This is a genomic window from Actinomadura violacea, from assembly GCF_017573465.1.
Taxonomy (GTDB): Bacteria; Actinomycetota; Actinomycetes; order Streptosporangiales; family Streptosporangiaceae; genus Spirillospora; species Spirillospora violacea.
On sequence record NZ_JAGEPF010000045.1, the window covers coordinates 1 to 56,457 of the forward strand.

Consider the following 56,457-nt stretch of genomic DNA (forward strand, 5'->3'; position numbering starts at 1 on the left):
GCCGAGGCCGCCAAGATCTGGTCGGACTACTCCGGCCGCTGGACCGCCTGGAACACCGTCCGCGCCGTGTTCTCCTGGATCAGCCTGCTCGCGATGGGCGCCGGCGCCTACCTGTGGGGCAAGACCAACTGAAACACCCCACCCCGCCCGACCCACGGCCCGCGCTCACCTGCCGAGCGCGGGCCGCGCCAGGGCCCGGCGGGCTCAGTCGATGAGACGGTGCAGGTCGGTGATGATCTCGGACGCGGTGACGGGGTCGAGTTCGCCGAACGCGAGGGACGTCCCGGAGTAGCGGCCCGTCAGGAGCATCACGTGGTCGATGCGCTGCTCGGCGTACTCCTCGGGGTCGAAGACGCGGATGCCGGGTTCGAAGGTGACCATGAGGTGCCGCTCGTCCGGTGTCATGAGCATCACCTGCCGGCGGAAGCCGCCGGTCTCCTTCTCGCCGAGCGTCCAGCCGCGGGACGTCAGGCCGAGGATCCTGCCGAAGTGGACGGACCCGCCCTCGAAACGGGACAGCCGGCCGCTCCCCCGCTCGTCCTCCGCGAGGGCGTGGACGGGGCGGCCGAGCTGCGGGAACGGCTGCAAGATCTCGTAGTCGGCGAAGATCGCGGCCCAGGCCTGGACGGCGTCCTCGCCGAGGACGAGCGGGTGCGGCAGCGCGACCCGGGCGCCGCCGGGGAGCGCGAAGGCGTCGTCGCGGACGTCGGAGAGGGTCCCGTCCTCGGCAACCCGGAACGCGTCCGTCCCCGCCGTCCACACCAGCCGCCGGGCGATCTGGCGCATGAGCGGGTGCGCGACGAACAGCTCGGCGAACTCCTCCGCCGTCCAGGTCCGCCCGGTCACCATCGCCGCTTCCAGCCGCTTGACCTGCTCCGCGGCGACGGTGCGGGCCTCCTTCCTGAGGTCGCTGAAGCGCTTGTAGGCGGCGGGGGCGAGGACGTCGTCGTCCTTGGCGCCGGGCTTCGGCAGGGTCTTGCGGGGCTTGCCGCTCTCGTCGGTGACGAAGGGCCGGATCTCCTCGTCGAAGCCGACCACGAAGCGGCGCGGTCCGTAGTCGAGCGTCAGGGAGCCGTCGGCGTCCAGGCCGAGGTCGGGGACGAGCCGGTCGGCGAGCTGCTCCTGAGTGAGCCCGCGCTGCTCGGCGGCGCGCTTCAACGCCTCCCGCGCGGACCGTCCGATCCACTTCTGGTCCTCGGCCTTGTTCGCGAGCCGGTCCAGGTGCCGGAGGGCGGAGTCGGTGCCGAGGGCACTGAACAGGCGGAGCGCGGACTGCCCGCCCGATTCCCACACGTACGCCCGGGACCAGCGTGCGACGATCGGCGCGAGCCGGTCCGCGGTCCCGTCGTCGCCCCACTCGGCCAGGGCGTACTGCACGCCGGGCGACGCCCACACTTTGGGATGGCGGTCGGCCTCGTAGAGGGCCCAGGCGAACTCGGCGAGCGACTCGGGGTCGAGGGGCGCGGTGACCAGGGGGACGCCGGCGTACGGCTTGTGGCTCTCCGAGATGGCCAGCATGGTCAGGAGGTTCCGGGTCGCGGCATGGGGAAGCGCCGCCTGACGGCGAAGGCGCAGCAGGATCCGCGGCAGCCGTTCGGGATCCCAGCCCTGGGGCAGTTCCGGCATCGGGTCGGGGTACAGGTCGAGCGGGTCGATGCGCAGCCGGGAGACCGCCTGCACGGCCTCGTCCCCGTAGTAGCCGGCGGCCTCCACCAGGATGTCGTCGCCGTGGCGCCGCGCGACCGAGCGCAGTGCCGCCTCGGCGCGTTCCCGCTTGGGCCCCGGCTTGCGCAGCGCGTCCGGGATCGTCAGCCTCACGGCGTCCACCCCGTGCAGGTCGTACCAGGCGTCCTGCGCCTCGTCGCTCCCCCGGCCGTCGAAGTCCTTGATCATGGCCTGGGCGACCGCGTGGTCCAGGAAGGGCTCGAGCGCGTACACGCTCCATTTCTTCTTTCTCGCCTGGTGCAGTGCCGGCGGGTAGGCGGCCATCTCGTGCCGCGCCACCGCGCCGCGGTCGGCGCCGACCGAGAAGTCGACGAAGGCGTCCCAGTAGCGTTCGTCGGCGAGGAGTTTCTCGCCGAGCTCGCGGGGCGCCTGCATGACGAGCCCCATGTAGAGCTGCTCGAACCGCGACTTGGACCGCCAATCGCGCGGCTTCCAGAGTTCCCTGGCCTGGTCACCGGCGAAGAACTCGGCGAGTTCGTCCCAGTCGGTGTCCTCGGGCATGCGTTTCTGCGAGTACTTGTACGGGGCCTTCAGCCACTCCTCACGCCGGCCGGGCGCCCAGCGGACGATGGTCGACTCCTGGGGCGTCTTCAGGCTGAGGACGGCCGGCGGCTCCTTCGTCCCTCCCTCCCAGGGCGGCCGTACGAGCAGGGCGGGCAGTGCGCTGTCGAGGGCGTCCTCGACATGGGGGTCTCGTGTCATCGTTTCCAGTATCGCGGCCGGCGGACGTTGTCGATCATGAGACGTCCCGCCGCGGCTCCCGGTTTCCGCCGGCCCGGATGGCGACCCGCCGATCACCTGACGGGCGACCCCGCACGCCTGAGGCGGAAGGGGACGACCGGACGACCGCCGACGGTCGTCCCGGCGGTGAGGACGCGGCCGTCCGCCGGGCCGGGTGCGGCCAGGCCGTGGGTGGCGGTGGTCACCAGCACCCGGTGCGGTGGTGCGGGGGAAAGGCACACGCTGGTCGGCTGGCTCGCGGGCAGCCGGAACACCGTCAGCAGCTCGCCGGACGGAGCGTAGCGGTGCACCGCGGACGCGCCCCAGACCGCCGACCACAGGCATCCCTCGGTGTCGACGGCCATGCCGTCCGGTGATCCGTCCGGCACGCGGGCGAAGACCTCACGCTCGCCCGGTTCCCCTGACGACGGTTCCACGGCGACGCGGTAGATGACGCCGTGGGCGCTGTCGGCGAGGTACATGGTTCGGCCGTCGGAAGTGAAGGCGGGGCCGTTGGGGATGGTCAGGCCGTCCATCGCGGTGTGGACGGTGCCGTCGTCGTCCACCCGGTACAGGGAGCCCGCGCCGGGCGTTCCATCGAAGGCCATCGACCCCGCCCAGAACCGTCCGGACGGGTCGGTCGTGCCGTCGTTCATGCGCATGGGCGTGGCCGCGCCGTCCTCCGGGCGCGCCAGCCAGTCGACGGTGCCGTCACCGTCCAGAAGGGCGATGCCGGTGTCGGCTGCGGCGATCCATCCGTCCGAGTCCTGGATCGGGGCGACGGCGCCCAAGGGGAACGGCACGGAGATCAGGAGCGTGGTGGGGTCCAGCCGGTACAGCCTTCCGGCCAGGAGGTCGACGGCGACGAAGCCGCCGGGCGTGGCGCGCAGCCCTTCGCCGAGCTCCCACGGGCCGGCGTCGTCCAGAACGGTCCAGGTCATCGCAGTGCGGCTCCTTCAGGAAGGCCGATGAGACCGAGTTCGTCGCGGTGGGGCAGGCCCTCCCAGTCGCCGCGGCTCAGGACCGCGAACGCGCCGACGGTGTGGGCGCGGCGGAGCCGGGCCTCGACGTCCAGGCCGTCCAGCAGGCCGGACAGGTACCCGGCGACGAACCCGTCCCCCGCGCCGATCGAGTCGACCGGGTCGACGCGGTGAGCGGGCACGGCGTGCGTACCGTCCGCGGTGTACGAACGGGCCTCGTCGCCGTTCTTGACGACGACCTCGGTGGCGCCGCCGTCCAGCAGCCGGGCGGCGATGCGGTCCGGCGGGCCGTCGCCGAGCAGGGTCAACTCGTCGGGGGAGGCGATGACGTGGTCCGCGGCGGCGGCGAGCGGCGCGAGCGCCTCGGCGGCCGCCGCCCGGCTCCACAGCCGCGGCCGGTGGTTGAGGTCGAGGCTGATCCGCGCGTTCCGGGAGCGGGCGAGGCGGCACAGCGCCGTCGCCGCGTCCCGGCACGACGCGCTGAGCGCCGGAGTGATCCCGGTGAGGTGCACGATCCGCGGCTCGAACGGCAGCGCCTCGACGTCCTGCGCGCACAGCCGGGACCCGGCGGACCCGGCGCGCAGGTACTGGACGCGGGTGACGTCCGGCAGCCGCTGCTCGAACATGATCAGGCCGGTGGGCGCGTCGCCGTCGCGGCGGACGGCCGAGACGTCGACGCCCTCGGCGCGCAGCGTGCGGGTGACGAGGTGCCCGGCCTCGTCGGAGCCGACGCGTCCGGCCCAGGCGGCGGCGTGGCCGAGGCGGGCGAGGCCGATCGCGACGTTGCTCTCGGCCCCGGCGATGCTCGCGGTGAAGCCGGAGCCGAGCCGCACCGGGCCGGTGGCGCGCAGCGCCATCATCGTCTCCCCGGCGGTGAGGACGTCGACCCGGGTCACGCGGGCCCGCCCGGCGCGGCCGTGACGGCGAGGAACGCGCGGGCGCGGCGGCGCAGTCCGGCGAGGTCGCCGCCGCGCGGCGCGTCCCCGCACAGCGGCGAGCCGACGCCGACCGCGACGGCGCCGCGCCGCAGGTACTCGGCGGCCTCCGCCTCCCCCACGCCGCCGACCGGGACGAACGGGACGTCCGGGAACGGGTCGCGCAGCGCGCTGAGGTAGCCGGGGCCCTGTGCGCTCGCCGGGAACAGCTTGACGGCGGTCGCGCCCGCGGCGACGGCCGCGGCCACCTCGGTCGGGGTGAGCGCCCCGGCGAGCACGGGAAGGCCGAGCCGCAGCGCCTCGTCGACGCCCGCGCCGAGCGCCGGTGTGACGGCGTACTCGGCGCCCGCGTCGCGGGCCCGGCGCGTGTCGTCCGCGGTCAGCACCGTGCCGGCGCCGATCCGCGCGGCGCCGGCGGTCTTGCCCGCGACCTCCTCGATCACGTCCAGGGCGCCGGCGCCGCTCAGCGACACCTCGATCAGCGTGACGCCCTCCTCGGCCAGGGTGAGGGCGGTGCGGGCGGCCGCCGCCGGGTCGGGGCCCCGGACGATGGCGACCAGCCGGCGCCGCTCCAGTTCTTCGGCGATCGTCGTTCTCACCATTCCGCGTGCCCTCCGTCCGGGTGCCGCCAGACCGGCGGGCGCCACCGGTGCCCGATCCGGTCGGCGCGGCGCACCTCGTCCTCGTCGATCTCTATGCCCAGGCCCGGCGCGTCCCAGCGCTCGATCGAGCCGTCCACGAACGCGAACGGCGACCGGTCGGCCAGGTAGTCGAGCACCTCGGCGCCGTCGTTGTAGTGGATGCCGATGCTCTGCTCCTGGATCAGGAAGTTCGGCGTCGCGAACGCCACCTGCAGGCTCGCGGCGAGCGACAGCGGGCCGAGCGGGCAGTGCGGGGCGAACAGCGCCCCGTGCACCTCGGCCAGCGACGCGATCCGCCGCACCTCGGAGATGCCGCCGGCGTGCGACAGGTCGGGCTGGACGACCGCGACCCCGGCCTGCAGCGCGGGCAGGAACTCGGCTCGGGAGAACAGCCGCTCGCCGCACGCGATCGGGGTGGTGGTGGACGCGACGACGTCGGCGAGCCGGTGCGTGTGCTCCGGCAGCACCGGCTCCTCCACGAACAGGGGGCGGTACGGCTCCAGCAGCGGGATGAGCCGCCGCGCGGCGGGCACCGTGATGCGGCCGTGGAAGTCGACGGCGAAGTCGGCCTCGTCCCCGATCGCCTCCCGGACGGTCGCGGCCCGCCGCACGATCGCGTCGATCTGCGCGGGCGGCGGCAGCGGCGCGGCCCGCCCGGAGGCGTTGATCTTCACGGCGGTCAGCCCGGCGGCGATCTGCGCGGCGGCCTCGTCCCCCACCTCGCCGGGCTCGTCCCCGCCGATCCAGCCGTACACCCGGACCCGGTCGCGGACCGCGCCGCCGAGCAGCTGGTGCACCGGGACGCCGAGCGAGCGGCCGAGGATGTCCCACAGCGCCTGGTCGAGCCCGGCGACCGCGCTGGACAGCACCGGGCCGCCCCGGTAGAACGCCGCCTTGGTCATGGTCTGCCACAGGTCCTCGATACGGCGCGGGTCCGCGCCGAGCAGCAGGTCGGCCAGCTCGTGCACGGCGGCGCGGGTCGTGTCGGCCCGGCCCTCGACGACCGGCTCGCCCCAGCCGACGAGGCCGTCGTCGGTCTCCACCCGGCAGAACAGCCAGCGCGGCGGGACGAGGAACGTCTCCACTCTCGTGATCTTCATGCGGATCCCTTGGTGATGCTCCAGCCCCCGTCGACCCGCAGCGAGACGCCGGTGACGAACGAGGCGTCCGGGCCGGCGAGGAACGCGATCGCCGCCGCGACCTCTTCCGGGCGGCCGAGGCGTCCGGCTGCGGTCTCGGCGGCGCTGCGCCGCCGGTCCTGCTCGCCGATGCCGTCCCACTGCGCGGTGAGGACCGGGCCGGGCAGCACGGCGTTCACCCGGACGCCAGGCCCGTACTCGGCGGCGAGCTGCCGGGTCAGCCCGGTCAGCCCGGCCTTGGCGGCGGCGTACGCCGGGCGTCCCGGCAGCCCGAACGATGCGTGCACGGACGACACGATCACGATGGCGGCGCGGTCGCTGGCACGCAGGTCGCCGAGCACCGCGCGGACGCCGAGGAACGTCCCGGTGAGGGTGACGTCGAGCTGGCCCCGCCAGGACTCCAGCGAGATCTCGTCCGCCGCGCCCGGCTCGTAGCGCAGGGCGTTCGACACCAGGACGTCCGCCGGGCCGAGTTCGGCGCGGCAGGCGCGGACGGCGCGGTCCCAGTCGCCGGGGTCGCTCACGTCACAGCGCAGGGCAAGGGCCTCCGCGCCTTCGGCGGCCAGTGCGGCGGCGACCTCGTCCACCTGCGGGGACACGTCGAGGAGCGCGACCGCGTACCCGTCGGCGGCCAGCCGGCGGGCGGTGGCCGCGCCGATCCCCTGGGCGGCGCCGGTGACGACGGCGACCGGACGCGTCGCGGTCACGGCGTCCCACCTCCCTCGCCGGCGGACGCCACCGTCACCCGGATGCCGAGCGCGGTCTCCGCTCCCGGCGCGAGCGTCTCCCACGGGCCGAGCGCTTCGCACTCGACGATCCGGGCGGGCGGCGCCAGCCCGCCGAGGTGCTCCAGCGGGCGGTCGAGGGGATGCTCCATCCACACTTCGGCGCGCGAGCCGCCGTCCGGGTACGCGGCGCCGTCGTGGACGTCGAACTCCATGGTCAGGCGATGGCCTGCCCGGGTGTAGGCCAGCCGTCCGGTGGCGTGCGGGAAGCCGAGCTTGCCGACGGCGTCCTGCGCGGGCACCTCGACGGTGCCCGGGCGCGGGCGCGTCCAGGTGGGCGCGGTCGTGCCGACCGCGAGCTCGACGGGCTCGCCGAAGCCCGGCCCCACACCGACCTGGACCGTTCCACCACCCGGGTACTGAGCGACGTTCCACACCGCCCACCGCACCGGGAAAGGCGACGCGTTGACGGCCGAGACGCGCAGGTCGTAGCCGGGCTCACCGGCGCGCAACCGGATCTCGCGGCGCAGCCGCAGCCCGGTCCGCGGATCGTGCTCGCTTTCCAGCACCACCGTCGCGTCGCCCGAGACCGCGCGAACGTCGGCCGCGTACGGGCCCGAGTCGAGCACGGGGTCGGGCGGCCCGGCCCACTCCCTCGGCGACGACCAGCCCTGCGGCGCGGGCCAGGTCTTGTCGCCGCCGTAGTTGCGCCAGTTCGCCATCGGCCCCGAGGTGCGTTCCGGCCGGTGCCCGCCGACCGGGTGCAGCCGGTCGTCCAGCAGCGCGGGGTTGCGCCACAGCAGCTCGTCGCCGTCGTGGACGAGGCTCAGCAGCCGTCCGCCCAGCGCCGGGACGACCCCGAGCCGCAGCGTCCCGTTGCCGAGCCACACCACCTCGTACGGGCCGGACGTGTCGGTCTCGACGTGCACGGCTCCCGCGACGGCACCGGTTCCGGCCGTCACTGCGCCGCGTCCGGGACGAGCACGACCTTGCCCTTGCTCGCGCCGGCGGCCAGCGCGTACGCCTCGTCCGCCCGCGACAGCGGGAAGACGTCGCTGACCGCCTTCTCCGGCCGCAGCCCCCAGCCGACGAGGTTGCGCGCCAGCTCGCTCATCGCGGGCAGCGACGTCACCCAGGAGGCGTGGATCGTGAGCTGCTTGTGCAGCAGCGTGTCGGACACCTCGGTGCACAGGTCGCCGCCCTCGCCGACCAGCGAGACGTGCCCCCACTCGGCCGCCGCCTCCAGGGCGAGGCTCCGGCCGGGCCGCGTCCCCGAGCAGTCGATCGTCACGCCCGCGCCGCCGCGCCCGGTGAGGTCCGCGACCGCCTCGGCCGTGCCGTCGCCCGCGGGCAGGGTCGCGTCGAACACGCCGAGCGTCCCGGCCCACGCGCGGCGCGCCTCGGACGGCTCGACGCCGACGACCTTCCGCGCGCCCATGCCGCGCCCGATCATCCCGGCGGCCAGCCCGACCGGGCCGAGCCCGACCACCAGCAGGTCGGTGTCGCCGCTGACCCCGGCGCGGCGCAGCCCCTCGTAGGCGGTGCCGAACCCGCAGGCGATCAGCGCGCCGTCCACGTACGACAGCTCGTCCGGCAGCGGCACGCAGGTCCGCTCCTCGGCGAGCAGGTACGGGGCGTGCCCGCCGTCGCGCTGCCATCCGTAGGACTCGCGGCCGGAGTCGCAGCTGATGTAGTGGCCGCGGCGGCAGTTGTCGCAGAGCCCGCAGCCCACGATGTGGTACACGATCACGCGGTCGCCCACGCCGAACCGCCGCACCCCCGGCCCCGCGGCCACGATCCGGCCGGACGGCTCGTGCCCCGCGATCACTCCCCGGTAGGCGGGGCCGTCCACGCCGCGGTAGCCCTTGTAGCCCCGGTAGATGTAGCCGATGTCGCTGCCACAGATCCCGGACGCGCCGACCTCGATCAGCACCTGCCCGTGGCCGGGCTCCGGCACGCCGGACCCCCGCAGCACGGCGGTGGAGTCCCCGGGCAGGAACACGCCCTCCATCCGCGCGGGCGTCCCCCCGGCGCCCGCGGTCCGCGTCGTCGAAGTCACGGTCACACCGCCCCCTTTCAGGCCGTCGCGCCGGCGCGTCCGCGCCGCGCGACCACCACGTTGATCAGTACGGCGCCGACGATGATCACGCCGCGCACCACGTTCTGCAGGAAGGAGTCCACGCCGAGCAGCACCAGGCCGTTGCCGATCACGGTGATGAACACGACGCCGAGCAGGGTGCCGAGCATCCCGCCGCGGCCCCCCGACAGCGCCGTCCCGCCGATGACCACCGCCGCGATCACGTCGAACTCCAGCCCGGACGCCGCGCCGCCGCTGCCCGAGCCGAGCCGGGCCGCCAGCAGGATCCCGGTGACCGCCGACAGCAGCCCGGTCGTGGCGAACAGCAGCACCCGGATCCGGGTCAGGTTGATACCCGCCAGCCGCGCCGCGCCCGCGTTGCCGCCGATCGTGTAGACCGATCGCCCGTACGCGGTGAACCGGGCGACGTAGGCGAAGACCCCGAACAGCACCAGCATCACGATCGCCGAGGTCGGGATTCCGGCGACGTCCCCGCCGAGCACGTCGAACACGCCGCTGTCGGGCAGCGTCACCGGCAGCGCGTCGGTGAGGTAGAGCCCGAGGCCGCCGAGGATGCTCCACAACCCGAGCGTCGTGATGAACGACGGCACGTCGAACACCGCGCGGAGCCAGCCCGCGATCGCGCCCCACACCACGCCGAGCAGCAGCGTCACCACGATCGCGCCGCCGACGCCGAGCCCCCACTCGGTGGCGCCCTTGGCGACCAGCACCGAGGAGAACGCCGTCGCCGGGCCGATGCTGATGTCGATCTCCCCGGCGATGATGACCAGGGTGACGCCCCAGGCGGCGATGCCGACGGTGGCGGCGTCCCGCAGGATGCCGAGCTGGTTGTGCACCGACAGGAAGCCCGCGGCGGAGGCGCCGAGCGCCACGTACAGCGCGACGATCGCGACCAGCAGGCCGATCTCGTTCAGCTGGTGCGACCGGCCGTTCAGCAGCCGCCCCGCCACGCCCGTGATGCGCGTCCCGCCGGGCGGCGGGACGGTCCGAGTGGTGGTCATGGTCTCTCCTCGTCTCTCAGGGCGGGTCACTCAGGCCGCCATCGCGGCGGACAGCACGGCGTCCACGGTCACCTCGTCGCCGGTGAACTCGGCGGCGACCGTCCCGCCGCGCAGCGCGATGACGCGGTCGCACACCAGCGGCAGCTCCTCCAGCTCGCCGGACACGAACAGCACGGCGGCGCCCCGGCCGGCCAGCTCCCGGACCAGCCGGTAGATGCCCTCCTTGGCCTCCACGTCCACGCCGCGGGTCGGCTCGTCCAGCAGCAGGATCCGGCTGCCCGCGTGCAGCCACCGGCCGATCACGGCCTTCTGCTGGTTGCCGCCGCTCAGCGCGGCGATCGGGGTGCGGGCGGACGCGGTGGCGATCGACAGCCGCTCGATCAGCCCGCGCGCGGCCCGGTCGACCTTCGCCGGCACCACGGACGTGCCGCTGCTGACCGCCCGGAAGTCCGACATCACCATGTTCTCGCCGACGCCGAGCAGCGGGACGATCGCCTCGCTCTTGCGGTCCTCCGGCGTCAGCCCGACGCCGCGGCGCTTCATCCCGGCCGCGGTCACCCGCGGCACCTCCCGGCCGTCCACCCGGACGGTCCCGGCGGCGGCCGGCTCGAACCCGGCGATCGCACGCAGCACCTCGGTGCGGCCCGAGCCCATCAGCCCGGCCAGCCCGAGGATCTCGCCCGGGTACAGGTCGAAGGACACGTCGGCGACCTTCGGCGGGACGCTCAGCCCCGACACCGACAGCAGCGGCGTGCGGTCGCGGTCCACGGTGCGCGCACGCGGCCGGACCGCCGCCTCGTACGCCGAGCCGAGCATCATCGCGACCGCGTCCTCGGTGGAGGTGGTCGCCATGTCGACGGTCCCGACCACCTCGCCGTTCCGCATGACGGTCGCGGTCCGCGCGATCCGCCGGATCTCGTCGAGCCGGTGGCTGACGTAGACGACCGCGACGCCGCTCGCGGCGATCCGCCGGACCGCCTCCAGGACGGTCTCCACCTCGGCCGCGGCGAGCGCGCTGGTCGGCTCGTCCAGGATCAGCAGCCGCGGCTCGCGGCGCACCGCCCGGCAGATCTCCACCAGCTGCTGCTCGGCCAGCGGCAGCCCGCCGACCTGCGCGTCCGGGGCGATGCCCAGGCCGAGCCGGTCGAAGACCTCCCGGGCCGCGCGGCGCATCGCGGGATGGTCGACCCGGCCCGCCGCCGACCGCGGCCACGCGCCGAGGAACAGGTTCTCCGCGGCCGTCATCCCCGGCACCAGGCTGAGCTCCTGGTGGACGGTCCGCACGCCGAGCTCGTTCGCGCGCCGGACGCCGCCGTCGCCGAGCGCGGCGCCGCCGATCTCGACCGTGCCCGCGTCGGCGCGCTCGACCCCGGACAGCACCTTGATCAGGGTGGACTTCCCGGCGCCGTTGCGGCCGAGGAGCGCGCGGACCTCGCCCGCCTCGATCTCCAGGCTCGCCCCCGTCAGAGCCCGGACGCCCGGGTAGTGCTTGGTGACGTCGGCGACGCGTACCAGCGGCGTGCTCATGCGGCTCCTCTTCTCGGGGTTACGGGATGCCATCGGAGTGCTCCTGAAGCCAGCGCGTCCCGTCCTTCGGGCCGAGGTAGCGGTCGATGGGGGCGGGGATGACGAACCGGTCGCTCGGCCGGCCCGCGAGCACGTCCCGCGCGGCCTGGCCTGCCAGCCGCCCGACCTTGATCCCGGAGATGTCGGCGACGCCCTTCAGGACCCGCCCGTCCTGGAGCTTCTTGGCCGCATCGACCGACATGTCGCCGCCGAACACGGCGGTCTTGCCGGCCCTGCCGCGCGCCTCGACGGCCTTGACCGCGCCCAGCATCTGCGAGCCGGCCTCGCCGTAGAACGCGTCGATGTCGGGGTGGGCGGTGAGCAGCTGCTCGCCCCGCTCGACGGCCTCGTCCAGCGCGAGCCCCTGCTGGTTCGCCACGATCCTCGCGCCCGGCACCTGCGCCTTGAGCGCCTTCTCGAAGCCCTGCCGGCGTTGGATGCAGACTTCGAACTGCTCGCAGTTGATCACGCCGACCTTGGGGGCGCGCTTCCCGGCGGCCAGGAAGTAGGCGGCCATCTGCTCACCGCTGACCCGGCCGAACCCGGCGGGGTCGCCGAGGACGAACGACTGCACGTACTTGCGCGCCTCCGCGTCCTCGATGCAGGTGTTGTAGCAGATCACCGGGACGCCGCTCTGCTTGGCGAGGCGCAGCGCCGGGATCGACGCCGTCGCCGACGCCGGGGACACGATGAGCGCGTCGACCTTCGCCGAGCTCATCGTGTTGATGAACGAACTCTCCTTGGCCGGGTCCGACTGGATGTTGGTCTGCACCAGCTGGGGGTCCCGGCCCCCATGGCCGAGCGTCGAGCTCAGCCCGCGCCCCACGCCCGCGTAGTAGCCCTCGGCGTTCAGGTACACGACGCCGATGCGCCCGTGCTCGCCCACCCTGCCGCAGGCGGCCGTGACCGCCAGGACCGCCGCGACCGCCATGAGCACGGCCGCCAGACGGCGCTTGGCATGCTTCATCGACGTACTCCTCGTTCCGGCAACCTGCTGACCTTGTCTAATGCCCCCGGCCGGGTGCTGTCAATATTAATTCCTAATTTATGATTACTCTGTGAGGGCTAGGGTACTCGGCGGACGAGCGAAGGAGGGGGCCTCCCGTGGTGCGCTACTCGGAGCGCGGGCTGCACGGCCAGACGGTGCAGGAGATCGCGCGACGCATCCTCGGCGGGGAGCTGGACCCCGGCGACACCATCGACGTGGCGGCGCTCGGCGACGAGCTGGACGTCAGCCTCACCGCACTGCGCGAGGCGCTGAAGGTGCTCGCGGCGAAGGGCCTGGTCGCCTCGCGGCAGAAGCGGGGCACGTTCGTGCGCCCCCGCTCCGACTGGAGCCTCCTCGACCCCGACGTCATCCGGTGGCAGTTCGCCAACCGCGACGACCACGCGTTCCTGCAGAACCTCGCCGAGGTGCGCGGCATCATCGAGCCCCAGGCCGCCCGCTACGCGGCCCTGCGCCGCACCCCCGACGACCTCGCCGCCCTGGACGAGGCCCTCGCCGGCATGAAGGCCGCCGACGGCGACCTCGCCCGCGCCGTCCAGGCCGACCTGGACTTCCACCGGGGCCTGCTCACCGCCACCCACAACGAGCTGCTGGAGCGGATGGAGGTCGTGATCGAGGTCGGCCTCGCCGAACGCGACCGCCTCGTGCACGGCGTCCGTCCCCACGACGACCCCGTCCCGAGCCACCGCGCGGTCCTCGACGCCGTCCGCGACGCCGACCCGGACCGCGCGGAGAAGGCCATGCGCGACCTTCTCGTCAAGGCCGCGCACGACCTCGACACCCTCACCGCCGACTAACGGCGCGACGTCCCCGCCCAGTCCACCTCCACGTGCTGCTCGCCCTCAGGGCCGTAGCGGTGCAGGGCCTGGTCTGGATTACGTGTGGCCTGGGCGGAAACGTGCGGGCGTCAGCTCGGCTGCGCGGTCGGCATGATCGTGACCTGCTGGAGGTTGACGCGCGGGGGCAGGGCGGCGATGAAGCCGATGGTGTCGGCGATGTCCTGCGGGGTGAGCCACTCCATCGACTCCTTGGAGCCCTCCAGCCAGTCCAGAGCGCCCTGGTCGGTGACGTGGCTCTGCAGTTCGGTGCCGACGATGCCGGGCTCGATGGCCGACACCCGGACGTTCTTCGCACCCAGTTCGACGCGCAGATGGCGCGAGAGGTGGGTGACGTACGCCTTGGTGGCGGAGTAGACGGCGAAGGCGGGGAAGATGTTCTGCGCCGCGATGGACGAGGTGTTGATCAGGTCGGCGACACCGCGGGCCCGGCCCGCGCGCACCAGTTGCGGGGTGAACGCGCCGATGGCGTTCATCAGGCCGGTGACGTTCAGGTCGATCTGGTGCTGCCACTGGCCGGCGGCCAGTTCCTCGACCGGGGCGGGCAGCATGACGCCGGCGTTGTTGAACAGCAGGTCGGCGCCGCCCAGTTCGGTCTCGACGCGGTCGGCCGCGGCCTGGAGGGCCGCGGCGTCGGTGACGTCGGTGGGGATGGCGATGGCGGTGCCGCCGTTCTCGGCGATCCGCTCGACCAGGTCCTGCAGCCTGTCGGCGCGGCGGGCCAGGACGGCGACGCGGGCGCCGAGCGAGGCGAGCTTCTCGGCGGCGGCCTCGCCGATGCCGCTGGAGGCGCCGGTGACCACGGCGACGCGGCCCTGGAGCGGGGTTGTGGAAGTGGAATTGGACATGATGTGCCTCCGTGGAGAATCGGGGGGTAAGTGCCGAGTAGGTCTCGGTACGTCTCCATGACAACAGCCCGGTGCTCCGCTCCCGCGGCTACAAATGGCCCCGTCCAGGCTGGTACCGGCAGGGCCACCCTCGGGTGGGCGGGCCGGTCGCGGCCGTAGGCACACTGGGGGTATGGACCGCAGCAAGGAGATCGCCGGTTTTCTCCGCGCCCGTCGCGCGGCGATCAGCCCGGAGCAGGCCGGGCTCGCCCCCGACGGCCGCGTCCGGCGGGTGCCGGGGCTGCGCCGGGACGAGGTGGCGCGGCTGGCCGGAGTGAGCACCGAGTACTACACGCGACTCGAGCAGGGACGGCCGGGGAACCCGTCGCCGGAGGTCGTCGAGGCGCTGTCGCGGGCACTGTGGCTGGACGCCTCGGAGCGCGAGCACCTCGGCGACCTGCTGCTGACCCGCCGCGGCGCGGTGCGGCGCGGTCCGCAGCGGCCGCAGCGGGTACGGCCGGGGCTGTTCCTGATGCTGGAGACGCTCGGCCACGTGCCGGCGTTCATCCTGGGGCGGCGCACCGACGTGCTGGCTTCCAACCACCTGGCCCGCGCCGTGCTGACGGACTTCGAGGCGCTGCCCTCCCGGCACCGGAACCTGGCCCGCTACTACCTGCTGGACCCCCAGGCGCGGGAGCGGGTCGGGGACTGGGAGCGGATCGCCGCCGAGACCGTGGCGATGCTGCGCCTGGAGGCCGGCCGTCACCCCGACGACCGGCGGCTGGCCGACCTGGTCGGCGAACTCACCGTGCGGTCGCCGGAGTTCTCCGGCTGGTGGAACGACCACAAGGTGCTGCGCCGCACCCACGGGGACAAGCACTACGTGCACCCGCTGGTCGGCGAGATGCACTTCGTCTACGAGTCGTTCCAGGTGCCCGGCGACACCGAGCAGACGCTGTGCGTCTATAACGTCGAGCCGCAGTCACCGACCGCTGAAGCGGTGCAACTGCTGCGCAGCTGGGCCGCCCCATCGGCAATGCCCGGCCCGGCCGCCGAGCCCACCGCTCCAGGCGACGCCGGGTAAAGCCCTGGACGACGGTCGCGATCACCACCGTCCGGCCTTCAAGGACACCACCAAGAACCGCTTCAGGCGGCGATGTGGTCCGCGAGCCGGTCGGCAGCGCTGCGGGGCTCGCGGCCGAGGATCTCGGCCAGCAGGGGGTCGGCATCTGCGAAGTAGCCGGCGCGGCTGGCCTGGTACCAGGTGAGCATGAACCGGGCCGCCTGCTCGGGCACACCGATCGCGATCTGGTCGGCAACCCACTGTTCGTCGTCCAGGACTGTGCGCTCGATGGTGCGACCGGTCAGCTCGGAGGCGATCGCGGCGAAATCGTCGAAGGTGACGGCGGTCGGCGCGGTCAGATTGATCGGGCCGTCGAAGGAACGGTAGGAACGGTCACCGGCCAGGATGACCGCAATGGCCTCGGCCACGTCCGCACGGTCGGTGTACGGGACGGGACCGTCCTCCGGTTGGGCGATCTCCCCGGTCCGCTGCCACGGGCCGAGTACCTGGTCCAGGGTGCCGTAGGCGCCATTGCGCAGCGCGGTCCAGGCCACCCCGGATTCGGCGAGGACGGCCTCAGTAGCCATGTGGGTCTCCGACGCCGGGTACGGATTGCCGGGGACGGCGCCCTGCTGGCTCGTGTAGAGGATCCGCTGGGCGCCGGCGGCAACGGCGACCTCGATGGCATCGCGATGCAAGCCGATCAGGTCGGCCGCCGGGTCGTTGCCCGACACGAGGAGCACCTGCTCGGCACCGGCGAACGAGTCGCGCAGCGCGGCCGGATCCTCGTAGGAGCCCTGCCGCACACGGACGCCGCGATCGGCGAAATGCCGCGCCCCAGCGACGTTACGGACGCTGACGCCGATCCGATCCGCAGGTACGCGCTGGAGGAGGTTCTCGACGGTGGCGCTGCCGAGTCCGCCGGTGGCGCCGGTGACAACGATCATGCTTGTGGCCTCTTCCTGTCTGCCCGCACACCCGTATCCGCCCTGATAGAAGGCGGCGCCACAAGTTGACCCCCTAGGTCAACTTATGACTCGCCCACGACGGTAGGTAAGCTGACCCAGGGAGTCAAATTCCGATGCCGGGCGGCGGTGAGAGGCGGTGAGGACCTTGACCGGTGCGGCGCCATCCGAACCGCGGCTGCGCGCCGATGCCAGGCGCAACTCCGAACAGATCCGGTCCGCCGCGATCGCCGCGTTCCAGGGACGGGGCCTGACGGTGCCGCTGGAGGAGGTCGCCAAGGCCGCCGGCGTGAGCAAGGCCACGATCTTCAACCGGTTCGGCGGCCGGGTCGGCCTCATCGAGGCCGTCATCGAAGAGGTCGTCGCGACGGAGCTGTTCGCCATCATCGATCACACACGGACGATCGACGACGTCGGCGAGCGGATCGCGTACTACCTCACGGCGATCCGCGACCTCCAGTACCGCCAGCCCGCCGTCAACGACGTCCTATTGCAGTCGTATCCGCACTCGCACCAGCTCATGGAGATCTGCCGAGTCGGGAGCGAGGTCAACGACGAGCTCGTCGCCGCGGCGCGAGACTTCGGAGCACTGCGGCCGGAGTTCACGGCGAGCGACCTTCACGCGCTCGTCGTCGACAATGCCCTCGCCCTCAAACACGGCAAGCAGCCTCCCCGTGACGACTACGACCGCCGCACCACTTACCTCCTGGACGGGATCCGCGGGCACCAGCCCGCTCCTGACGGACGATGACGGCGCCCTCGCCCTGATGCGGCGAACGGACCGATCAAGTGGCGCCATCGGCCGTGCTCTGTGGCCGCATCCGCCCCGATCTCTGCCACGAGCTTCGGCATGACGCGGACGTACGAGGGCGTGGTGAGGGGACCGGAACGGGCGACAACGCGTAACCACCTGCCTGCGCTACGCCAGTGGCAGGAGCGCCAGCGCCTCTTTCGCGTTGTGCTCGGCGATCCCTTGCATGGACTCCCGGTCAGGAAAGTCCCCGTCGAGGAGACGCAGTGGACCGGCCACCAGCGACAGACGCATCGCGAGCATGTAGAGGTCGAGCCGCTGCGGATCGAGACCAGGCCGCGCCAGCACGGTATACCGCTCGCCGAAGCGGAGCTGAAGGAAGACGTGCTCCCACTCGACGTCGAAGTACATCAAGCCCTCGATGTCGATCAGGACGGGGTGCCCGTCGGCGCCGACGAGGACGTGGTCGGGCCCGAGTTCTCCATGGATCAGTCCGTACTCCGTGCGAGGGCTCACCCGATCGGCCAGCTCATGCAGACGGTCGCGCAATGCGGCGCCCGCTGCCCCGATGCGCCCGTCGCGCCCCGCTGCCTCCTCAACGTCCCGCAGGGCGCGGTCAAGAACCCGGCGCTCGCACGAGGCATCGGACACAGATCCGCCCCGCTTCAGCAGGTCCACCTTGCCGTAGTGCCGGCCCTGGTGTCGGTGCATCACCTCAAGCATTTCGGCAAGCTCGCCCAGGGCTTTCGCGGCGCGTGTGGGATCGGTTTCGAAGAGTGCTTCAAGCGTGCCGCCGGAGACGTCCTCGACCACGGCGACGTCCGCCGGAAAGCGGCGCCGACCATCATCCGCCAGGAGCACCCGCGGAACCCGTGCCCCGAGGCTGTCCAAGGTCCGCTGCGCGGTCAGGAACGGGACCAGCCCGGAGACGGGCGCGAACGGGTCAGCCGGGTCGGTCTCTGGCGCGCCTGGCCAGAAGTTCTCAGCTTCGGCCCAGCTGTAGACGATCACGCTGGCGGTACGCGTTCCATCAAGGCGGACCCGGTACACACCCTTCCTGCTCCCCCCGCGCAACCGGTCCACCGCGACTACGCGGCATCCCGCTCCCAGCGCGTCACGCACCAGCCCCGACAGTTCTTCGATGTCCGCGAATTGCCGCACCCGCAGAATCTACTCAAGACGACGCCCCGCATGCCGCCGGCTACCTTCCAGCAGCGTCCGACTATCGACGAACGGCGCACGCCTGCCTGGTGAACGCCCACAACGCCGAGGACGTCCTTAATGCCGCAAGGAAGTCGAACGGCTCACCTAATGGCCTTAGACACTGGCCCCCGGAAGGGGATGACCTTGGCGTGAGCCGGGGTGATCTGACCGCCGCGCAGTGGGCGGCCCTGGAGGAGTTGCTGCCGGTCGATAAGAGGCCGGGACGGCCGCCGAAGTTGACGAAACGGCAGCTCATCGAGGGGATCCGGTAGCAGGCCCGGACCGGTGCGCCGTGGCGGGACTTTGAGCGGTATGGCAGGTGAAAGACGGTCTACAGGCTGTTTCGACGCCGGCAGCGGGATGGGGCCTGGGCGGGTATCGCGAGAGACCTGCAGGTCCGGGCTGACGCCGAGGGCCTGATCACCTGGGGCGTCTCACTCGACTCCACCATCGCCCGCGCGCTCCAGCAGAAGGAACCGCCGGGCGGGGTGTCCTGCGAACCCGCAGATCACGGGCTCGGGCGGTCGCGCGGCGGGCTGACCACCAAGGTGCACCTGGCCGTCGAGCAGGGCCGAAACCACTCTCGTTCGTAGTCACCGCCGGGCAACGCGGCGATTCGCCGCAGTTCGAGGCCGCGTTGGGGGCGATCCGGGTGCCCCGGCCCGGCGGAGGCCGCCCGCGCACCCGCCCGGACCGGCTGCGGGCCGACAAGGCCTACTCCTCCCGCACCAACCGCGCCTACCTGCGGCGCCGCGGCATCAAGTGCACCATCCCGGAGAAGGACCAGGCCGCCCACCGGCTCAAACGGGCTTCGCGGGGCGGCCGGCCGCCCAAGTTCGACAAGGTCGACTACTGCGAACGCCATGCCGTGGAATGCGCGATCAACCGGCTCAAGCGCAACCGCGCGGTCGCGACCAGGTACGACAAGCTCGCCGTCCGCTACGAGGCGACGTTGCGCGTCGCCTGCATCAACGAGTGGCCATGACCAGTGCTGACCAGCGCCTCTGCTTGACCTCGACCACACTTGAGGTCAGACGATCTTTTCGAGAGTAGGTCGCGTCGGGGCGACGCGACCCACAAAAGCGAAGATCAAGAGCGTGGAGGTCAGGGATGTCGGTGTCGATGGTGGCCGAGTGGATCAGGAAACGTTCTCACCGGGTGGCCGCTCGGGAGCTCGGCGAGTCGCTGGAGGACGTGCGGCCTGTTGCGTCGATGGTGCGGGGCGCAGAGGTCGTGGCGTTGGGCGCCGCTGCGCGGCAGACCCGGGAATTGTCGGTGGTGGCGCATCGCATCGTGCGGCTCCTGGTCGAGGAGGAGGGGTTCCGGTCACTTGCCCTGGAGGGCGACGACGCCGCCCGGCTCGGGCTGGACACCTACATCGCCACCGGCCACGGCGACCCGCGTGAGCTGCTGGGCGGAGCGCGGGCGTTCTGGCAGAGCGAGGAGATCCTTGACCTCATCCACTGGATGAGGTCATACAACCAGCGTCACCCCGACGATCCAGTGCGTTTCGCCCAAGCTCCGGACCGGCAGGTCAGGCACACCACGCGGTTGGACGGTCTCGCCGGGCTGGAACGCGAGCTCGCCGACGGTGTGGTCTGGTGGCGGGAGCGCTCCGGCGACAAGGTCGTGTACTGGGGCGGTATGGCGCACACCGCGGTCGGCGACCCCCGCACGGTGTCCCCGTCCTCACCTCCAGAGACGCATCGCAACATGGGCGGTTACCTGCGCGAACACATGGGGACGCGTTACCGGTCGATCGGCCTGACCCTGGGCCACGGCTCAATCGGGGTGCCCCTCCCCTCGCCGAGCACGCAGTTCGCCGACTCCGCGCTCAGCGCGGGCGCCGCCGGCCAAGCGGGATACCTCCTGGACCTTCGGGCACCGCAGCCCGAACCCGTCCACCACTGGCTCAACGCCCCGACCAAGACACGGCTGATCGGCCCGTCCTACGACCCCGCCGATGACGCGGCCTACCACCTGTCGGGCGGATCGCTGGCCGCCTGGTTCGACATCATCCTCCACACCGAAGAGGTCACGCCCGCCCGACTGCTCGCACCGCTGCCCGGCTAGATTCCAGAAACAGGCCCTAGTTCACCTCGATGCCCCAGCGTCGACTGCGCGGACGGCGCGTGGCACATCAGCGGCATCGGCTATGAACCGACTTACGAATACTCGATATCGCTCGATGCGTGTCGCCGCGTCCGCCTGAGGTGTGCACGGCCTCAGGGCGCTGCGCTGGCTGAGAATCACGTGCGTGCAGAGCGCCTTCACCAACGCGGCCTATACCGCGAGCAGCTGGGCCGCGGCGCGGGCGGCCGGGGATATCACGTGAGTCAGGCCTTAGCGCGCTGCTGCTTGAGGCGGAGTTCCTCCTTGCGGACTTCGGCTTGGACGGCTTGCTCGCGTTCCAGCCAGTCGGGCCTTTCGGCCTTCAGGTTCTCGATCTCGGCCGTGGTGAGGGGGCCCGTGATGCCGGCGCGGGCCAGACCTGAAACGGAGACGCGGAGCCTGGCGGCGACGACCTGGCGGGGGTGGGGGCCCTCACGGCGCAGGTTCGCCAGCCACGAGGGCGGGTCGGCTTGGAGCGCGTTCAATTCGTCCCGGGAGACAGGGCCTTCCTGGAACTCGGCGGGTGCTGCCGACAGCAGGATCCCCAGCTTCTTGGCCGCGGTCGCGGGCTTCATGGTCTGCGGGGTCTTTGCTTTGGACGTGCCCATGACCTCAAGGGTAGCCAGCGGGAGGGAACTGCCTGAACGTGACTAGGCTGGCGGAGTGACCGATGGTGAGTTCCGGCTGGCCTACGTGCCAGGGGTGACGCCCGGGAAGTGGGCCGGGGTGTGGGCCGAGCGGGTCCGGGAGGTGCCGCTTCGCCTGCTGCAGATGCCGGCGGCCGAGGTCGTCCCCCTGCTGCGGAACGGGGGCGTGGACGCGGCGTTCGTACGCCTGCCCGTCGACCGCGAGGCCCTCCATGTGATCCCGCTGTACCTGGAGACGACCGTGGTCGTGGTGCCGAAGGATCACGCGGTGGCCGCAGTGGAGGAAGTGGAGCTCGCCGATCTCGCCGACGAGGACGTGTTCGAGCCACTCGATGATGTCTTGACCTGGGACGAGCGCCCCGGGCAACCTGCGTTCACCCGTCCTGAGAGCACCGCCGCCGCGATCGAGCTGGTGGCATCGGGAACCGGCGTCCTGCTGCTCCCCCAGTCTCTGGCCCGCCTCCACCACCGCAAAGACCTCACCTACCGAGCCGTGACCGACGCTCCTCAGTCCCAGATCGGCCTCGCCTGGCTTGAGGCCGAGACGACCGACCTCATGGAGGAACTGATCGGCATCGTCCGCGGCCGCACCCCCAACAGTTCCCGTGGCCGCAACCCCCAGCAACAACAGCCCACCCGTAAGAAGCAGCCACCGCAACAGCGCTCCGCCTCCAAGCCCCGCAGCCGCCAGAAGCGCCGCCGAAGGTGACGAGAACCGGCCTCACCGCCCCTCATATGACGATGGCCTCCGCCAATTGACCCTGCGGCGAGCGGACTCACTCGGGTCCCGTCGCGGACTACCGCGCTGGACCGCGCCTTCCCCGTCTGAGCCGACTCGTTGGCCGCTGGAAATGGGGCGGGTGGTCGCCGTTCAATCACGTCCTGGTCGGCTCTTCGCCGAGCCGGAGGCCGATGCCGCCGCGATCCGCAGCTGGCAGGTCCAGTTCATCCCCGGCCACTCCAGACAAGCGAGTACGCTCTCGCCCTGATCCGGATCCTGTCCCCCGACGACCCCGAGGATGTTCCACTCCGCCGACCCCAGGCCCGCATAACCCGCCGCGCAGTTCTTGAGCGGCAGGACGCGCCTTCCTACGACGTCATCTGCGCATCATGCCCGGTCGGTCACCCGTTGTAGTGCCGTCCGCGACTCCAAGGACCCCGACGGCCCGAAGCTCCTTCTCAACCCCGGCGAGCGCGTGCACTGGCGGCGGGCTTCGTGCTCCGGAATGCCGCCGTCAGTGCAGCGGGATGCCCCGGATCCCATAACGTCCACGGCCACACAGGTCAGCCGCTGCTACGGGGCGCGTAGGCGAGAACAACACTCTCCTCGTCGGGCTGGTCGATGATGGCTGCGGCCGTGAGAAGCAGCAACGTGCGTGCGTTGGTCTGGGCGACGGTGCGATTTCGCGGGCGGGCGGCGATACCCCCGGCCCGGTCCGGTGGGTCGACGCGCCGGGGCGGGGTGCCCAATGCTTTCAGCGCGTTCCGCCCCGACGCGCTGATCCTTACGGCACCTCACTTGGATTCGAGTCGTCCCAACGGGTGCGGGGCGCCTGTGAGTGCCGCTTGCGCCGCGATCCAGGTGGAACTGTCGATGCCGAGGACGTGGCGCAGGTAGGCGAGGGTGACCTGCTGGACGAGGGCGACGCGCTCGGGGTTCTCGTCGGTGGTCTCGGCGGCGTCGTAGCCGGAGATGCCCCCGAGGAGGTGCTCGCCGCCGAAGATGGTGAGCAGGCTCTTGTCACCAGGGCTGAGGGTGTAGGGCTCAGTGGTCCATTCCGGTCCAAGGGTGGTCACCGGGAGATGGTCCTTGTCGCCGGAGACCACCAGGGCGGGGGCGGTGAGGTGGGAGAAGTCCACCTCCCGCAGCCAGGGGAGGTTCTCGGTGGCGTAGGGGGTCAGGTCGCCGCCGCCCCTCCCGGCCGTGGCCAGCAGGACGCCCGCCGTGACCCGAGGGTCGGACAGGTCGTCGGCGGCTCCGGTCTGCGGGTCGGTGACGCGCAGGCCCAGCAGCATGGCGGCAGTGTGGCCGCCGAAGGAGTGCCCGGCCGCGGCGATGCGGCCGTGGTCCAGGCGTCCGGCCAGGCCAGGGACGGCCGTTTCCAGCACGTCGAGGTCGTCGAGGATGCGCTTCATGTCGGCGACGCGGATCCGCCATGTCCGGGGTTTGCGGGGGTCGTTCGCGGTGAGGGTCAGCCTCCTGGAGTCCAGGTGGGTGGCCTGGACGACCACGAAACCGTGGGCGGCCCAGTAGTCGGTCAGGGGTGCGTAGCCGTCCAGGTTGGAGCCGAAGCCGTGCGCGAAAACGATGATCGGCAGGTCGTGTCCGGTGACCGGCGCGGACACCCGCACATGCAGGTCTTCGCCACGTTCGGGGGCCGGCAGCACGATCGGCTTCACCGAGACGATCGGGGCGGCGGCGAGGCCGTCGGTGATTCCGGTCGGCGCGGGAGCGGGAGTGGTCATGGGTGCCTCAATCCTCGGGGAAGTTCGTGCGGTGGGCCGATCCGCGACTGTTCACGGCAGGACCGGGAGGCAGGCGACCGGCCTCTCACCGGGTACGCTAAAACCTGACATCCATGTCAGAGGCAAGGGTGTGTGCCGCACATCGCAGGGGGACGGATGCGCATCGGGGAACTCGCCGCCAAGACAGGGGTCAGCGTCCGGTCCCTGCGGTACTACGAGCAGCAGGGGCTCCTCGCCGCCGAGCGCAGCTCCAGCGGTCAGCGCCACTATCCCGACAGTGCGGTCGAGCGGGTCCGGCTCATCCAGCAGTTGTACGCAGCCGGACTGTCCAGCAAGACCATCGTCGACCTCATCCCCTGCGTCGTCGACGGCCGCGCCACGCCCGAACTGCTCGCCGGCCTAGCCGCCCAGCGCGACCACATCGACAGGCATATCGCCGACCTGACCGACACCCGCAACCGGCTCGACTCGGTCATCACCGGCGCCGCCACGAACATGCTCACCGGAAGGTCCTGCCGACCCGGCGACACCCCGCAGGAGCGGACAGTGGCCGAGCACCCCGCCGCGCGGACCAGGACCTCGTAAGAACAGAGCAGATCACCGGTTCGCAGGGAGCAAGCCGCGTCGCCCGCGGGGCCGTCCCGGGCGCGGCTTCGGCCACGCCGACTCCAGCACCTGATGCATCCTCGGGCGGCAGATGCCGTCCTCGCGCAACACCGCGCTGATCGACAGCCCATCCCGTCCATCACGGCTGGTGGCCGCCCAGTTCGGCCGGTGGGTCCCATTAGGGCTGAGCGGGCGACGTCGCCGATCCGGCTGAGGCTGAGGGTGACGTGCTGCCGGGGCGCCATCGCTACTTGAGCTCGACGGCCCTCTGCTCGTCCAGGTCCCGGACGTGCCGCAGCAGGGCGTGAAACATGCGGGCCTCGGCGCGAAGCGCCTGCTCTGACCTGCCGTTTGGGCGGACCGCGGTGAGGATGCCGAGCCCTGAGCCGATTCGCTCGATCAGTGAGCTGTCCGGGATCAGGTGTGTCATGCCCTCGTGCTGACGGCGGCTCAGGACTTCGTAGGGGTCGGGTGCCTCGTTGGCGAGGATGTCGATCTCCCGTCAGCAACCGGTAGCTGTGGTCTGGGAGACGCCGCGTCGCTGGGCAGGCGGTACACGCAGCCGCGCTCGTGAACCATCGCGGCACCAGAATCACCTGCCGAAACGCTCTCAGCGCCCGAGATCACTTCGGCGTGCCGATCTGACGGCGGCGGACGACCAAGAGCCGGGCGAGGCATTCCACGAAGCGGCGCGGGAGGTCGAGCGTGGCAGCATGGGTGACCCACATGAAGTCCCTGGTTGCAAGCGACGGTGGAGGGTCCCGGTCCATGGCGACGTATGTATTGATCCATGCCGCGGCTGTTGATGCGTGGTATTGGGGGCCGCTGGCTGAGGATCTGCGCGCCCGGGGCCACGAGGTGGTCGCACCGGCTCTGCCGTGTGATGAGGAGTCGGCCGGACTCGCTGAGTACGCGGACGTGGTGGTCGAGGCCATCGGCGACCGGACCGATCTCGTAGTCGTCGCCCACTCGTTCGGCGGCTTCACCGGCCCACTCGTCTGCGACCGGGTGTCGGCGGACTTGCTGGTCATGCTCCAAGCCCAGGTTCCGGCCCCGGGCGAGTCACCAGGCCAGTGGTGGGACAACACCGGTTACGGGGCGGCCCGGCAGGAATCCGACCGCCGCAGGGGCGTCGCGCAGGGCACCGAAGAAGACGCACTCTCCCTCGTCCTGCATGACACCCCGGCCGCCCTGGCTGCCGAGTTCATGGCGGAGCACCAGCGGAAACAAGCGTCGGCCCCATTCGGACGGCCATGGCCGCTGACCACGTGGCCGCGGGTAGCAACCAGGTTCTTGATGTCGTCCGACGACCGTTTCTTCCCGGCCGAGTTCATGCGAAGCATGGTCGCCGAGCGGCTCGGTTTCCAGCCGGACGAGATGCCAGGCGACCACTGCCCCATGCTCGGCCATCCGAAGGAACTAGCTGACCGTCTGGAGGCGTACCGCGCCGCATTGTGATCGACCTGTCCTCAGTCAGGCACAACCGGCTCATTCCAGGTCGAGGCCCTCCGGCACGTCCTCGGGCGTCAGGTCCGGTCGGGCGCGGACGTAGCGCACCGAGTGACGCCACCGGCCATGCTCCACTGCAGCGTCCACGCTGATCTCCGCCACAACGCTCGGGACGACACGGGCGTACGAAGTCGATGTCTCCGCGCCGGGCAGACCGCCGGCCCATCCGGCGGGCAGGACCGGTGGCCACGGATGATCGTCGCCTGCAGCCGTCAGCAAGGCGGCCAGCGAATGGCTCGCCGTCGGCGGCAACGGCGAAGTGCGGCCGACGACACGCAAACGTCCACCCCGCTCGTAGCGGCCGAGGATCAGCGTTTGAGGCACGTCAATGCTTCCGGTGACGCCGCCGATGATGGCTTCGGTGGTGGCGCGGTGCTTGACCTTCCACCAGCCACGCTTGCCTTCGCTGTAGCGGCTGTTGGCGGCCTTGACGACCAGGCCTTCGATGCCCTGGGCCGGCAGTATCTCGAACCACAGCCGGGCTTCGCCGACGTCGCGCATCTGGGGGCACAGCACGATCAGGGAACCATCCGGCACACCGACAAGAAGCCGCTCAAGGGCTTGGCGGCGTTCGGTCAGTGGTCTGGGCCGGTAGTCGGTCCCGCCTGTCTCCAGTAGATCGCACACCACGTAGTGGCAGGGTTCGGCGAGCACGAGGTCGCGTCGGCGGCGGCCGGCGACATGGCGGCGTTGCAGCGCGGCGAAATCCAGGCGCCCGTCGCGTCCCCAGCGCACGATCTCACCGTCGACAACGGTCCCCGCCGGGAGGGCGTCGAAGACCGCCAGAACGACCTCGGGAAACGCGTCGTTGAAGGACTTCAGACGCCGCGACCACAGACGGACGCCGCCGTCCTCGTTGACGATCGCCAGCGCGCGGAACCCGTCCCACTTGGGCTCATAGCGGCATCCGCCCGGGCAGGCCGCCTCGTCCGGGATGTGGTCGATCGCCGTCGCTGCCATGGGGACGACGGGCCCACCGATGTGCACTGCCGCCACCCCCGCCAACCAGCTCGTGGTGTGCGGCTACCCGCAGGCCCCGCCAGGACAGCGCAACCGCCAGAAGCTTGGCCATTGCATGGACGGCTCATTGCCCCTCGGCTGACGGACCCGGCCGTCCGTTAGACGGCGCCCAGAACGCATGTTCGGACGTCGCCGAAATGCGCGTGACGTCCGCCCTGTCCCTGCAGGATCATGCGCCCCATGGACTCCGTGCGGATCAGACCCATGACACCGGATGACCTGCCCGCCGCCCAGCGCGTCTCCGCCGCCGCCTTCCTCGAGGCCGACCGAATGGACCGGCGCTGGGACGAGCCGGAGCCCGAGCCGCCGGACGAGGCGTCCGGCCGCAACTGGATCGAAGGGATCGGCCACCACATCGCGACCGACCCCGGCGGCTGCTGGGTCGCCGAGGCGGACGGCGGAGAGATCGTCGGCCTCGCGGTCGCGCAGAACCGGGGCGGCGTCTGGTACCTGGCCGTCTTCGGCGTCCTGCCGGGCCTCCAGGGCAAGGGCGTCGGCCGCAGGCTTTTCGACGCCGCCCTCGCGCACGCGGGCGACCGCCCCGGCCTGATCTCCTCGTCCCCGCACCCGGCCGCGACCCGCCGCTACCGCCTCGCAGGCTTCGCCCTGCACCCGCTGATGAGCATGACCGGACACGTCGACCGCAGCACCCTGCCCGCGATCGACGGCCTCCGCGAAGGACGCCCGGACGACTTCGAATGGATGGACGCGCTGGACGTGACGTTGCGCGGCGGCCCCCACGGCGCCGACCATCCGCACATGCTGGAGCGCCGGCGGCTGATCGTCTCGTCCTCGCCCGGCGAGCGGCCCGGCTACGTCTACCTCGACAGGGACGAGGGGAATCCGATCCTGCTGGCCGCCGCGCAGGTCGAGACCGCCGAGCGGCTCCTGTGGGAGGCCCTCGCGCACACCCGGCAGAAGGCCGTCATCGGCCACATCACGGCCGGAAACCCCTGGGCCATCGACATCGGCCTGGCCGCCCGCCTCGACCTCGGCCGGGATGGCTACCTCGCCCTGCGCGGGATTCCCGAACCGGCGCCCTATCTCGCGAGCAGGCATCATCTCTAGAAGATCGGGGTTGCGCCGGGCATGAACCTGGGAGCCGGCCTCAGCAAGGACAGGCCGCTGGCTGCGGCCTTCCGCCGCAAAAGAGCCGCCCACACGCAAACGCCCGCCTGACCTGCGCTGTATTCATGACCCGCCCAACACCGAGAACAGCTCATCGCCACCGAGAAGCTCCTCGAACAGGCCCGCACACGCTGCCAGCGACGCATGGTCGAGATGAACGAGCGCGCCGCCGCCGACACCCAGAACCCTCGGGACGGATGTTCGGCACGCTGCGGTGCTGAGGTGTGGTTGCCGCCTGCAGTCACTCGGCGATTTGTGGTGTTGCGGCTGGGGCTCGGAGGCATCGCTCTGGACGTCATGGGCGACGTTGCGGGCGACATCGAAGGAGATATCGCCGCCGATGTCCTGGGCGGGCTGCTGGGCGGCCTCTTCGACTGACCTCCCCCTCAGGCGTTCGTTTGAGCACCCGGCGGGCACATCATCGCCGGGCAGGCGTGCCTTGCTTGAGGCGCACCTGCCCGGGGTTGCTCGTCTGAGCACCGCCATGCGCGGGTCGTCACACGACTCGGCTGTGCGCGCCGCCGGCGGCAGACCGATGAGTTCGGGCTGTCCGCGCGGTCTGCACAGGACGAAGACGGATGTCGGTGCTCCATCTCGTCTTACGACGACCTGCTGGGAGGGCTAATGCGTGAGCTGGTAGTCGACATGTTCAGCACAGTCGACGGGTACGGCGGCGGCGGGCCGAAGCCCAAGGCGTACTGGGGTTACGAGGGGCCGGGCCTATTCGAATGGATCCACGCCCAACTCGCTCAGGAACACGTCACGCTCATGGGCGCGGAAACGTACCGGCGGATGGCCGAGATCGTCGCGACCGGAGACGACCCGACCTTCCCGCGGATGACCGAACTGCCCAAAGTGGTCTTCTCGAAGACGCTCCAGCCGCCGCTTGCCTGGGCGAACACCACGCTCATCGACGAGCCGCTCGAGACGGCAGTGCCACGTCTCAAGGCCATGGACGACGGGCTTCCGATGCGCACCATCGGAAGCCCGTCGCTGGTGCGCAGCCTCTTCCTGCTCGGCTTGGTCGACCGTGTCCGGGTGATGCTCTTCCCCATGGTCCACGGGGCCGAGGGCGAGGGACCGGTCTTCTCTCAGTTGCCCGCCCTCGACCTGGACCTCACCGCCACCACCGTGATCGACGATCGTCTCGTGCTCCTCGACTACCGCGTCGCCGGAAACGAACCACCCGAGTGACGCCCCCGTCTGATCGAGTGCTGTGGCCGACATGTGGTGAACGCGAAACGAATGGTCCTGACGTTGATCTCGGACCTCACGTCTCGGTTATGGTCGCTGCCATGGAAGGTGAGCATCCGCTTGTGCGCGAGGTCTTCCCGGAGCTTGTCGCTGAACTGGTGGCTTTGCTCGAGGAGGAGGGCGAGCGCGAGCTTGCCGTCTGCGCATGGGATCTTCGCCTGGTCGCCGACTGTGGGTGCGGCGACGATTTCTGTCAGAGCTTCGAGACCGAGCCTCATCCCCGGGGCCAGCCCTATGGCCCAGGCCATCGTTGCGTCACCCTCGATCCTGCGAAGGGCATGCTCAACCTCGACGTCGTCAACGGGCGGATCATGTATGTCGAGGTGATCTACCGACCGCCGCTGCGTGACCACCGAGGGTCCAAACCGACGAATCCCTAGTACGCCCGGCAACACCCGGACCGGTCATGATGGGCCAGCCTTCTCTGGACCGAGCTGAACGCTGAGAGCCGTGCGGACGGCATGCGCGCGTGGGCTGCGTTGAGGTCGCTCCCAGGCCCACCAGGACTGCAACAGTTCACACGGTCAGGGCGCCCCCCGCCCTGACCGGCCCGAACCACGGGGCCAGGTCCAGCCGCTCGGCCCGCCGGCCATCATGTACGGCCGCGCGCTGGCCCGCTGCTCCTCCCGCACCAGATCGAATCCCTGCATGCGGTTGTAGCGGGCCACCTCAGCGACCTGGCAGTGTCGGCGGACCCACCGCACCCCGATCTGGGCGGCCCGGTCGCCTGCCCACCATGCTGTAACCGCGCCCGGCCGCCGTCCATACACCGCCGACGGCGCCGGATCGGTGATCGACCCAGACAAGTAGAGGGCGGCGTCGGCGCGCTCGGCGTCGGTCCATCCCCACGGCGGGCTGACGTCCTGCACAAGCATCGACTCGATCACGCCGCGCTGCTGTTCCAGGTCCTGCCGGATCCTTAGTAGAAGTACAGTCTCGCGATCGCTTCCAGAGAGTCCTCCGGCTCCTCGCACATGTTCGCGCGAACCTGTGCGAGGAGCCGCCGAAACATCACAGGTTCCAGGCCAATCATCCGTCGGCCGGTGATCATCGGGTCGGCTATCGTGCCCGAGTGCCTTTGACCGATGCCGACATCGCCGCCACATTGGCTCCTGCGGGGCTGCTTTTCATCGAGCGTGAAGAAGACGAGGTCCGGCTGCCGCTGAAGCCCGGCAGGTCAGCGGCAAGCTCCCGCAGGGAGGACGGACGTTTCGATGCGAGGCCGGAGGAGGTCGTCGACGTCAACGATCCCGAACTCGCCGCCAAGCTCAACGCAGGCTGGCTGCGAATGGCTGTCGAGTTCGGCCTCTTCAACGAGCAGCGCGAGTTTCTGATCAGCGTTGATTACTCCGAGGATCCCGTCTATGAGCCGGAGCAGGCGTGGGCGCAGGTCCGGCTGCTGGAGAAGTGGGACTTTGCCGGCAGCGGGGTTGAGCAATTCCGGGGCCACTTCGCGGGGATGTTCACGACCCGGTTCGTGCCCGAGTTCTGGGCGCTGTCCCTCGATCAACGCGTGCTGACGAACACCACCATCTGGGGCAACGGGACAGTCAGCACGATCGTCATCCGTCCTGCGTGACACGCGTGTTCGAGGACGAGACGTTGTTGCGGGCGACTCGGTAGTCGCCGTATTCAGAGCCGATCACTCCCTCGTTGACCCAGCGGTCGGGGGCGGCGCCGAGCTCGCGTTCGGCGAGGTCGAGCGCCTCGTCCGGGGCGGCGGCAGTGCCGATGAGGCGACCCCAGGTCTCTTCATCGGGATCGAGGGGCGGGAACTCCGCGCGCTCACCATCCCCAGCCGGGCCACGGAGCACGAGGAGTACGCCCGGCTGCGCGGCGAGCTAGACCAGCACCTGGCCGACACGACGAGGCCGGGGCGGGTGAGTGCTCGTCAGCCGAGCAGGTCGTCCGACAGTCCGCTGGTCAACTCTGGGACACGGGGGCGTGCGGGCGCAGGTCCCCGGTGATCGAGGGTGAAGTGCTGCCCATCGGCCGGGAAGGTCAGGCTGGGCCGTGACGGTGCCGGGACGTCGTCGCTGAGGCCGCAGCGAGCAGGGACACTCCAAGGATCTGCCGCTGCCGGACGGTGTCCTCCTTGCGCGCTCGAACGCCCCTTTGGTCGGCTGGCTGCTGCCCGGCTGCAGGGCCCCAGCGGATGCGGAGGATTTGTCTAGCCCTGGGTCTTTACATTGTAGATCTCCAAGGGTCGCTTCCACCTGGCGACTGACCAGGCTTTGTCTTCAAGACGGCAAGCACCGAAGTCTGATTCGAATCCGCGACCGTCGGTTTAGAAGACCCCTGCACGACCGTGGCCCCCATGCCGCCACCTGCCGACCCGTGCGGTTCTGTACCGCTCTGTCCGCCCTACCGCCCCACACTGATGACGCCCCGTGTCGGCGCCTGCCACGTTGTTCCGCGACATACGAGCAAACAACGAGCGAACACGGTCCGACGCCATGTGACCGATGCCTGGACGTCCTGGCCGCGAATCCTCTGGGCCGGGTGCTGTTCTCCGTCGTCTACGACAGCCCGGCCCGGCGCTCGGCCGCGGCTCCTGCGAACCTGGCCTCGTTCGTGTTCCTCGACCCCGCCGCCGACGAGTTCTACGCCGACCCCGACGATGCGGCCGCCGTGTGCGTGCGGATCCTGCGGGCCCAGGCCGGGGCCACGCCGCACGACAGGCACCTCACCCGGCTGATCGGCGAGCTGTCCACCCGCAGCGAGGACTTCCGCCGCCGCTGGGCGGCCCACGACGTCGGCGTCCACCGCACCGGCGGCAAGACCCTCCGCCACCGCGAGGTCGGCGAGCTCGTGCTCGGGTTCGAGCAGCTTCACGCTGGCCTCGGCTCCCTCGATCGTCCTGTCGACCTATGTCGCCGAGCCTGCCTCACCGACCGCAGAGCGCCTTCAGCTGCTGGCGGCGTGGACGGCCACCGCGATGACGGCGCGGCGCTGATAAGCCGATCGCGGCCGAACCCGGCCTGACCGCGCCGTACGCCTCGATGCGGTAGCCGGTGTCAGCGGGATGCGTCGGCCGGCCGGGCTTCAACCGGTTTTGGGGCCGGGCTCTGTTCGCTGGGAATCACGAGCCGTCCGGCGGTGTGTCGGTGAGGTGCCGGTGGGTGCGGGTGAGCAGGGCGGTGGCGCCGATCAAGATCGCGTCGAGGAGGGCGAGCGAGGCGAGCGGGGGGAGCCAGACGGCGGTGATGCCGGCGGCGGCGAGTGCGGCGCCGGCGAGGAGGCGTTGGGGCCAGGCGCTGTTGGTGGTGGCGCGGTAGTACCAGGCTTGGGCGGCCAGGTAGAGGGCGGGCCCGCCGAACAGCAGCAGGGCCAGGGTGGGCGAGCCGTGTCCTTCGGGGTGGGCGACGACCAGTTCGCCGGCGACCGCCAGGGCGATGAGGGCGGCTTGGACGATGTAGGCGGTGTTCATGGCGAGCCGGACCGAGCGCATCGGGTCGGAGGTGGTGGCGGTGAAGGCGGTGACGAGGTTCTCGCCGCCGCCGAAGTAGACGGCCCACAGGCATACCAGGGCGGTGAACACGCCGGCGGAGGCCAGGACGGTCGCCACGCCGATCGGCGCGTCGGCGATGGCCGTGCCGACGGTGAGCACGGTCTCGCCGAGCACGATGATGAAGAACAAGCGGAGCCGTTCGAGCATGTGGTCGGCGTCGAAGTCCAGGTTGCGGCTGCTGAAGACGTGCCCGGGCAGGGGGTGGGCGAGCCAGGTCCCGGTGAGGTCGATGAGCGCGGCGGCGGTCCACCACCACAGCCGCGGGCCGGGGTCGACCAGGGCTCCGGCGATCCACAGCGGGGCGGAGGCCGTCGTCCAGACCAGCAGCCGGCGGTAGTGGCCGCGCAGGTCGGCCGCGGGCACCGTCACGGCCGTCACGCCGGCGCCGAAGAACAGGATCAGCAGCAGCGGAGCCACGAACGCCCAGGCCCGGTCGGTGAACGCGTGGGAGATCGCGGCGTTCATGAACAGCCCGAGGCCCATGGCGATGACGATCATCCAGCGGGTGGCGCGGCGGTCGATGTCCAGCAGGGTCGCCTCGAAGCTGGTGTAGGCCCACGCGCCGAACACCGCGACCAGCAGCACCGCGGCCTGCGCCGCACCCCGCCACGACAGGTGTTCCAGCAGGTGATGGGACAGTTGCGAGACCGCGAACACGAACACCAGATCGAAGAACAACTCCAGCGGGGACACCTCGCGCCGGAACCCCAGCGGCTCGGGCTTGCTCATCTCGGCTCTCCTTGACGCGCGGCCGGCGTGATCGCGAGCCGCGCCGTGACAAGTCTGATGGACCACGACCCGGGCCGGGGCGACGGCTCGCGGACGACCGGGCGATCGGGGCCTGTTCCGGGCGGCCGCCGGACCCGCCGCGTCAGGCCCCGCGCGACCAGGGCCTGGCCGTGCGTCCGCCGAGTGTGCGGGCATGGGCCGGATCAGCCCGGATGCGTCGGCCGACCGGACTTTAACCGGCTTTGGGAGCCGGGCTCCGTTCGCCGCGCATCCCGAGCCGCCCACCGGGCACGCCGACAGAAAGCCCTGCGGGGCAGGTGTTCAAGGAGGAGATCACGATGGCGGAAGACCAGAAGGCTCAGGCGGCGTTCGACAACTTCGTCCAGCTGTGGACCACCGGCACGACCGCGGGGCGCCGCGCACCGGTGCTGCGCCGCCCCGACGAGGTGGGGCTGGCCTATGAGGACGTCTTCTTCCCCTCGATGGACGGCGTGCCGCTGGAGGGCTGGTTCATCCCGGCCGATTCGGACAAGCTCGTCATCCACAATCACTTCCTGCCGGGCAACCGGTACGGGTACCCCGGGCATCTCCCGGAGTTCAGCGGCCTGGGCGGCTTCGAGGTGAGCTTCCTGCCCGAGTACCGGGCCCTGCACGACGCCGGCTACAACGTCCTGGCCTACGACATCCGCAACCACGGCATGAGCGGTCAGGGCAACGGCGGGATCGCCGGAATCGGGCTGCGCGAGTACCGCGACGTCATCGGCTCGTTGCGCTACGCCGCCTCGCGGCCCGACACCCGCAGCATGAGGAAGGTCCTGCTGTCGGTGTGCCTGGGCGCCGACTCCACCGCCGTGGCCTGGTCCACCCACCCCGAAGAGTTCTCCGAGATCCAGGCGATGGTCATGTTGCAACCGGTCTCGGCGCGCCCCGTGATCGAGGAGTTCGTCAAGGGCATCGGCATGGCCGACGGGTTCGAGAGGTTCGACAAGGCCGTGCACGAGCGGACCGGGTTCCACCTGGACGAGCAGTCCCCGATCGAGCACGTCAAGGCGGTCACCGTCCCGACGCTCGTCGCGCAGGTCCACGACGACACCATGACCCGCCCCGAGGACGTCCAGTCGATCTACGATGCCCTGCCGGTCGCCGACAAGGACCTGCACTGGATCCGCGGCACCGACCAGCGGTTCCGTGGCTACAACTACTTCGGCGAACACCCCGAAGTCCCGATCAACTGGTTCGACAAGCACCTCCAGTGACCCAGCACCCGCAGAGGGCGGCGGGATGGCTGCGCCCTCCAGAGAGACCATTGGGGAGAACACTGCCATGCCGAACGTGCTGGTACTGGGCGCTGGCGGACGGATCGCACAACAGGCGACCCGCATGCTCGCCGACAACGACGCTGACCTGACCCTGTTCGCACGCGACCCCGGCCGCCTCACCGACACGCCCGCCTCAGCCCGGGTCGTCGAAGGCGACGTACTGGACCGCGACCGCCTCGCCGATGCCGTGGCCGGGCAGGACATCGTCTACGCCAACCTCGCAGGCGACCTCGACGTCCAAGCCGAACGCATCGTCGAGGCGATGCGGAAACAGAGCGTCCAACGCCTGATCTTCATCACCTCGCTGGGAATCTACGACGAGGTCCCGGGCGCCTTCGGCGAATGGAACCGGCGGCAGATCGGCGGAATGCTCCCGCCCTACCGCGCCGCCGCCGACACCATCGAGGCCTCCTCCCTCGACTACACGATCCTGCGGCCCGCCTGGCTCACCGACACCGACGAAGTCGACTACGAGCTCACCCACAAAGACGAACCCTTCAAGGGAACCGAGGTCTCCCGCAAGAGCGTGGCGGCCCTGGTCGCCGACATCATCGCCTCGCCCGACCTGTGGCCACGCTCGAACCTCGGAGTGAACAAACCCGGCACCGACAGCGACAAGCCGTCATTCCTATGACATGTCGGGTTTCTCCCGAACGTGACCCCAGGGCCAAAAGGAGTCATGCGCAGCGACCAGGGCAATTTCAAGGTCGCCTGTCTGAGGTGATCAGGCCCTGTTGTCCGGATCGGCTGCGGTTACGCAGGGTGATGCCGGAACGAAGATGACCTTCTGTTCGGGATCATGGGAGTTCTCACGCTTCCAGTACCCGAACAAGAAGGTCATCGGTGTCAGTTTCGCATGCCCGGGCGGTCCCGTCTCTGCTGGATGGCCTGGATGGCCTGACCGATCCGCGCAGGCGCCGGGGGATCCAGCACCGGCTGGTGGCGGTCCTGGCGGTGGCGGTGGTGGCCACGCTGGGCGGGGCCTACAACTACCGGGAGATGGGATCGGCGGCCGCGGACTTCTCCCAAGACCTGCTCGCCATGGTGGGAGCGCGGTGGACCCGCTCACGCGTCGGCGCGCCGCCGCCGGAGCCGCCACGATCCGCCGGGTCCTGATCGCGGTGGACGCCGACGCGCTCGACCGCGTCATCGGCGACTGGCTGCGGGCCTGCGCCGCCTGCGACCAGGCCGGATGGCAGATCGCGCTGGACGGCAAGGACCTGCACGGCGCCTAGGCCGACGACGGCCGGCCGGTGCTGTTCTCCGCGCTGGTCCACGCCGCGGGGGGCAGGCCCCGGTGACGCTCGCCCAGATCCGCGTTCCCGAGGGCACCACCGAGACCACCCAGGTCAAGACCCTGCTGGCCGGCCTGGAGATCGACGGTGCACTGGTGACGATGGACGCCGCGCACACCTGCGCCGCCACCGCCCGCCACCTGGTGAAGGACAAGAACGCCGACTACTTGATGGCGGTCAAGGGCAACCGCGAAGTGCTGTACGCGGCCTGCAAACGCCTGGCGTCCGCCCTGGTGTCGGGCGGGCAGACCCCGCACGTGGTCACCGAGGACGATCACGGCCGGATCGGCACCTGGACGACCTGGAGCACCGGCCTTCCCCCGGGAGCCGGGGTGAAGCTGCCGCATGCCGCCCGCCTGGCGGTGATCCGCCGCGACATCGCCGACCTGGCAGGACGCCCCACCAGCAAGGAGACCGTTCTGATGGTCACCAGCCGCGCCTGGATGACCAGCGCCGACTTCCACACCTGCACCCGCGGGCACTGGTCGATCGAGAACGTCGAGCACCGCCCCCGCGACACCGTATGGCGCGAAGACGACCAGCAGGCCTACCTGGGCAACGGCCCCCGCAACACCGCCGCCCTGCGCAACCTCGCCCTCGGCGTCCTGGCCGTCAACGGCATCACCAAGATCACCGAAACCGTCCAACGGATCGGCCGCGACCACGACCGCGCCGCCCCGCTGCTCATGCTCACATAACGTCACCACCAGCCATCACCCAACGACTTCGAAATTGCCCTGCCCGTCGGTGCTGACGGCATCGGCGGCGACCGGACCACTGCCGGCCAGCTTTGCCGTGTCGTCGATCGCCGATGCAGGGACCACGGTGGCTGCATTTCGACGCTCTCTTGGCCTCAGTGCAGGTGTGTCGGGAAGAAGCCTGCTCGTTGGCCTCCGGCTCCGGTGAAGTGGTAGGTGGTGGCCTCCGAGAGCACTTTGGTCGGCGGGTCGCCGTTCTCGATGACGACGGCTTGCCCAGGAAAGGAAAGCATGTCTTTGTAGAAACGGTCGACGACGGTAGATGTCATTTCGACATCGGGTATATCGGGAACTTCGTCGGGTTCCGGATCGCGGTAGGTGACCACCGGTGAGTCCAGGACGACGAAGCCGAGATGGTATAGATCTCGGCCCATGCAAAAGCGTGCCAATGCTGTGGTGAAAGCAGAGTGAAGGACGGATCGTACGCCTTTGCCGCGTCCGGCACGTATTCGTCCGCCCGCGCGGATCTCGGCGTGGTATTGATCGTATTCTGCGTGATCGACGTCTGGGACCTGCCATGCATCCAGCGTTTGTTGGAGGACGGAGTCGAAATCGCCCAGGACACTCGTCGGGATGTACTGCGTGGAACGTGTGGACGGAACAGATCCCTCACCGACTAGGCGGGAGCGCTTCTCGTCCAGCTCTGCGATGCGTTCGTGCAGTTCCAACTCCCGCTCGACAGCGGAGCGTTCCTCCACAAGCGCTTCGACGTCCGATCGCAGTAGAGCGATGCCGCCTTCCAGTTCGGCGATGATCTGGTCCCACCTACCGATGTCGGACTGGGCCTCAACCCGGCGGCTGAGGAGGGCGGTCTGTTCGTCGTCCAGGTCGGCGATCGTTGGCAGCAAGTCCCCGAGCAGAGCAGATGTCTTGGCAGCCTCGGCCTCCACCGCAACGTAAAGCTGAGTGGTCTCCTCCACGCTGTGGCTGGGCTGTTGATGCTCAACTTCCGCGCCACAGAACACGCAGGTGCCGACTTTGAAGTAGCCCAGGATGCTGCCTACTTCGTTGACCATCGCCAGACGCTCTAGGTCCGAGCGGTATTGGGCCTCCAATAGCCGAAAGCGGCCCAGCAGGTCACTGACTTCGGTCAGTCGCTCGTCGAGTACGGCCAGCTCCCTGGCGGTATTCATGCGGGAGTCAACTGCTTCGTGGTGGGATTCGTTGACTTGACGCAGCGGGCCGGACTGATCCTCCAGCGCTCCGCGGATTCGAATGAGTCGGTCGCGCAGTTGGCGATCGTTCTCCTGTGTGGCGAGTTTGGACGACAGGTCGATGGCGAGCTGGTCCAGGAGTTGTATCTGCCCCTTGTGGACGCGGCGTTGACCCGCATTGGGGCCGGTTTCCACGGCCGGATCTCCCTCTCCGGTCAACAGGAACCGCATGACGGACAACTCTGCGGTGCGGGTAGCGGCCGTGCCGGTCCGCAGCACCGGAGGCACCTGACCGACCATTCGGTTCTCGGTGACCAAAGACAGGTGCACCAGGTCGGCTAGCGCGAGAGGACGAGTTCCGCCCGCTTCGTTCTTGCGGATCAGGATTCCGTCAAGGCCCAGCGCGCGTAGCAGATGAATCGACAGGCTATTCTTGCTGCGGGCATTGTGGACCGCAGTGACCGTCGCATCCGGGGGCCGGATCACCTGATCGCGCAGGTCCTCGTTGTGTAGATGGATGCTGTTGGTCTCTGGGGCGCGGACTAGAGTCAAAGGGGCACCGTCTGGCATGAGTAACCCCAGAAGAATCTGGGTGTAGCCATCTGCCTCCGGCACCATTGTCGGGTCGGCGCCCCCGAACATGTATTCGATGGACTTGACGATGAAAGACTTGCCGGTGTCGGAGGTGCCGTAGATGACGGTCAGCTCTGGGCCGAACACGATCTGCGCGGGGGGCACATGGGACCCGGCATAGGTGAGATGGGTCAGCTGTAGTTCAGTCACGACGGCCCTCGAACGGTGTGGGTGAGGGAAGCGAGCCGTTGAGCAAGTTCGCTGTGGTGGCGCGTACGTCGGTCTCCGGCGCCCAATGGTGCACAGCCCACTCGGCCCGCTGGCGCAGTCGCTCCACGTAGGGAGCCTCAAGGATGTCGACGAAGGCGGGCCCGCGCTCGGTGGCGCGGTAGACCAGACCGGTCTCGTCCGCATCGACCTTGGCGAGGCCAGCGCGGATCAGTACCAACAGCGCTTGTTCCAGCACGGTGCGCTTCATGCCTAACTCGCCCGTGTGGCCGGGCAGGGACGGGTGCAGGCTGGGCGGGCCGTTGAGGTCACCGCTGTGCAAAACGGCGTGGTCCAGCAGAGCTAGCTGCGCCAAGTCCAGCGGCCGCGGATGGCTCTCTGCCAGCAGCACCAAGGCCCGCACCCCGATCTCCAGGGGGCTGTTGAGCGGGTTCATGAGGCTCCCTCTTCCTCGCACCATGCCAGTCGGCCATCGTTCGCCAGGTGATGGCATACCCCCTTGCGATCCAAGGGCCTCACGTACCTGCTGAGAACCGTTTCGGTCAGAGCAATGACCCCGGCAGCTTCGAGGACAGCCTGCAGACGGTCCCAGCCGTATTCGTAGCGCCTGTCGGAAACCTCTACTGCAATGGTGTGGACGTCATCCAAGATCGCGTTGAAGTGCCCGTCGGGGTAAGCGTCGCGAGCGAAGCGACGCAGGGATTCAGCGCTATAGAACGCCTCGCGCTGGCGCCGCATGTGATCGCCCGCCTTGGGGTGTTGGGCGATCAGTTCCAGAGTGTCGGCCGCGTCCTTCCAGCGCTCGGCATACACCTTTACGAGCTCTCGAACGTATCGGGTCTCGCCGGGATCGTGCCGGTCAGGAGGTTGAAGGATGGCAGGGCGCTCGCGTAACTCGTCACCGAAGCGGGTCGCCCAGGCCGGAGTGGTCTTGTGTTGGGCGAGCATCAGGTCCATGTCGACCGGTACGAACATGGAGAAGTCCGTCTGCTCGGCCAGCTCCCTGACGCGAAGTTGCTCCTCGGGCGTCAGTCGGGTGATGACCTCATCGGTGGTTCCCGTCAGGTCTTGGAGGAACGTTGCGCGGGCCTCGCTCGGCTTGGCGAGAGCCTGCCGCAGTGTGCGGGCGATCGCCGGCGCGACGAAGACGTACTGCGTCGGCCGGATGAAGTGACCCAGCACGACACCGGCGAACATCTTCCGCATCTCAGCCGAGGCTGTATTCCAGCTCAAGGCACTCTTGTAGCGCTTGCACTGGTAGTTGTCCCACGGCCCTTCCAGGCCCTGCGGCGTGCGGTAGCCGGCCACATCGATCCCGTGGTCACCGCTACCGCCGTGCCGCTCCACCCGCACGTACAGTGGATTCAGCGCCGGAACCCACTCCTTGACGAACTCCTCGAACTCATCCGGGTCATAGCCGAAGACGATCTTCTTGGGACTCGGCATGGAGGGGAACTGCATCGCCGGGCCCCTGAGCACCAGGGGTGGCTCGGGGGGATCGCCTTGTGGCACGTGCTCCGACACATTCCCCCTTCAATCCGCAACAAATGCCGATGTAGACGCTACGGCAAAAAGATATCATCGATGGATCAATTGGAACAGATCCACCTTTGATGCATAAGCGGCGATGCTTCAGGCGTCGCGGTGCGCAGATGGCTCGACTGCACAACCTGAGCGGGACGGCGAGAGGTGCGGGTGTCGGGTATGCGATGTCCTGTGGGCTCCATCGTTACCACCCGCATCCGCTGAGCCACAGTACGCAACTTGCCGGCGCGGAGGAGCTTGCCGGCGCGTTCCACCCGGGCATTGCCCAGAGCAAGGGCATGCGTCTGGTCGGCGTGGTAAACGCCCTGGTTATGCCAGCACATGTGGCGCTTTAGCTCGCGCAAGACCGTTTGTGAGAGCCCAGTTTAACTGGCAGCGACCTCGATCCCGTCTCCGTGCTCGGACAGCGTGGCGATGCGTTGTCGCTCCGACAGGAAGTGGTACCGAGACGATTGGGACTTCTGTGCCACACGGGCGGCAGGGAAGCCGCGGCGCTCGGCCCAACATCGCTACCCGGTTTTGTGGCCGATCCTCTACCTGTCGGCGCGCCTCAATCGGCCCGACACCAGCGAGGATCAACCTCCAGTGCTCGTCCTGGATCTCCAGCTGCCGCTTGCGTCCCCGTCGTTCCAACTCGACACGATGCCCATCATCTCGGAGCGGCCGTGCAGCATGGCGATTGGGCGGATCGGCACCGGGCACGGTGCGATCGCCTAAGCGCCCGAGCCGTCCCCGCCGTGCGGAATATTCAGCACGAGTGCGTCGCTGAACGGCGGCTCTGCCCGGAACTCGGCGGCCTTGGTCCAGCCCCATCGGAGGTACATTCCGTAGGCGTCTGCGTCGAGGACCGCTGCGAGCGTCGCGAACCGCTCTTGCCGGCCAGCTAGCAGGGCGTCCATCAGCCGCCGCCCAAGCCCCTGCCCCCGCTCGGTCTTCGCCACGACCAACTCGACCACCGCGAACTTGTCCGCCTCAAGCACCTCCGCTGCCGGCTTCGAGGCGTTCTTCCACCACGCACCCGGCGGCATTGTGAACCCGAAGGTGAATCCCACTAGGGCATCTCCGCGCCGGACGGTGGTCAGCTTGAACCCGGACGCGACTGCCTGGTCGCGGGTCCGCTGAAGGAACCGGTTTCGGGAGTACTTGTCTGCTGCGTTGTAGGGCGGCTCGGCGTACACCTGCGCGTACAGGTCGGCGATTTCGTCCAGCGATTCCAGCGCAGCCTGCCGGTCCACCACCCGAACCACGAGGTCCTTGGACATGGGTCACTCCTCTTCGGGTGCCGGCAATGCGAAGGCGTCTCGGTAGTCCCGCACTGTGGGCTGGGTCAGGTCGGCGTCCGGGACTGCTTCCAGCACCATCCGGGCGCCACGCTGGATCGTTGTAGTCCGCTGGACGGTGGCCAGCGCCTCGATCGTTCTGCCGGCGTGTTCCACGCCCGTGGCGACGTCGCCGGCTCGCACCAGCGAGGTGGCGCGTAGTAGTTCGATCTGTGCGCGTTGGCGGCGCATCTCCGGTGGGTACAGCGCCGCTGCGGCGTCTTGGGCTTGCGTGGCTCGATCGAACGCGCCGGTGTGGGTAGTGGTGAACGCGATCGTGTGCTGTAGCGCGGTCTCTGGCCACGCCCCAGTTGCCAGTCGGTCGTCTGGTGCCGCCGCCGGTAGCCGTTCCCAGTGGTCGGCTAGTGCGTGGAGCGCCTCGTCGGCCTCGTGCTGCCGGTCCATCATCGCCAAGGTCTGCGCGCGGCTGGCCATTGCTTCGAGCGCTGCCGCGCCCGCCGCCCTGCCGCCGATCGCGATTGCTTGGTCGGCCAGGCGCAGCACTACTGTCAGCGGGCGTCCGGAGTACAGGCTGTTCATGGCCTCGTAACCCCGGACCCATACCTGCAGGTCCTGGTCGCGGGAGGCGTCGGCGGCGTGGCGGGCGGTCTTCCACCAGTCGCGGGCGTGGCGGCGCTCGCCGAGCGTCGACACGGTCATCGCCATGAGCGCGGCGAGCTTGCCCGCCGGGCCGCGCAGGTCATCGCGCGTGGCGCCGTCCGGGACGGTCCGGATTGAGGTCAGCAGCGAGACCAGGTCCGCCGCAAGGTCGGGTAGCAGTTCGTGCGGCGGGGTGGTGAGGAACGCATGGCCGTGCTCGAACACGGTCTCTTCCCAGTCTTGGACCAGGTGTCCGTGTAGGCCGCCGGGGATGGCGCGGTTCAGCGCCTGGCGGATCGGTTCGAGCGGCTCGGTGCGGGATGCAGTGTCGACGCCGAGTAGCGCGAGGCTGGCCAGCAGGTGTCTGCGATCGGCGTCAGCGTCGCGGGCATCGGGCGGGGGTTCGGCGATCAGTTCGCCTTCGGGGATGCCGAATGCTGTGGCGTAGTGGGGTCGCCAGTCGCGGGGCCGGTTGACGCCCTTCTCCCAGGAGCGGATCTGCCGGGCCAGGCTGTCGACGTCGCCGAACTCCAGGCCGGCCGCGCGCATCAACTGCCGCGCCATCTCGGCTTTGGACCAGCCGCGGGCCTCGCGTTCAGATTGCAGTCGTATCGCCCATATGGGTCGGTTGTCGGTCATCGGCGTGCACCGTTCCGCTGATTTCCGTGCGGGGGGGCGGACAGCGAAGTGTCCGCCCGGTGACCGCCATTGTCCGTCTAGTTCCGCGGCACGTGCACTGGTTTCACTGAGCGTAACGACATTGGTACCGCGTTGTGGCAGGAGATCGTCCCATGCACCGCCTGGAACAGCAGCAGAGAACGATGCCTTCCGAGACGGGTGTGCTCGTGCCACCGTGCGCCGGCACTTCCGACAGGCTCATGCGGCCGGTGTCTCCGAGTCGAAGCGGTGTCGACCGGGCGCGATGGGCGCCGGAGCTGTACGCGTGGGACATCGACGGGGACGACGAGCACGGCCAGGCCGGCGTCACCGATGACCGCGGCCGCGCGATCGACCACGTCAAGGATGCGCTCGCCGACGCCTCCCCGGGCACGTCCGGGGAGGTCCGTCGGGTTGCGCTGTCGGGGTCGGGCCGCGGCTGCTACGTCGATCTCGGGACCGAGGCCACCGCACACGTCGATGCGGGGACCAACGCCGTCGTGTGGACGAGATGAACACCTTCAAGTTCCGCACGCCCGCCAGCCTGGACCTGCCCGGCGCCATAGGACGGGTGTGCGGCAGGGCGCGGCGGCGTCGCACAGCCCTCCGGCCGCCGCCACGCCCCGCAACGCGCGGGACCGCGACCAACCAACCCGCCTGCGGCCAGCGCGACGAAGACCGCCCTCACGCAGTCAGCTCCCGCAAGCCGGCCACACGCCCCGGCAGGCCCAGAGGAAAGGAGCCCCGACCCGCTGCGAGACCGCCCCGCCCTTTCACCCATCACTGGCAAGGACATCAGGAGGAAACGTGATCACCCTTTCCGAAGCGAGTCCGCTCATCCGGGCGGAACTCCCTGAGGCGTTCCATTCCGGCTGGAATCGTATCGACGGCGTCACGGTCGAGGGCATGACCATCGTGATCGACCCGGCCGTCTACTTCTTCCGGTACGAGAACCCGTCGTGGATCGTCTGCGACTGGGACGGCGTCAGGGCCGACTTGCTGACCGCCCGCGAGACCGCGGACACCACGGTCGAGCAGCTGGCCCTGGACTACGTCCGCGCGCACGGCCGGACGACCACCGACCCGGCCGAGGTGCTCGCGGTGGCGTGGGAGGCGACCGCCTACATCTTCCGGGAGGAGTACCTGACCGAGCCGGGCCTGGTCGCGCTCGGCGTGCGCGCCGAGCACCTGCGGATGCTGCGCGAGGTCGGCACGGTGATGGCGCTGAACCGGGTCGAGCAGGACGGTGCGATCTCCAACGTCGGGCCGGCGTGGATGTTCCCGATCGCCTGCAAGGTCATCTACGGCCTGGACGAGCAGGAGGCGCAGCTGGTCGACGAGCTGTATCACGGCACGTGGTTCGATGAGTCGCGGCGGGTGGAGGCGACCAAGGCCAACGCCGCGCTGGGCGGGCGGCTGGTGCACGGCTGCCAGTCCCAGGCGGACATGCGCGGCGGCGCGATCGTGCCGTTCGGGGTGGACCTCACCGAGTTCCGGCGGGAGCTGCGACAGTTCGGGGATGACTGGATCCAGCGAGTCCAAGCCTGTGGCCAGTAGCGTCCACGGACCGCAGGGGGCGGGCCCGGTGTCCGCCCCCTCACCGGTCCTTTCATCTCTGCTCGCCTCCAGTCCGCTGCGTGCGCGGCGGGCCGTCAGCCGGGAACCGATCCATGTCTGGGCGCTGTCGGCGGTGGAACGTGTGCACCTGGATAACGGCGGCACCGTCATCCTCAAATCGGCGATCGCGCCGTTCACCGGGGAGGCCGATGTCTTGCAGTACGCGGGGCGGCATGGCGTGCCGGTACCGGACGTGCTCGCGGTCAGTCGCCGTGATGATGCGCACCTGTCGATGCTCCTGGAGGACCTCGGCGAACACCCGGCCGAAGATGCATCCCTGCCGCAAGGAGCAGCGGCGGCGGTCGCGATCCACGCCTGCCCCCCGATGGGGGGTCTGCCTGTGCTGGATGCTCGCGAATTGGCCTCACTCCCGGGCCGGGCGCTTGGCGCGCTGGCACGGCTGCAACAGGCCGGGCGATGGAGCGACGCCGCCGACATCCGCCGCTTGCTGACGGAGTTGGCGGAGGTCGCCGAGGCGCGGTCCGCGGGAGCGGCCACGCCTCCGTTCGGGATGTGCCATAGCGAGTTCCATCCGACCTCGCTGCACACCGGGCCGTCGGGGTTGCGGGTCCTGGATTGGGCGCGGGCGTTCACCGGCCCGGGTCTGCTGGATCTGGCGTCGTGGCGCGACACCCCGCTGCCGCTGGATGTCGCCGCGATCGCGGAGATGATCGGCGCCTACATCGCCGCCGGCGGCCCCGAGAGCGCGGCCGCGGAGCGTGGGGGCCTGCCCGCCGAGGTCTGGGCGGGCGGCTGGCACCGCGTCTGGATCTGCGAGTGGTACCTGCAGCAGTGCGTCCGCTGGATGCCGAACCCTGAGGCCGACGAGGCCACCCAACGTGTCGTTCGCCGGCACCTCACCGAGGCCAAGGAATGCCTGACGTAGCCAACATCCATCCCTCCCGTCGCCTGACCACCCCGGCTGGGGACGAGGTGGACATCGACCTCGACATGATCCCGCTGGTCCGCGCCCTGTGGAGGTTGGGATTGAGTACGTCTGGTTGCTGTCAGGACCTCGGGGCGTCCATCCGTTGCGGACCGAGATCGGCGACCGGCCCGGGACGGCGGCGGCACGCCGACTTCTATGCCGGCCAGGCGTGGCTGAAGATGTCCGCCGATGACGCGCGCACGATGCTGGACCTGCTTGTGAGGGTTCTGCCGAAGACGGGGGAGCGGCTCAACCGGTGGACGCGTGCCGATGCCTGGGACGTCTTCGTCTATCTCGTCGCTGAAGGCGAGAGCGTGGTCCCGTCTTGCTGGGCACAGGTCCACTTTCCCAGAATCCACCTCAACGAGGTCACGAGGGCGCTGAGCATGGTCACCGCCGCCCCGCTTCGCAGCACGGCGGAGGAGCAGCCGGATGCGGCAGCCGAACATCGCAGGAGATGCTGAAGCAAGGCGCGAGATCGTCGAGCCGGACAGCACCCGTCGTGTTGAGGGACGTCCGTCAGCCTGTTGCCCGCCATCGGCCCGGCCATCAGCGGCTCGCGCTGTTTCGAACCGTTCAGGTGCTGTGATGCTGGGCGAGCCGGACGAGGGAGTCGTAGGTGTCGGTCACCCGCTCCAGCTTGACGCCCAGGCCGGTCGCCCATGCGTCCAGTTGCGCTTGGACGGCCAGGCCCGGCTCGTCGGCGGTCGTGACCGTCTCGATCTCCAGGAACGGTCCCACATCCTCGACGTCGTCCAGGCACAACGACCACCGTCCCGCCTGCCCGGTCCGGCGCCGCTTGACGATCCGGACCGTCGGACGGAACCCCATCTGCAGCAACGCCTCGTGCATCTGCCCGGGATCGGCCACGACCGTTTCGGCCTCCAGGCAGGCCATCTCGTTGTCCTGCGGAGTCTTCACCGTGAACAGGTGCGTGCCCTGCACGGTCCGCAGCCGCCCGAACGGCACACCGGTCTTGGGCTTGCCGTAGTTCCACCATATCGGGGCGTACGCCTGATCTTCCTGGAGAACCGGCGCGGACAACGAGACTCCGTGATCAGCCAGGGCGCGTAGCAGCGCGTCCTGGTCGATCACGCGGTACTTGACCTCGATCTCTTGAGCTTCCATGGCCCCCCGGGACGTGAGATGTGCGGTCGAAGAAGCCTATGGCGCCGAATGCCTCACCGAGGTGCTTATGGCGAGACGCCGCGGAGAAGGCGGTGCGCTCTTCGGGGTTGGTCGCTTGTGGTTTGTTGACCGAACAAACGCACTTGACCTCGCTCGCAGAGCCGGGCGCTAATCAACATCCGGCCGACCGTGACAGATGAAACGGTCATCGGCGGGCGGAGAACAAAAGGGAGGAACAAGCAGAATGGAAAACGCGAAACTGGTCGGAGCGACGGCCAGTGAATGGCTGTGGGCGACGGAGAGGATGCGGTGGCGCCGGGTGTATGCAGGCCGGGCCGATCAGGTGCAGGAGGCGCGGACCTTCGCTGAGGCGCTTTTCGCGGGCATGCCGTGTGTGGACGTGGTCGCGCTGGCCGTCAGCGAGCTCGCCGGAAACGCGGTGAGGCACACGCGGTCGGGTGAGGGAGGTGACGGCTGGTTCGGGCTGGAGGTCGTCTGCGAGAACCCGGCCTATGTCGCGGTCACCGACATGGGCGGGCATGGCATCCCGACCGTGCTGCCCGAGGGGTACGGCGGCATGTACGGGGAGGGTGGCCGGGGGCTGCGGATGCTGTACGAGCTGGCGCTGATGTTCGGCGTGCACGGCAACAGCAGCCTGGGCCACACCGTCTGGGTCGACCTCGACCTCAACCGCAAGCTCGAAGCCATGCCCCGGCCTGCGGCTGCGCTGGCGGTATAAGGAGGGCCCAGCCTGGGTGAATCAGGCTGGCCCCTCGCGCCAAGGATAGCCAGCGGCCCCTTGCGGCGGCTCCGTCCTAACGCGATACCGGACGGGACGGAGCCGCCGCGCGGTGCGGTGTCCGCCGCAGGCGGCTGGATCAGCATGCCGGCGCTCTTCTGCTTATCGTGTCCCCCTATGTCCGCGGGCAGCACTTCATGAGCACACGGGAGCGACAGAGTGTCCGCGGCGTGCCTACAGAGTGCTTAAAATCGCTGTGACCTGTGAAAACGTCAAGGCTTGCAGCTGTTCCTACCGGAGTCTACGCAGCCCGCGCGTCGACGCACCCGTCACCGGCCCGGGCGCAGTCCTACCCAGGCCACGAGTTGGATCGCCGGGGGAACACTTCAGGGACACATCGTGGACACGCCGCCGGCGGCACGGTGTCCAGGTGTCCGTCGACACCTGTGAGTGTGGGTGTGCCCCGGGCGGTCTACTTCCAGCAGGGCCGACCGACGCCAACTGGGATGGGGCAGGTCGACCGTCCGGCGGCGGCGCTGGTCCGTGTTGGCGAGACCGCGGTAGCGCGGGAACCGGTGGCACGGCTCGCTGGCCCAGAGAAGTCTGCTGCGGCACGCGTGCGGCAGCGGCAAGGGACACGTCGCCCCAGAACCCGGGAGGCAGCCCGGGGAACAACCTGTTCCTCCGGCGAGGGCAGGGGAACGACTCTTTGGCTTCGCGGCTCGTCCCAGCCCGCGGCGACTCCTCGCGTGCAGGCAGGCATGGCGTGGTTGCGGGGCACTTCCAGTGTCTTTGTCCGCTGGAGGTGCGGACGAAAGTGGGCGCGGCTTTCGGGGTTCTGTTCGGCCTTCTTTTCGGGGTTCTTTTCGGGGTTCCGTCTATGACCAGAACCCCCTGGCGGCCCTGTCCTTGCAGGTAGGCGCGCCATCGCATCTTCTGTTCGCGTGCCCGACTCGTCTCCAGGACGACTCCTGGTAATAGCCCGCGCGTATGTGGATGTTGGACTCTTGCGTGCCCCTCCGATCCCGTGTTGCTGGTTTCTACCTTGTCCCTCTACCTCAAAGCATGCACATCCGCCAGCCTGGCCGGCGCCGGCCGGGCGGGCCGGCGGGGCGTCGCCCTCGGCGACGGCCCGCGCCCGTGCCCGAGTCGCCTCGGGCGCGCGAGTCGTGGGAGGTGAGGTGTCTGCCGAAGTGAGATGTCGAGTCGCCGTGCCGTTCCGTCATCTCTGGCGAGGCGCATTCGGTGAAAGGGTGCGAGGTGATGGTGCGTCCTGCGGCGCGCGTGGTTTCGGTGCGCGAAATCGGCGTTTGCCGTTGGTTGGGTTTAGGTGTCGGCGTGGGTGATTGGTTACATCGTTCAGCCGTTGAGGTGATTAAAAATGTGGCCGCAGGTGCTTGCCTATCGTTGCGGCATCGAGAAATGGTCGAGCTCCCGGTAAACGGGAACGGCGCCGAGTCACGGTTGCCGGAACGAATGGAACGGGAGTCGAAATGGCCACGAAGAACGCCACCGCCACCGCCGCTGTCGGGAACGGCGCCATTGGCGCGCAGGGCGCGGTTGACGGTGAGCCCGGTGCGTCGGGTGGGGCGCGTCCGGCGGGCGCGGCTGGGGGCGTGTGGGACGCGCTGACGGGCAACCCGGGCGGCACGGTCGCCGTGATCGCGGGCGCGGCGGGTGTCAGCCGCGCGACGGCGTCCCGCACCCTGGCCGCCCTGGAGGCGGACGGGCGCGCCGCCCGGACGCCGGGCGGGCGGGACGGCGGGAAGCGGCTCCCCGACACCTGGCACGCCACCGCCGCCACCCCCACCACCACCACCACCGGCGGTGCCGACGGCGGCGGGGCGGGCGCCGGTGAGGACGGCATAGCGCCGACTGGTCCCGTCCCGGACGCGTCCGCCGACGGGCCCGAGGCCGCCTCGTCCGGCCCGCTGGACACCACCGACAGCACGGACACCGGAGACGCGGACACGACCGGCACCGGTGACACGGAGGGGGACGGGGAGGAGGGGATGGATTCGGCGGCGGTGGCCGAGGCGCGGGATGCGCTGACGGCGTTGCGGGAGGGGATCACAGCGGCGCTGGCGGCGTTGGAAGCCGGGGACGGCGAAGCGGCGGTGTTGGCGGCGGAGGGTGCTTACAGCGGGTCGGGGCTGGTGCGGCGGTTGGTGCGTGCGGCGGCGCGGGGTCCGGTGCGGACGCCGTCGGGGCGGGTGCGGTCGCAGCCGGGGGCGATGCGCGCGAAGGTCGCCGCGCACCTGACCGCGCACCCGGGCGCGGAGTTCACCCCGCATGAGGTCGCGAAGGTGATCGGTCATTCGGCGGGCGCGGTGTCCAACGCCCTGGACCGGCTCGCCGAGGACGGTGACGCCGAGCTGGTGTGCGAACGGCCCCGCCGGTTCACCACCACCCGCCGCGCCACCGGCGCCGCCGAGGCGACCGTGCTCGCCGCGCGCTGACCGCCCGCACCCACCACCGCCACGGGGGCGGGCACCGCGCCACCGCCCGCCCCCTGCGCCACCGACCACCGACACCACCGCCTGGAGGCAAGTGATGACCACCGTTCCCGCCACGACCCCGACCAGCACGACCCCGACCACCACCGTCGCGCCCGCCGCTGTGCCGTCCACGGGCACGGCGCCCGCCGTTGCGGTGGCGGGTACCGGCCCCGCCGCGCCGGGTGCCGTGCCCGCGCCGTCGGGCGGTCGCCTGGGGCAGGGTGAGTTGCGGCGGCGGGTCGCCGCCGTGCTGGCCGACCGTCCGGGGAGCCTGTTCACTCCCGGTGAGATCGCCAAGGACCTAGGGCGGTCGGCGGGTGCGGTCGCCAACGCCCTGGACACGCTGACCGGCCGAGGACAGGCCGAGCGGGTGTCGGGGCGGCCGCGCCGGTACGGTGCCACCGCCACCACCGTCGACGCCACCAAGGGCCCCATCACGGGCGGCAGCGCGGGTACCCGGACGTCGCGCCGAACGCCATCGGCGGCGCCCGCGCCCGCCGCCCCACCGTCCGCCACCACTACCGGCACCGGCACCGGCACCGGCACGGCAGCGGCGGCGGGTGGGAAGGCGGTGGCGCAGTACGGGCGGGGGCCGGTGGTGCGGCCCAACGGCCAGGCCTACCACCCGCGTGCGCTGGCGGATCTGCCGGATGTGGCGGCGCTGCGGCGGTTGCGGGAGGCGTCGATCGCGGCGTTGCTGTACGGGCCGCCCGGTACCGGGAAGACGTCGCTGGTGGAGGCGGCGTTCCCGGACCTGATCACGGTCGCGGGGGACGGGGACACCGCCGTCGCCGATTTCGTCGGCGAGTACACCCAGGCCCCGGGCGGCGGGTACGAGTTCATCTACGGGCCCCTCGTGACCGCGATGACCGAGGGCCGCTGCCTGTTCATCGACGACGCCACCCTCATCTCACCCAAGGTGCTGGCGGTGGTGTACCCCGCCATGGACGGGCGCCGCCAGATCACCGTCAAGGCCCACCGGGGCGAGACGATCACCGCCGCCGAGGGCTTCTACGTCGTCGCCGGACACAACCCGGGCGTGCACGGCGCCGTCCTCACCGAGGCCCTCGCCTCACGGTTCGCCGCGCAGATCCAAGTGTCCACCGACTACGACCTCGCGACGACATTGAAGATCGAGCCGCGCGCGATCCGCGTCGCCCGCAACCTCGCCCGCCGCCGGGCCTCCGGGGAGATCGGGTGGGCGCCGCAGCTGCGCGAGCTGATCGCCTTCCAGAAGATGACCAAAGTCCTCGGGCCGGACGCGGCGGTCGCCAACCTCCTCGGCATCGCCCCCGAAGAAGACCGCGACATGGTCGCCGAGGTCATCAGTTCCGTCTACGGACGCGCCGTCACCCCGCTGGCCCTCGGCCGCCAACTCTGACCCACACCCGTACGCCGCACATCCGTACGCCACGCCGTGCCCGTCCGGGCACCGATCACGACCTACCAGGGGGAACCATGACCGCGCACATCGTCACCACATCCGCCACCGCCACCGCACCCGCCACCGGCCCCACCGCGCCCGCTACGGCGGCGGCCACTGTACCGGCGCCCGCCGCCACCGTGCCCGCGCCCGCCGCTGTGGCGGGGGCGGGGGCGGGGGTGCCTGGGGCGTGGCTGTCGCTGTCGGCGGCGTTCACCGATGCCGTGGCCGACCTCACCGACCGCGAGGACCTGACGGTGAGGTGCGCGCCCGGCCTGGGGCAGGGGGCGCCGGGGTGTTTCGTGCCCGCGCTGGCCACCATCGAACTCGACGGCACCCACTTGGGGCATCGGCCCGACACCTGCGACCCGACCCGCCCCGCTGACCGGTACCGGTATCCGGCGCTGTGGGGTGTGCTGGTCCACGAGGCCGCGCACGCCACCCACACCCGCTGGACGCCACCCAGCGGCGCACCGGCTGGGGCGTCCGCCGCCGCGATCGATGCGGCGCTGGCGTTGGAGGAGTCGCGGATCGAGGCGGTGCAGGTGCGGCGCCGCCCCGCCGACCGGCCATGGCTGCGCGCCGTCGCCAGCACCATCGTCCTTCCCAGCTTCTTCACCCCCGCCACCACCCCGCCCGCCACCGGCCCGGCCGGTGCCGCCGCCCCGGCGACCGCACCCGGTGCTGGTGCGTCCGGTGGTGGCGCGCCCGGTGGCGTGGCGGCGGTGTCGACACCGGGGGCGGCGATGACGCCATGGAACGCCGGATACGCCGCCGCACTGCTGCTGGCCCGCACCGACGCCGGAATCCTCACCACGGCCGAAACCGCGCCGCTGCGCGAGGTCGTGGTCGGGGTGCTCGGCGAATCGCGGTTGAGTGCGCTGTCGGCGTTGTGGCACATCGCCCACACCACGCCCGACACCGACGGGGAGGCGATGCTGGAACTCGGGCGCCGCTGGTGCCGGATCGTCGGCACCGAGCCCGACCGGCCCGTGCCCACGCCGCCGCCCGGCACACCCGGCGCCTCCGGTGACCCCTCGCCTCTGGTCAAGGCGGTCGGGGAGACTCTGGTCGCCGTCCACGGTTCCGCCGACACCCCCGCCATGGCGCCCGGCACGCCCGGCGCGCCGACCTCGCGTGGAGAGGAACGCCGGCAAGAGAAGCGGGCGCGCGAGCAGGCGCAGCGTGCGGCGCGGCGGGTGTTCGCACCCAGCACCACCCCCACCACGTCCCGGCGCGGCGGTACCGCCATCACCGGCACCCGCACCCCAGAGCCCGCCGAGCAGGCCGCCGCCCGCCGCCTCGCCCGGCAGTTGCGCGCCGCCGCGCACCGCGACCGCGTCACCACCCGCGCCACCTCGGCCACCCCGCCCGGACGCCTCAGCATGCGCGGCGCCCTGGCCGCCGACGCCCAGCGCGCCGCCGGGGCCGCCCCCACCGCCGAACCCTTCACCCGCACCGTCCGCCGCCACGTGCCCGCGCCGCCGCTGCGCATCGGGATCGCCTGCGACGTGTCGGGATCCATGAACGCCTTCGCCGCACCCGTCGCCTCCGCCGCATGGATCATCGCCCGTGCCGCCGCACACGTTCCCGACGCCATCTCCGCCGCCGTTATCTTCGGTGCGCGGGTGCGGGCCCTCACTCGCCCCGGACAGACACCCGCCCAAGTCCCCGTCTTCGCCGCCAACGACCCGACCGAAGACTTCACCACCGCCATCGACGCCCTGGACGCCACCCTCGATTTGACCCGTCCCGGCGCCGCCCGCCTCCTCGTGGTCGTCTCCGACGGCAAATTCAAAGATCCCCACCCCACCCTCGGGCAGCAACGCCTCGACCGCCTCACCGCCGCCGGGTGCGCCGCGCTGTGGGTGGCACCCGACCGGCACACCACCGTCCTGAACGGCGCCTACCGCGTCACCCTCACCGATCCCACCCGGACCGCCGACACAATCGGCGCCGCTGCCACCCACGCCCTCCGCAACGCCTGACCGCGTTCCCGGCCCGGCCCCGCTCCCAGGGGTCCGGGCGGGAACATACGAGCCATGCGGCCGTATCGTTCAGCGCCGCATGCCGGAGGAGTCAACGCTGGCGAAGGCGTCAGGCGCAGGCAGCCGGATGGAGGCTGGAAGACGGCGCGAAGTCTCCGCCGGCGTTGACCGGCCACCGGGCGGGATTCGCGCCCGCCGCCATGGCGGATCCTCCGTTGGTGTCTGCGGATGCCTGTCACGGTGACAGACGGCTGGCCTGTCGGTCCGGCCTCCGCCGATGGTGCGGTCCTAAGATGGCGCGCCGTGGATCTTTCACCCGAACACCTCGCTTCGCCCGTCGCCGAGGCCGGGCACTCGCCTGTCCCTGGCGTTTCCGTCCTTGCCGGTCAGCCCTGCCCGCTGTGCGGCGAACTGGTCAGGGAAGCGACGCAGGCGGGCAACGACCTCCAGGTGCTCCAGCCCTGCGGGTGCGCGGTCTAGAGGCCGTGTCTCCAAGATCGGATTGAGGGCGCTGGTGGTCACGGTCTGATCGCGGCGGCGTCCGGCACGTGCGCTCAGCGCCGAGGCCAGAGGTCGATCACGACCTTGCCGCGGACGTGCCGGGCCGCCTGGAGTTCGACGGCCGTGCGGAGGCCTTCGGGTTCGTCACAGGCACCACGATCGGACCCTTGCCCGACATGCCGGTCTCGGCACATCCTTCATAAAGCCACCGACAACGCAGCCCGACTCTCCTGGGACGCGGAGCAATCGGCTGTCGGATCGATGTCGACGCGAGTAGCCGGGGCGGTGACAGCAACTGCCTGCCCGGTCTTGACGAGGTAGGCGGGGCTCCTCGCGCAGGCAGTCTCGCCGAAGCGGCGTCGGACGAAGCCGGGGCTGGTGCGGGAATGTCGGGTCGGCCAGTACCGCCTGCTCCACGTTGTGCACCACTCCGGTGCGTGGCGACTTCCGCTGTTCCGACTTGGTGCACTGCTGCTCCATCCTGTTCCATCGGGGCGGAGCAAGGCGCCTCGGAGGCTGGCCCGCCCCCTCAACTCGCTCGAAGAATGCGACGGGGGTCGGACGGACGTCGACCAGCGCACCGTGACTTCGCTGGGGAACGTCCGGCATCGAGTCGTGAGCCCCTGGCCTGCAGGAACATGTGGGACGAATCTTGGTCCGGCGGCGATCGAGTGTGTCGTCTACCTCGGCATCCAGATCCTTCACGGGAGCTCGCCGACCGACACTCATGAGGCGAACCGACGGGCTCCGGTTCTCGCTGGCGTCGACGCTGTTGATCAAGCCTTGACCTGTCCTGCGGATGTTCCCGGGGCTGCGGATGTGCTGAACGGTAAGGCTTCAAGAAGCACCGACCTGACATCGCCCGTGCCGCTGGGAACGCCTGGTCATGTTCTGGCCAGGCGACCTTGGCCAGATCCTGACGTGAGCGTTGGCAAATTCAGATGCGTTCAGCGGTGCTTTAAGGGTGTACGGAAATCGGTGGCCACCGCAGGCCACCCAGCGAATGAATCACACGCCGTCCAACCCGCACCACCCACCAGTCAACACCCCACCGACCCGCCCGGTGCAGCACGGAACGTCGGCCGCCTGGTTGTGGCCACCGCCTTCAAAATGAGGAGTCAGCCATTCGAACAAAAACTCGTCTCAGTCGGCCATTGCCCGGTACTGGCAGCCTTGCTGAGTATCGCCGGGCGGTTGGCTGTCAAGGGGACCGGCAGCGGTTCGGCGGCTGCCTCCAGGGCGGGCGCCGTCAGGCGAGCACGGCGCTGGCCGTCGTCGCACCCGTCGGTGGCGCTGCCGGCGGGGGACTTGACCGGCGGGGTGCAGTCGAGCGTGCATACCGATGCTCCGAACCAGCAGGACAGACCCGACCGTGCCCAGCGGCCGGTCCGTCCGCTCATCGGAGCGGTCCTGATCCGTTGGAGGACGCCCACGCCGCCAGCGCCCTGGCAGGCGGTTCCCTGCGGCGGCCGGTAGGCCGCCGGACGGGGTTGCGTGCTGGGGGTGGGTGGTGATGCAGGGGCTGACTGCGGCGGAGATCCGTGTGCTGCCCGCGGTGGTCGATCTGGTCACGGCAGGGCGGGCGCTCGGGATGGGGCGTACCAAGAGCTACGAGCTGGCTCGTGCCGGGCGGTTTCCCTGCCCGGTGCTGCGGGTCGGTCGCAGCTACCTGGTCCCCACTGCCGGGCTCCTGACCCTCCTGGGCCTCGACCGTCCCCAGTACCCGACCGAAAGCGAGTGAGATCAGTCTTGGCTGCCGGAACCACCTACAAGGCCTGCGGATGCCGTACCCCCGAGGGGCGGCTGCTGGGCAAGAAGTGCCCGAAACTGCGCCGCAAGAGCGGCTCGTGGAGCCCGACCCACGGCACCTGGTACTACCAGTACGAACTCCCGCCCCGCCCGGATGGGACGCGCCGCAACCCCATCCGCCGCGGCGGATACCTCCTCCAGGACGACGCCGAAGCCGAGATCGGCCGACTCCACGAACTGCTGGCCGTCACCGACGATCCCGACCACCGCCACCGCATCATCGATCTCATCACCATCACCCTCAAGCAGCACAAGCGGCTGCCCGAGCCGGAGGAGGTGCGCCGCAAGATCCGCACCGGGCAAGCCCTGGACACCACCATCACCGTGGGGCAGTGGCTCACCCTGTGGCTGGCGGGCCGCAAGGGGCTGCGCGCCAGCACTGTGCACAGCTATCACACCCACATCCACGTCCACCTGATCCCCGTCATCGGCCACATCCGCCTGGACCGGCTACGCGCCGCGGACGTGGAGGCGGTGTTCGAGGCCATCGACGAACGCAACGAACTCATCACCCACGCCCGCACCACCGGCGACCCGGCACTGCGCGCCCGCGTGAAGGGATGCCGAGTGGTCGGCCCGGCGACCAAGCACCGCATCCGCGCCACCCTGCGCGCCGCACTCAACAAAGCGATCCGGGAACGACGCATCGACCTCAACGTCGCCTCCCTCATCGAACTCCCACCCGGCAAACGCCCCAAGGCACTGATCTGGACGCCCGAACGGATCCAGCAATGGGAACAGGCCCGCGACGCCTATATCACCGCCAAGGCCGAGATCCGCCGCACCCAACTCGGCGGACGCGGACACAGCAACCGGATCAAGCCCATCGACGCCTACATAGGCACGCCACGGCCGTCACCGGTGATGGTGTGGACGCCTGAACAGACCCGGGTGTTCCTTGACCGCGCCGCCGGGCACCGGCTGTACGCGCTGTACCAGCTCATCGCCTTCCGCGGTCTACGCCGCGGTGAAGCCTGCGGGCTGCGGTGGGCGGACGTCGACCTCGACGCGGGAACGATTCGAGTGCGGTGGCAGATCACCCAGATCGGCGGCACAACTCAACAGGCTCGCCCGAAGTCTGAGGCCGGCGAGCGTCAAGTCACCCTCGACAAACACACCAACAAGGAGCTCGCCGTCCACCGGGCTCGTCAGAATCACGAACGTCTCGCCGCAGGAAATGCTTGGAACGAGAGCGGCTTCGTCTTCACCGACGAG

At 70.4% G+C, this 56,457-nt stretch carries 56 protein-coding genes and 1 pseudogene (1 of these 57 only partly in view); 30 read left to right on the forward strand and 27 right to left on the reverse strand.

What is annotated here, in order from left to right; genetic code table 11:
- Nucleotides 1–204 precede the first annotated feature (204 nt).
- The 11 genes from J4709_RS48005 to J4709_RS48055 form a co-directional block, all read right to left on the reverse strand.
- The gene (locus J4709_RS48005) at nt 205–2,427 is read right to left on the reverse strand and encodes a DUF4132 domain-containing protein (RefSeq protein ID WP_208252186.1); all 2,223 of its coding nucleotides are present in this window, start codon (nt 2,425–2,427) and stop codon (nt 205–207) included.
- 92 nt (nt 2,428–2,519) lie between these two features.
- Complete coding sequence (locus J4709_RS48010) at nt 2,520–3,386, reverse strand: SMP-30/gluconolactonase/LRE family protein (protein ID WP_208252187.1); 867 nt, start codon at nt 3,384–3,386, stop codon at nt 2,520–2,522.
- Entirely contained in the window at nt 3,383–4,321 is a 939-nt protein-coding gene (locus tag J4709_RS48015) for a sugar kinase (protein ID WP_208252188.1), read from the reverse strand. Before J4709_RS48015 ends, J4709_RS48010 begins: the two co-directional genes overlap by 4 nt.
- Nucleotides 4,318–4,962, reverse strand: a complete 645-nt coding sequence (locus J4709_RS48020) for a bifunctional 4-hydroxy-2-oxoglutarate aldolase/2-dehydro-3-deoxy-phosphogluconate aldolase (protein ID WP_208252189.1) — start codon at nt 4,960–4,962, stop codon at nt 4,318–4,320. Before J4709_RS48020 ends, J4709_RS48015 begins: the two co-directional genes overlap by 4 nt.
- Entirely contained in the window at nt 4,956–6,101 is a 1,146-nt protein-coding gene (dgoD, locus tag J4709_RS48025; protein ID WP_208252190.1) for a galactonate dehydratase, read from the reverse strand. The genes J4709_RS48020 and dgoD overlap by 7 nt, the downstream gene beginning before the upstream one ends.
- Nucleotides 6,098–6,847, reverse strand: coding sequence for an SDR family NAD(P)-dependent oxidoreductase (locus J4709_RS48030; RefSeq protein ID WP_208252191.1), 750 nt, complete (start codon nt 6,845–6,847; stop codon nt 6,098–6,100). The genes dgoD and J4709_RS48030 overlap by 4 nt, the downstream gene beginning before the upstream one ends.
- Nucleotides 6,844–7,794, reverse strand: a complete 951-nt coding sequence (locus J4709_RS48035; protein WP_208252192.1) for a DUF4380 domain-containing protein — start codon at nt 7,792–7,794, stop codon at nt 6,844–6,846. Before J4709_RS48035 ends, J4709_RS48030 begins: the two co-directional genes overlap by 4 nt.
- Before the next feature lie 29 nt (nt 7,795–7,823).
- On the reverse strand, nt 7,824–8,930 hold the full coding sequence (locus J4709_RS48040; RefSeq protein ID WP_307802119.1) for a zinc-dependent alcohol dehydrogenase family protein: 1,107 nt from the start codon (nt 8,928–8,930) through the stop codon (nt 7,824–7,826).
- 11 nt (nt 8,931–8,941) lie between these two features.
- Nucleotides 8,942–9,964: an ABC transporter permease gene (locus J4709_RS48045; protein WP_208252193.1), complete on the reverse strand. Its 1,023-nt coding sequence runs from the start codon at nt 9,962–9,964 to the stop codon at nt 8,942–8,944.
- Between the two features lie 30 nt (nt 9,965–9,994).
- Nucleotides 9,995–11,491, reverse strand: coding sequence for a sugar ABC transporter ATP-binding protein (locus tag J4709_RS48050; RefSeq protein WP_208252194.1), 1,497 nt, complete (start codon nt 11,489–11,491; stop codon nt 9,995–9,997).
- Nucleotides 11,492–11,510: 19 nt separating this feature from the next.
- Nucleotides 11,511–12,497, reverse strand: coding sequence for a substrate-binding domain-containing protein (locus J4709_RS48055; RefSeq protein WP_208252195.1), 987 nt, complete (start codon nt 12,495–12,497; stop codon nt 11,511–11,513).
- A gap of 137 nt (nt 12,498–12,634) precedes the next feature.
- On the opposite strand from J4709_RS48055, the gene J4709_RS48060 reads away from it, so the two are divergent.
- On the forward strand, nt 12,635–13,333 hold the full coding sequence (locus tag J4709_RS48060; RefSeq protein ID WP_208252196.1) for a FadR/GntR family transcriptional regulator: 699 nt from the start codon (nt 12,635–12,637) through the stop codon (nt 13,331–13,333).
- A gap of 110 nt (nt 13,334–13,443) precedes the next feature.
- On the opposite strand, the gene J4709_RS48065 is transcribed toward J4709_RS48060, so the two are convergent.
- On the reverse strand, nt 13,444–14,220 hold the full coding sequence (locus J4709_RS48065; protein ID WP_208252197.1) for an SDR family oxidoreductase: 777 nt from the start codon (nt 14,218–14,220) through the stop codon (nt 13,444–13,446).
- Between the two features lie 172 nt (nt 14,221–14,392).
- Here J4709_RS48065 and J4709_RS48070 point away from each other — a divergent pair, with 172 nt between their 5' ends.
- Nucleotides 14,393–15,283: a helix-turn-helix transcriptional regulator gene (locus J4709_RS48070; RefSeq protein ID WP_208252198.1), complete on the forward strand. Its 891-nt coding sequence runs from the start codon at nt 14,393–14,395 to the stop codon at nt 15,281–15,283.
- Between the two features lie 62 nt (nt 15,284–15,345).
- Here the strand turns inward: J4709_RS48070 and J4709_RS48075 are convergent, their stop codons facing one another.
- Entirely contained in the window at nt 15,346–16,209 is an 864-nt protein-coding gene (locus J4709_RS48075) for an NAD(P)H-binding protein (RefSeq protein ID WP_208252199.1), read from the reverse strand.
- Between the two features lie 166 nt (nt 16,210–16,375).
- Here J4709_RS48075 and J4709_RS48080 point away from each other — a divergent pair, with 166 nt between their 5' ends.
- Nucleotides 16,376–16,978, forward strand: coding sequence for a TetR/AcrR family transcriptional regulator (locus J4709_RS48080; RefSeq protein ID WP_208252257.1), 603 nt, complete (start codon nt 16,376–16,378; stop codon nt 16,976–16,978).
- Nucleotides 16,979–17,146: 168 nt separating this feature from the next.
- Here the strand turns inward: J4709_RS48080 and J4709_RS48085 are convergent, their stop codons facing one another.
- Nucleotides 17,147–18,139, reverse strand: a complete 993-nt coding sequence (locus J4709_RS48085) for a phosphotransferase family protein (RefSeq protein WP_307802120.1) — start codon at nt 18,137–18,139, stop codon at nt 17,147–17,149.
- A 191-nt stretch (nt 18,140–18,330) separates the two neighbouring features.
- Between J4709_RS48085 and J4709_RS56300 the strand changes: the two are divergent.
- Both J4709_RS56300 and J4709_RS48095 read left to right on the forward strand, forming a co-directional pair.
- A pseudogene (locus tag J4709_RS56300) lies at nt 18,331–19,166 on the forward strand (IS5 family transposase).
- 173 nt (nt 19,167–19,339) lie between these two features.
- Entirely contained in the window at nt 19,340–20,254 is a 915-nt protein-coding gene (locus J4709_RS48095; RefSeq protein ID WP_208252200.1) for an erythromycin esterase family protein, read from the forward strand.
- A 263-nt stretch (nt 20,255–20,517) separates the two neighbouring features.
- On the opposite strand, the gene J4709_RS48100 is transcribed toward J4709_RS48095, so the two are convergent.
- Nucleotides 20,518–20,901, reverse strand: coding sequence for a DUF5997 family protein (locus J4709_RS48100; RefSeq protein ID WP_208252201.1), 384 nt, complete (start codon nt 20,899–20,901; stop codon nt 20,518–20,520).
- 55 nt (nt 20,902–20,956) lie between these two features.
- On the opposite strand from J4709_RS48100, the gene J4709_RS48105 reads away from it, so the two are divergent.
- Both J4709_RS48105 and J4709_RS56305 read left to right on the forward strand, forming a co-directional pair.
- Nucleotides 20,957–21,649 (forward strand): LysR family substrate-binding domain-containing protein, encoded by a 693-nt coding sequence (locus J4709_RS48105; protein ID WP_307802122.1) that lies wholly within the window; start codon nt 20,957–20,959, stop codon nt 21,647–21,649.
- Nucleotides 21,650–21,778: 129 nt separating this feature from the next.
- A complete protein-coding gene (locus tag J4709_RS56305) occupies nt 21,779–22,075 on the forward strand; it encodes a Scr1 family TA system antitoxin-like transcriptional regulator (RefSeq protein ID WP_372442243.1) in 297 nt (98 codons plus the stop codon).
- Nucleotides 22,076–22,455: 380 nt separating this feature from the next.
- On the opposite strand, the gene J4709_RS48115 is transcribed toward J4709_RS56305, so the two are convergent.
- Nucleotides 22,456–23,406 (reverse strand): alpha/beta hydrolase family protein, encoded by a 951-nt coding sequence (locus tag J4709_RS48115; RefSeq protein ID WP_208252203.1) that lies wholly within the window; start codon nt 23,404–23,406, stop codon nt 22,456–22,458.
- Between the two features lie 156 nt (nt 23,407–23,562).
- Here J4709_RS48115 and J4709_RS48120 point away from each other — a divergent pair, with 156 nt between their 5' ends.
- Nucleotides 23,563–23,991 (forward strand): MerR family transcriptional regulator, encoded by a 429-nt coding sequence (locus tag J4709_RS48120; RefSeq protein WP_208252204.1) that lies wholly within the window; start codon nt 23,563–23,565, stop codon nt 23,989–23,991.
- 268 nt (nt 23,992–24,259) lie between these two features.
- Here J4709_RS48120 and J4709_RS48125 read toward each other — a convergent pair whose 3' ends face one another.
- Nucleotides 24,260–24,442, reverse strand: coding sequence for a hypothetical protein (locus tag J4709_RS48125; RefSeq protein ID WP_208252205.1), 183 nt, complete (start codon nt 24,440–24,442; stop codon nt 24,260–24,262).
- Between the two features lie 338 nt (nt 24,443–24,780).
- On the opposite strand from J4709_RS48125, the gene J4709_RS48130 reads away from it, so the two are divergent.
- A complete protein-coding gene (locus J4709_RS48130) occupies nt 24,781–25,470 on the forward strand; it encodes an alpha/beta fold hydrolase (protein ID WP_208252206.1) in 690 nt (229 codons plus the stop codon).
- A gap of 30 nt (nt 25,471–25,500) precedes the next feature.
- Here the strand turns inward: J4709_RS48130 and J4709_RS48135 are convergent, their stop codons facing one another.
- Nucleotides 25,501–26,481 carry an ATP-dependent DNA ligase gene (locus J4709_RS48135; RefSeq protein WP_208252207.1) on the reverse strand — a complete coding sequence of 327 codons (981 nt, stop codon included), beginning with the start codon at nt 26,479–26,481 and terminating at the stop codon, nt 25,501–25,503.
- A gap of 264 nt (nt 26,482–26,745) precedes the next feature.
- Here J4709_RS48135 and J4709_RS48140 point away from each other — a divergent pair, with 264 nt between their 5' ends.
- The 4 genes from J4709_RS48140 to J4709_RS48155 all read left to right on the forward strand — a co-directional run bounded on the left by J4709_RS48140 (nt 26,746) and on the right by J4709_RS48155 (nt 29,303).
- Entirely contained in the window at nt 26,746–27,609 is an 864-nt protein-coding gene (locus J4709_RS48140) for a GNAT family N-acetyltransferase (RefSeq protein ID WP_208252208.1), read from the forward strand.
- A gap of 204 nt (nt 27,610–27,813) precedes the next feature.
- A complete protein-coding gene (locus J4709_RS48145; protein WP_208252209.1) occupies nt 27,814–28,047 on the forward strand; it encodes a hypothetical protein in 234 nt (77 codons plus the stop codon).
- Nucleotides 28,048–28,293: 246 nt separating this feature from the next.
- Nucleotides 28,294–28,863 carry a dihydrofolate reductase family protein gene (locus J4709_RS48150; protein ID WP_208252210.1) on the forward strand — a complete coding sequence of 190 codons (570 nt, stop codon included), beginning with the start codon at nt 28,294–28,296 and terminating at the stop codon, nt 28,861–28,863.
- Nucleotides 28,864–28,964: 101 nt separating this feature from the next.
- Complete coding sequence (locus tag J4709_RS48155) at nt 28,965–29,303, forward strand: hypothetical protein (RefSeq protein WP_208252211.1); 339 nt, start codon at nt 28,965–28,967, stop codon at nt 29,301–29,303.
- A gap of 144 nt (nt 29,304–29,447) precedes the next feature.
- On the opposite strand, the gene J4709_RS48160 is transcribed toward J4709_RS48155, so the two are convergent.
- Nucleotides 29,448–29,810: a hypothetical protein gene (locus J4709_RS48160; protein ID WP_208252212.1), complete on the reverse strand. Its 363-nt coding sequence runs from the start codon at nt 29,808–29,810 to the stop codon at nt 29,448–29,450.
- A gap of 185 nt (nt 29,811–29,995) precedes the next feature.
- Here J4709_RS48160 and J4709_RS48165 point away from each other — a divergent pair, with 185 nt between their 5' ends.
- Nucleotides 29,996–30,502 carry a hypothetical protein gene (locus J4709_RS48165; protein WP_208252213.1) on the forward strand — a complete coding sequence of 169 codons (507 nt, stop codon included), beginning with the start codon at nt 29,996–29,998 and terminating at the stop codon, nt 30,500–30,502.
- Here J4709_RS48165 and J4709_RS48170 read toward each other — a convergent pair.
- Nucleotides 30,486–30,737 (reverse strand): hypothetical protein, encoded by a 252-nt coding sequence (locus J4709_RS48170; RefSeq protein WP_208252214.1) that lies wholly within the window; start codon nt 30,735–30,737, stop codon nt 30,486–30,488. The two genes, J4709_RS48165 and J4709_RS48170, sit on opposite strands and share 17 nt — an antisense overlap.
- A 523-nt stretch (nt 30,738–31,260) precedes the next feature.
- On the opposite strand from J4709_RS48170, the gene J4709_RS48175 reads away from it, so the two are divergent.
- Nucleotides 31,261–31,908: an MmyB family transcriptional regulator gene (locus tag J4709_RS48175; protein WP_208252215.1), complete on the forward strand. Its 648-nt coding sequence runs from the start codon at nt 31,261–31,263 to the stop codon at nt 31,906–31,908.
- Nucleotides 31,909–32,005: 97 nt separating this feature from the next.
- Here the strand turns inward: J4709_RS48175 and J4709_RS48180 are convergent, their stop codons facing one another.
- Nucleotides 32,006–33,163 (reverse strand): low temperature requirement protein A, encoded by a 1,158-nt coding sequence (locus J4709_RS48180; protein WP_208252216.1) that lies wholly within the window; start codon nt 33,161–33,163, stop codon nt 32,006–32,008.
- A 338-nt stretch (nt 33,164–33,501) separates the two neighbouring features.
- Between J4709_RS48180 and J4709_RS48185 the strand changes: the two genes are divergently transcribed.
- From J4709_RS48185 to J4709_RS48205, 5 genes are all read left to right on the forward strand, one after another.
- The gene (locus J4709_RS48185; RefSeq protein WP_208252217.1) at nt 33,502–34,419 is read left to right on the forward strand and encodes an alpha/beta hydrolase family protein; all 918 of its coding nucleotides are present in this window, start codon (nt 33,502–33,504) and stop codon (nt 34,417–34,419) included.
- A gap of 67 nt (nt 34,420–34,486) precedes the next feature.
- Nucleotides 34,487–35,116: an SDR family oxidoreductase gene (locus J4709_RS48190; protein ID WP_208252218.1), complete on the forward strand. Its 630-nt coding sequence runs from the start codon at nt 34,487–34,489 to the stop codon at nt 35,114–35,116.
- Nucleotides 35,117–35,325: 209 nt separating this feature from the next.
- Nucleotides 35,326–35,598, forward strand: a complete 273-nt coding sequence (locus tag J4709_RS56310) for a transposase family protein (protein ID WP_208252219.1) — start codon at nt 35,326–35,328, stop codon at nt 35,596–35,598.
- Nucleotides 35,538–35,717 carry a hypothetical protein gene (locus J4709_RS48200; protein WP_208252264.1) on the forward strand — a complete coding sequence of 60 codons (180 nt, stop codon included), beginning with the start codon at nt 35,538–35,540 and terminating at the stop codon, nt 35,715–35,717. The genes J4709_RS56310 and J4709_RS48200 overlap by 61 nt, the downstream gene beginning before the upstream one ends.
- 62 nt (nt 35,718–35,779) lie before the next feature.
- Nucleotides 35,780–36,475 (forward strand): ISAs1 family transposase, encoded by a 696-nt coding sequence (locus J4709_RS48205; protein ID WP_208252220.1) that lies wholly within the window; start codon nt 35,780–35,782, stop codon nt 36,473–36,475.
- Nucleotides 36,476–36,630: 155 nt separating this feature from the next.
- Here the strand turns inward: J4709_RS48205 and J4709_RS48210 are convergent, their stop codons facing one another.
- The 5 genes from J4709_RS48210 to J4709_RS48230 form a co-directional block, all read right to left on the reverse strand.
- Nucleotides 36,631–38,472 (reverse strand): SMC family protein, encoded by a 1,842-nt coding sequence (locus J4709_RS48210; RefSeq protein ID WP_208252221.1) that lies wholly within the window; start codon nt 38,470–38,472, stop codon nt 36,631–36,633.
- Nucleotides 38,465–38,926: an ABC-three component system middle component 2 gene (locus J4709_RS48215; RefSeq protein ID WP_208252222.1), complete on the reverse strand. Its 462-nt coding sequence runs from the start codon at nt 38,924–38,926 to the stop codon at nt 38,465–38,467. The genes J4709_RS48210 and J4709_RS48215 overlap by 8 nt, the downstream gene beginning before the upstream one ends.
- Nucleotides 38,923–39,951: an ABC-three component system protein gene (locus tag J4709_RS48220; protein ID WP_208252223.1), complete on the reverse strand. Its 1,029-nt coding sequence runs from the start codon at nt 39,949–39,951 to the stop codon at nt 38,923–38,925. Before J4709_RS48220 ends, J4709_RS48215 begins: the two co-directional genes overlap by 4 nt.
- A 797-nt stretch (nt 39,952–40,748) precedes the next feature.
- Nucleotides 40,749–41,297: a GNAT family N-acetyltransferase gene (locus tag J4709_RS48225; RefSeq protein ID WP_208252224.1), complete on the reverse strand. Its 549-nt coding sequence runs from the start codon at nt 41,295–41,297 to the stop codon at nt 40,749–40,751.
- A 3-nt stretch (nt 41,298–41,300) separates the two neighbouring features.
- Nucleotides 41,301–42,593, reverse strand: coding sequence for an NsdA family TPR-like regulatory protein (locus tag J4709_RS48230; protein WP_208252225.1), 1,293 nt, complete (start codon nt 42,591–42,593; stop codon nt 41,301–41,303).
- Nucleotides 42,594–42,841: 248 nt separating this feature from the next.
- Between J4709_RS48230 and J4709_RS48235 the strand changes: the two genes are divergently transcribed.
- From J4709_RS48235 to J4709_RS48250, 4 genes are all read left to right on the forward strand, one after another.
- Nucleotides 42,842–43,126, forward strand: coding sequence for a hypothetical protein (locus tag J4709_RS48235; RefSeq protein ID WP_208252226.1), 285 nt, complete (start codon nt 42,842–42,844; stop codon nt 43,124–43,126).
- A gap of 391 nt (nt 43,127–43,517) precedes the next feature.
- A complete protein-coding gene (locus J4709_RS48240; protein WP_208252227.1) occupies nt 43,518–44,168 on the forward strand; it encodes a hypothetical protein in 651 nt (216 codons plus the stop codon).
- Nucleotides 44,169–44,196: 28 nt separating this feature from the next.
- Entirely contained in the window at nt 44,197–45,114 is a 918-nt protein-coding gene (locus J4709_RS48245; RefSeq protein WP_208252228.1) for a phosphotransferase family protein, read from the forward strand.
- A 47-nt stretch (nt 45,115–45,161) separates the two neighbouring features.
- A complete protein-coding gene (locus tag J4709_RS48250) occupies nt 45,162–45,620 on the forward strand; it encodes a hypothetical protein (RefSeq protein ID WP_208252229.1) in 459 nt (152 codons plus the stop codon).
- Nucleotides 45,621–45,732: 112 nt separating this feature from the next.
- Here J4709_RS48250 and J4709_RS48255 read toward each other — a convergent pair whose 3' ends face one another.
- Nucleotides 45,733–46,284 carry a class IV adenylate cyclase gene (locus J4709_RS48255; RefSeq protein ID WP_208252230.1) on the reverse strand — a complete coding sequence of 184 codons (552 nt, stop codon included), beginning with the start codon at nt 46,282–46,284 and terminating at the stop codon, nt 45,733–45,735.
- Between the two features lie 244 nt (nt 46,285–46,528).
- Here J4709_RS48255 and J4709_RS54295 point away from each other — a divergent pair, with 244 nt between their 5' ends.
- The 6 genes from J4709_RS54295 to J4709_RS48285 all read left to right on the forward strand — a co-directional run.
- On the forward strand, nt 46,529–47,023 hold the full coding sequence (locus tag J4709_RS54295; RefSeq protein WP_232385189.1) for an ATP-binding protein: 495 nt from the start codon (nt 46,529–46,531) through the stop codon (nt 47,021–47,023).
- A gap of 1,493 nt (nt 47,024–48,516) precedes the next feature.
- A complete protein-coding gene (locus tag J4709_RS48265) occupies nt 48,517–49,482 on the forward strand; it encodes a MarR family transcriptional regulator (protein WP_208252231.1) in 966 nt (321 codons plus the stop codon).
- 94 nt (nt 49,483–49,576) lie between these two features.
- Nucleotides 49,577–50,902, forward strand: coding sequence for an AAA family ATPase (locus tag J4709_RS48270; RefSeq protein ID WP_208252232.1), 1,326 nt, complete (start codon nt 49,577–49,579; stop codon nt 50,900–50,902).
- A gap of 77 nt (nt 50,903–50,979) precedes the next feature.
- Entirely contained in the window at nt 50,980–52,932 is a 1,953-nt protein-coding gene (locus J4709_RS55275; RefSeq protein WP_208252233.1) for a VWA domain-containing protein, read from the forward strand.
- A 2,014-nt stretch (nt 52,933–54,946) separates the two neighbouring features.
- Nucleotides 54,947–55,174, forward strand: coding sequence for a DNA-binding protein (locus J4709_RS48280; protein WP_208252234.1), 228 nt, complete (start codon nt 54,947–54,949; stop codon nt 55,172–55,174).
- Between the two features lie 8 nt (nt 55,175–55,182).
- Nucleotides 55,183–56,457: the 5' portion of a tyrosine-type recombinase/integrase gene (locus J4709_RS48285; RefSeq protein WP_208252235.1), read on the forward strand. Its footprint extends 288 nt past the window's final position; 1,275 of the gene's 1,563 nt are visible here — the first part of the coding sequence; it begins with the start codon at nt 55,183–55,185; its stop codon lies off the right edge, out of view.

Excerpts from the sequence above, each read along its gene's own strand:
- J4709_RS48005 (WP_208252186.1), bottom strand. The coding sequence starts at position 2,427 with ATGACACGAGACCCCCATGTCGAGGACGCCCTCGACAGCGCACTGCCC.
- J4709_RS48010 (WP_208252187.1), bottom strand. The coding sequence starts at position 3,386 with ATGACCTGGACCGTTCTGGACGACGCCGGCCCGTGGGAGCTCGGCGAA.
- J4709_RS48020 (WP_208252189.1), bottom strand. The coding sequence starts at position 4,962 with ATGGTGAGAACGACGATCGCCGAAGAACTGGAGCGGCGCCGGCTGGTC.
- dgoD (WP_208252190.1), bottom strand. The coding sequence starts at position 6,101 with ATGAAGATCACGAGAGTGGAGACGTTCCTCGTCCCGCCGCGCTGGCTG.
- J4709_RS48045 (WP_208252193.1), bottom strand. The coding sequence starts at position 9,964 with ATGACCACCACTCGGACCGTCCCGCCGCCCGGCGGGACGCGCATCACG.
- J4709_RS48050 (WP_208252194.1), bottom strand. The coding sequence starts at position 11,491 with ATGAGCACGCCGCTGGTACGCGTCGCCGACGTCACCAAGCACTACCCG.
- J4709_RS48055 (WP_208252195.1), bottom strand. The coding sequence starts at position 12,497 with ATGAAGCATGCCAAGCGCCGTCTGGCGGCCGTGCTCATGGCGGTCGCG.
- J4709_RS48065 (WP_208252197.1), bottom strand. The coding sequence starts at position 14,220 with ATGTCCAATTCCACTTCCACAACCCCGCTCCAGGGCCGCGTCGCCGTG.
- J4709_RS48070 (WP_208252198.1), top strand. The coding sequence starts at position 14,393 with ATGGACCGCAGCAAGGAGATCGCCGGTTTTCTCCGCGCCCGTCGCGCG.
- J4709_RS48075 (WP_208252199.1), bottom strand. The coding sequence starts at position 16,209 with ATGATCGTTGTCACCGGCGCCACCGGCGGACTCGGCAGCGCCACCGTC.
- J4709_RS48100 (WP_208252201.1), bottom strand. The coding sequence starts at position 20,901 with ATGGGCACGTCCAAAGCAAAGACCCCGCAGACCATGAAGCCCGCGACC.
- J4709_RS48115 (WP_208252203.1), bottom strand. The coding sequence starts at position 23,406 with ATGACCACTCCCGCTCCCGCGCCGACCGGAATCACCGACGGCCTCGCC.
- J4709_RS48120 (WP_208252204.1), top strand. The coding sequence starts at position 23,563 with ATGCGCATCGGGGAACTCGCCGCCAAGACAGGGGTCAGCGTCCGGTCC.
- J4709_RS48125 (WP_208252205.1), bottom strand. The coding sequence starts at position 24,442 with ATGACACACCTGATCCCGGACAGCTCACTGATCGAGCGAATCGGCTCA.
- J4709_RS48130 (WP_208252206.1), top strand. The coding sequence starts at position 24,781 with ATGGCGACGTATGTATTGATCCATGCCGCGGCTGTTGATGCGTGGTAT.
- J4709_RS48135 (WP_208252207.1), bottom strand. The coding sequence starts at position 26,481 with ATGGCAGCGACGGCGATCGACCACATCCCGGACGAGGCGGCCTGCCCG.
- J4709_RS48140 (WP_208252208.1), top strand. The coding sequence starts at position 26,746 with ATGACACCGGATGACCTGCCCGCCGCCCAGCGCGTCTCCGCCGCCGCC.
- J4709_RS48145 (WP_208252209.1), top strand. The coding sequence starts at position 27,814 with ATGGTCGAGATGAACGAGCGCGCCGCCGCCGACACCCAGAACCCTCGG.
- J4709_RS48150 (WP_208252210.1), top strand. The coding sequence starts at position 28,294 with ATGCGTGAGCTGGTAGTCGACATGTTCAGCACAGTCGACGGGTACGGC.
- J4709_RS48155 (WP_208252211.1), top strand. The coding sequence starts at position 28,965 with ATGGAAGGTGAGCATCCGCTTGTGCGCGAGGTCTTCCCGGAGCTTGTC.
- J4709_RS48180 (WP_208252216.1), bottom strand. The coding sequence starts at position 33,163 with ATGAGCAAGCCCGAGCCGCTGGGGTTCCGGCGCGAGGTGTCCCCGCTG.
- J4709_RS48185 (WP_208252217.1), top strand. The coding sequence starts at position 33,502 with ATGGCGGAAGACCAGAAGGCTCAGGCGGCGTTCGACAACTTCGTCCAG.
- J4709_RS48190 (WP_208252218.1), top strand. The coding sequence starts at position 34,487 with ATGCCGAACGTGCTGGTACTGGGCGCTGGCGGACGGATCGCACAACAG.
- J4709_RS48215 (WP_208252222.1), bottom strand. The coding sequence starts at position 38,926 with ATGAACCCGCTCAACAGCCCCCTGGAGATCGGGGTGCGGGCCTTGGTG.
- J4709_RS48220 (WP_208252223.1), bottom strand. The coding sequence starts at position 39,951 with ATGCAGTTCCCCTCCATGCCGAGTCCCAAGAAGATCGTCTTCGGCTAT.
- J4709_RS48225 (WP_208252224.1), bottom strand. The coding sequence starts at position 41,297 with ATGTCCAAGGACCTCGTGGTTCGGGTGGTGGACCGGCAGGCTGCGCTG.
- J4709_RS48230 (WP_208252225.1), bottom strand. The coding sequence starts at position 42,593 with ATGACCGACAACCGACCCATATGGGCGATACGACTGCAATCTGAACGC.
- J4709_RS48240 (WP_208252227.1), top strand. The coding sequence starts at position 43,518 with ATGACCATCGTGATCGACCCGGCCGTCTACTTCTTCCGGTACGAGAAC.
- J4709_RS48255 (WP_208252230.1), bottom strand. The coding sequence starts at position 46,284 with ATGGAAGCTCAAGAGATCGAGGTCAAGTACCGCGTGATCGACCAGGAC.
- J4709_RS54295 (WP_232385189.1), top strand. The coding sequence starts at position 46,529 with ATGGAAAACGCGAAACTGGTCGGAGCGACGGCCAGTGAATGGCTGTGG.
- J4709_RS48265 (WP_208252231.1), top strand. The coding sequence starts at position 48,517 with ATGGCCACGAAGAACGCCACCGCCACCGCCGCTGTCGGGAACGGCGCC.
- J4709_RS48270 (WP_208252232.1), top strand. The coding sequence starts at position 49,577 with ATGACCACCGTTCCCGCCACGACCCCGACCAGCACGACCCCGACCACC.
- J4709_RS55275 (WP_208252233.1), top strand. The coding sequence starts at position 50,980 with ATGACCGCGCACATCGTCACCACATCCGCCACCGCCACCGCACCCGCC.
- J4709_RS48280 (WP_208252234.1), top strand. The coding sequence starts at position 54,947 with ATGCAGGGGCTGACTGCGGCGGAGATCCGTGTGCTGCCCGCGGTGGTC.